This is a genomic window from Microbacterium sp. MYb64 (genome assembly GCF_002979495.1).
Taxonomy (GTDB): Bacteria; Actinomycetota; Actinomycetes; order Actinomycetales; family Microbacteriaceae; genus Microbacterium; species Microbacterium azadirachtae_A.
In genome coordinates this window covers 55,647-111,020 of record NZ_PCOW01000006.1, presented here as the reverse complement: position 1 = coordinate 111,020, position 55,374 = coordinate 55,647, and the positions used below count along the sequence as shown (strand labels likewise).

The window sequence follows — 55,374 nt, the reverse complement described above, 5'->3', positions numbered from 1 at the left end:
ACCGTGGTCCGGGAGGGCCGCACGGCGAACGGCCGAGCATCGACGGGCTTCCAGACGCCCGCACGCACGGCCTGGTCGTATGCGGGCAGTCCCCGCCCCTGCGCCATGACCATCGCGATCGTGTGCGCGGCGACCTCCTCGATGCAGTACCAGGGGGTGTTCGCGACCGCGATGCCCCGCTCGGTCGCGGCGGCGACGTCGATCATGTCGTAGCCGATGCCCAGCCTGCTGATGACGCGCAGCCGGGGCATCCGGTCCATCAGCGCGCCGTCGATGCGGCGCCACTGCACGATCAGGGCCTCGGCGTCGCTGCCGAGGCCCGCCAGCGCATCGTCGCTCGTATCGGTCGCGCGTACGGCGCTGATTCCGGCGGAACGCAGCGTCCGCTCCGCGGCGTCACCGGGCAGATCGCAGTCGGTGATGAGGGTCAGGGGCTGAGTCATGTCGTGAATGCTATAGCATCTAGCAACGGTCGAGCCGGAGTTTCTTTCAAGGAGGCTTTGCTATAGCGTTTTCCCCATGACTGTTCGCCGTGCCCTCATCACCGGCGCGAGCTCCGGCATCGGAGCCGCCGCCGCGCTCGAACTCGCCCGCGCCGGGGACGCGGTCTGGATCACCTATGCGGGACGCGCGGCCGAGGCCTCGCGCGTCGCCGAGGAGTGCCGGGCCGCCGGATCCCCCGACGTGCACGTGTCGCGTCTGGACCTGCGGGATCCGTCGTCGATCAAGGATCTGATCGCGGAGATCGAGGGGGCATGGGGTGCGCTCGAGGTTCTCGTGAACAACGGCGGCGTCTGCCCCTACGTCCCCTTCGAGGACATCGAGATCGACGAGTGGGATCTGGTGCTCGAGACCAACGCGCGCGGCACGTTCCTGCTGACCCGCGCCGCGCTCCCCCTGCTGCGGGCCGCCGGCGGAGACCGCTCCGTCGTCAACATCTCCTCGATCGCCGGACAGGTCGGCGCCCTGCAGACCGGCATGCACTACGCCGCCAGCAAGGGTGCGCTGCTCGCGATCACCCGGAGCTTCGCCCGACTGCTGGCCGGCGAGGGGATCCGCGTGAATGCGGTGACACCGGGCCCCGTCGCGAGCGCGATCACCGATCAGCTCCAGGGCGAGGGCCGCGAGAAGCTCGCCGGGTCCATCCCTCTCGGCGACTTCGGCGAGCCGCAGGATGTCGCCTGGATCATCGCCTCCCTCGCCTCGGAGCGCGCCCGCTTCATCACCGGCGCCACGTACGACGTCAACGGAGGAGTTCGCATTGACTGACCGCGGCCGCACAGCCCTGGACACCGTCCACGCCCAGCTCGACGCCTTCAACGCGCACGATCTGGACGCGTTCGTCGCGACCTATGCCGCCGACGCCGTCATCGTCGGCGTCGCGCCGGATCCGATCGTCGGGGCCGCGGCGATCCGCGCCTTCTACGAGTCCAGGTTGGCGAATCCCGACCTCTCCTGCACGATCGACGACAGCGTCCTGTTCGGCACGCGCTGGGTCGTCGCCCAGGAGCAGGTCGTCAACGCGGGTGTCGCCACCGAGACGATCGCGACCTTCGACGTCGTCGACGGCCTGATCGCCCGGGCCTCGATGCTGAAGGCCTGACCCCGCCGCTCAGCGGCCCCTTCCGAAACGGGCCCGCAGATCCGGGTCGATGGAGACGTCGCCGAACGACGACGTCCATCCGCCGTCGACCGCGATCGATTGCCCGGTGAGGTACGGGGCCTCGTCCGAGAGCAGGAACGCGGTCAGCGAGGCGACCTCCTCGGCGCGGGCGATCCGCGCCATCGGAGGGCCCTCGGCGAGCGCCCGCTCTGCGGCATCGGGATCGGCCGAAGCGGCGATCTGCGCCTCCAGGTGCGGAGTGCGCACACCGCCGGGGGCCACGGTGTTCGCCCGGATGCCGAGCCCGCCGTAGGTGACCGCGACGCTGCGGGTGAGCGCGTCGATCCCGCCCTTGGTGAACTCGTAGGCGGCGTGATCGGGGTGGCTCGCCCGTCCGTGGATCGAGCCGATGTTGACGATCGCGCCGGCGACCCCCTGATCGACGAATGCGGAGACCGCCGTGCTGCAGCCCCACACGTAGCCGAAGCCGTTGATGCCGAGGATCTCGCGCACGACGTCCTCATCGAGCTCATGCAGCCTCGTCAGCTTCGTGATCCCGGCGTTGTTGACCCAGCCCGCCAGCGGAGCCCGCGCGATCGCCGCCTCCGCAGCCCGGCGATGGGCGTCTCGCTCCGAGGCGTCTCCGAGCACCACCTCGGCGCAGGCGCCGGCCTCGACGCTCCCGGATCCGGCCGAGCGCTCCAGGCCGACGACGATCCAGCCGTCCGCCGTGAGCCGCTCGGCGACGGCCCTGCCGATGCCCTTTCCGCTGCCCGTCACCACGACGCTGCGCGGGGTGCTGAGACTCATGGCGTGCTCCTGTCGAAGTCGAAGACGTGCGGATCGAGGTCGAAGCCCAGGCCCGGCGCCCGGCCCGGAGCGATCCGCGCCTCGTAGTCCGGGCCGCCGAGGATGAACGCCGGCGCAGGGTCGTACGGGTTGCGGTCACGGGCGAACGTCTCCACACCGATGCCGAGATGCGCCGTGACCTCGGAGGAGACGTGTCCGGAGACGGGCACTCCCCGCTCGCCGGCCCACGCGATGATCTCGAGCGCGGGGGTGATGCCGCCGATCGCGACCACATCGAGGCGCAGCACGTCGACCGCGTCCTCCTCGACGAGCGCCCGCAGCACGGCGGGATCCGTGACCTCGTCGCCGACCGAGAGCGGCAGGCCCGACTCCCGCCGGATCCGCGCGCAGCCCGCGACGTCCTCCGGCAGCAGCGGATCCTCGAGCCACGCGAGCCGCGGGTCGCCCCACTGCGCGACCTCGGCGAGCGCCTCTTCGGCGTCCCGCCAGCCGAAGCCGACGTCCACGACGAGGCCCGTGCCATCAGGGAGCTCACGGTTCAGGATCCCGATGAGCTCGCGCATGTAGGCCGGATCGGGGAGCCGGGAGATCTTGACCTGCGCCCACCCGTCCGCCTGCGCGAGCACCTCGTCGGCGACCGCTCGGGGGGTGCGATCGGGCGTCGGATATGCGGCGACGAGCATCGAGGGCCTCGGCGCGTCCCCTGTTCCGAGCAGCTGCCAGAGCGGCTGAGCGGCGCGGCGGGCCGCGATGTCCCAGAGCGCGATGTCGACGAGTCCGACCGCGCGGCGCACGAGCCCGACCCTGCCGACGATCGCGCTGCCGCGCAGCATACGCTCCCAGGTCGACGCCGGATCGTCCGGATCGGCGCCGAGGGCGTGGCCGGCGACGAGTCGTTGCACGATCTCCGCCATCGGCGCCTCCCGCGACAGGCAGTAGGCGACGCCCTGGGTGCCGTCCGACGCGGTCGCTCGCACGGCGCTGTACTCGCGCCGGGCCACCGTCATGGCGCCCAGCCGCAGCGGCGCGGGGAGGGGCAGCACGGCCGTGGCCGTGTCGATGCGAGCGATCCCGGTCATTCGGGCTTCTTCGCGAGAGGGACGCCGTAGTCGACCATGAAGCCGCCGTCGACGTAGAGCGTCTGCCCGTTCATGTACGACGCCTGATCGGACACCAGGAAGCTCACCGCCGCACCGATCTCGCTCGCGTCGGCGAGGCGCTTCGCGGGGATGCGCGAGAGGATCGTGTCGAGGCTGAGCGTGCCGGCCTCGACACCCTGCCGGAAGACGCCGGTGTCGACGTAGCCGGGCGCGACGGCGTTGACGCGCACGCCGCGCGCAGCCCATTCGGCCCCCGCCGTGGCGGTGAGGCCGATGACCGCGGCCTTGGTCGTCGCGTAGGGCGCGCGCCCGGCCGAGCCGCGCGAGGAGACAGACGAGATGTTGACGATCCGCCCTTCGCCCCGTGCGAGCATCCGACGGCCCGCCGCCTGCAGACAGGCGAACACGCCGTGCAGGTTCACGTCGACGACGGCGGTCCACTCATCCCAGGCAAGGTCCTCGATGCCGCGATGGCGCTGGATGCCGGCGTTGTTGACGAGCACCGCGATCGGTCCGAGCTCCTCCTCGATCCCGGTGAAGACGCGATCGACCGCCTCATGGTCGGTGACGTCGAGCTCACGCCAGAAGATCCCGGCGGGATTCTCCCCCGCGGTGAGCGCGGGCACGCGATCGACGGCGACGACGAGAAGGCCGTCGGCGGCGAGGCGCTGTCCGATCTCCCAGCCGATGCCGGCTGCTCCTCCGGTCACGACGGCGACGGGTCTCTGAGCGGTCATGGTTCTCCTCACCTCGGGGGACTGCTGTGTCTGGACGGACCGCATCAGCGGCCGAGCAGCTCGGCGACCACGCGGCACGCGTGCTCCTCGAGCAGGTCGAGAGCGCCCGGCGCGAGCGGCGTCTGCCAGGCCTGGTAGGCGCCGCGGTCGTAGGCCTCGCGCGTGGGCAGATAGACGAACCCCGGCCCGTTCGTGAGGTTCATCACGACGATCGGAACATCCGGGAACCGCGCCCGCAGGGTGCGCTGGAATCGCGAATACGCTTCGCCGGGGTGGCCGATGATCACCGCATCGCCGACCCGCCACGCCCACACCGGATGCGACACGGTCGGACCGTCGATGTAGCCCTCGCGCAGATTGCGCGCGCGCCCGAGCCGCTCCTCCCGCGAGCGGGGGTCGATGTCCTTCCACTCCTCCGCGAGCTCGTCGAGGGTGGGCAGATCGCGCAGCGGCAGATCCGTGCTCGTCCTCGTGCCGGCGGCCGAGCCGTCGGCCCCGGCGGGGCGTCCCGCCCAGATCGCGAGCGGGGCCCCCGACTCGACCACCCCGTCGAGGGTGACCTCGTCGCCGGGAGAGGGCAGTGCGTCGAGCGCGGCGAGCACCGCATGCCCGAGCGAACGCCCGTGCCGGTCGGCCACCGACACGTCACCGGTGTACTGCTCGCGCGGTGCGAGCTCCCCGGAGGCGCCCTGCACGAACAGGCACGGCGCATCCGTGGCGCTCTCGACGATCTCGCGCATCGCGCCGACGTAGTCGGGCGAGACCTCGCGGCTCTGCCAGGCGAGGGTCGTCGGATGGCAGGCGTAGTTCACGAGCGTCGCGCACACCCTTCCGTCCACGCTGACTCGCCCGATCACGACGGTGTCGTCGGCGTCGCCCGCAGGGTTGAAACCGACGAGGGCACGTCCGTCCAGGACCAGTTCGCGATCCGCCGCGAGCGCGCATCGCCCCTGCGCCCATTCGATCAGCCCCGGTTCGGCGCGGTCGAGCGCCTCCCGGCCTGCGGCGACACCCGCGGCGGCCAGCGCCGCCAGGTACCCGGGGATGAGCTCGCCTCCCGGCAGGTGCGCATCGGCCGCGCAGAGCACCGCGCCGGCGTGCGTGTGCGAGAGCGACAGCATGAGCTGATCCGGCTCGAGCCCCAGGCCGTCGAGGATCGCTCCGCGCACCCCCTGCTCGTCGGCGACACGGCGCCACCACGTGCCGTCCACGGCGAGCAGAACGCGCGGGCGCTCGTCGTCGCCGATCAGCGCGAGCGCCGTGAGGGCGAACGGGCGGTGCACGCCCTCGGAGCGCTCCCAGTCGGCCGGACCCCAGTTCTTCGCGCGGATCCCCACCGGAGGGGTGATGTCGCGCCGCGAGACGCCGATCCTCGCGCGTGTGCGCGGGACGCGGATGCGATCCCCGATCATGGTGCCCCCGAGTGCGGCCTGCTGCGCCATTCGTCCGTCTCCTCCATTGCTATAGCAAAACCCTACCCTCGTGCAGGACTCATTCCGCAGTGCCGACCGGCACCTGCTTCGAGAACTCCGGCCGGCGGCTGAGCACGAACCCGATCGCCGCGCCCATCACCGTGAGCGCCGCGACCGGAAGCAGGCCCCACACGGCCGATCCCGTGCTCTCGGTGATCCATCCGATCGCGTACGGCCCGGCGAACCCGGCGAGGTTGCCGACCGAGTTGATGAAGGCGAGTCCCGCGGCGGCCGCCGTTCCGGTGAGGACCATCGGCGGCAGGCTCCAGAACAGCGGCGTCGTCGCGAAGAGCGCCGACATGCCCACGCACAGGGCGGCGAGCGCGAGAAGCGGCACCTCACGGGCGGCCACGGCCGCGAGCAGCGACAGCGCCGTGATCGACAGCGTGATGCCGACCTGCAGGGGGATGTTGCCCTGTTTGCGGGCCGCCCGCTCCCACGGCAGCATCAGCAGCGCCGCACAGATGTTCGGCACCGCGACGAGCCAGCCGATCGTGGCGGTGGAGAAGTCCCCCATGCCCTTCACGATCGTCGGCAGCCAGAGGCCCAGACCGTACGCCCCGAAGACGACGCCGAAGAACAGCAGGATCAGCAGCCACAACCTCCCGTTGCCGAAGACGGCGGCGAGCCGGACGCGTCCATGGACCCGCTCCGTCGCCGCGGTCTCCTCCGCGACCGTGTCGGAGATCCAGCGCTGCTCCGCCGCGGTCAGCCAGCGAGCATCCTGGGGGCGGTCGGGGAGCCAGAAGAACACGACGAAGGCGAGCAGCACCGCGGGGATGCCCTCGAGCAGGAACACCAGCTGCCACCCCTCCATCCCGAGGAATCCGTGCAGGCCCATGATCCAGCCGGACAGCGGCGCTGCGATCGCGTTCGCCAGCGGGTTCGACAGTGCGAACACCGCGAGCACCTGCGTGCGGTACTGCCGCGGGAACCAGAGCGTGAGATAGAGCAGGACGCCGGGGAAGAATCCGGCTTCGGCGATGCCGAGCAGGAATCGTGCGATCGCGAACTGCGTCGCATCCTGCACGAACGCGGTCAGCACCGCGACGATCCCCCAGGTGATCATGATCCGCGCGATCCACTTGCGCGCGCCGAACTTCTCGAGCAGCAGGTTGCTCGGCACCTCGAAGAGCAGGTATCCGATGAAGAAGATCCCTGCCGCGAGCCCGAAGACCGCCTCGGTCATCTGCAGCGCCTGGGTCATCTCCAGCTTGGCGAACCCGGCGTTGTTCCGGTCGATGTACGCGACGAGGTACAGCAGGCCGAGGAACGGACCGAGCCGCCAGATGGCCTTCTTCATCGCGCTCGCGCCGACGTCGGACGAGGTGCGGGCGAGCGATGCGGGGGACGACATGTTTCTCCTTCGACGAGTGTTCGGGTGTTCGGGGATAGGGAAGGGACGTCCCGTCAGCGGGTGACGACCGTGCCCGTCGGCCTGCCGGACGATTCCCAGAGTGCGGCGGCCTCGGCCCTGCGCCGGCGTTCGGCGACCGGATCCGCGATCGGGATCGCCGCCATCAGACCCCGGGTGTACTCGTGCTGCGGATCGGCGAAGAGCTGGTCGCGCGCCGCCATCTCGACGATCCGGCCCTGCTGCATGACCGCCACGGTGGAGGACATGTATCGGATCACCGCGAGATCGTGACTGATGAACAGATAGGTGAGGCCGAGCTGGGACTGCAGGTCGCGCAGCAGATTGAGCACCTGCGCCTGGATGGACACGTCCAGCGCGGAGACCGACTCGTCCAGAACGAGGAACTCCGGCTCCAGGACGAGCGAGCGCGCGATGGACACGCGCTGGCACTGCCCGCCCGACATCGACCGGGGCAGCCGCGACGCGAACTCCTCGTCCAGTCTCACGCGGTGCATCGCCTCCCGCACCTTGTCTGCCCGGCTCACGCGGGTGCCGATGCCGTGGGCGCGCAAGGGCGCCTCGATGATCTCTGCGACCGTCTGCCTCCGGTTCAGGGCGGAGAACGGGTCCTGGAACACCATCTGCATCCTGCGACGCAGCCGGCGCAGCGGCTCCGCCCGCAGCTCGTGCGGGCGGAGGCCGTCGAAGACGACCGATCCTCCGTCGATGCCGCCCAGGGCGAGCACGGCCTTGGAGACCGTCGACTTCCCGGATCCCGATTCCCCGACGAGCCCGAAGGTCTCGCCGCGGCGGATCTGGAACGAGACGTCGTCGACGGCGGTGACCCGCCGGCCGGATCCGAGGGCGAAGACCTTCCGCAGGTCACGGACGTCGAGAAGCACGTCGCCCGTTTCCCTGGCCCGGTCGACGGCGCTGACCGCTCCATCCCCGTCGCCCTCGGCGACATGCCGCTCGAACACGTCCCCGGTCGTCTGGATCGGCCGGTGCACATCGACGGTGAGGTCGACGACGGCGCCCAGCAGCGCACGGGTGTAGGGGTGCTCCGGTGCCGCATAGAGCTGTTCGACCGGGCCCTCCTCGATGATCCGCCCCTGCCGCATCACGTGGATGCGCTCGCAGAACCCCGCCGCGACGCCGAGGTCGTGCGTGATCAGCACCACGGCCGTGCCGTGCTCCTCGGCCAGCCGGTCCAGGAGATCGATGATGCGCGACTGGGTGGTGACGTCGAGCGCCGTGGTCGGCTCATCGGCGATGAGGACCTTCGGGCGCGACGACATCGCCATGGCGATCATCACGCGCTGGCGCATTCCGCCGGAGAACTCGTGCGGGTACTGGGAGAGGCGCTCCTCGGGGAACGGCACCCCCACCTCGGTGAGCAGTTCCACCGCACGACGGCGCGCCGCCTCCTTCGACATGCGGTCGTGCAGCCTGATGGCCTCGACCAGCTGATGGCCGATCGTGCGCACGGGGTTGAGCGAGCTCATCGGGTCCTGGTAGACCATCGCGATCTCGCCGCCGCGCACTCGCGTCATCTCGCGCTCGCTCAGGTCGAGGAGCTCTCGCCCCTCGAGCCGGATGCTGCCGCCGAGGCGGGCGCCTTCCGCGAGCCGCATGATCGAGAGCGCGGTGAGGGACTTGCCGGATCCGGACTCGCCGACGAGGCCGATCCGTTCTCCCGGCCTCACGGCGAAACCGATGCCTTTGACCGGCGTCGTGTCTCCGTAGGCGACCGTGAGGTCGCGCACTTCCAGAACGGCATCGTCCGCAACCGACGTCATCGGCGCATCCCCTTCCGGTCGCCGCCGAACTGGTCGGCGAGCACATTGAGCAGCCAGATCGTCACGAAGATGAACAGCGCGGGGAACAGCACGTACCCGATGGACTGGTACATCTTCTGGTACCCCTGCTGCATGAGCGTTCCCCAGGTCGCCTGGGGCGGGGCGATGCCGAGGCCGACGAAGCTCATCGACGCCTCGAGCAGGATGGCGTTGGCGGCGTTGATCGCCGTCTGCACGATGATCGGTCCGCGGGCGTTCGGCAGCACCTCGGTGAAGAGCAGCCGGCGCCGGGTGGATCCGAACGCCACCGCCGCCGTGAAGTAGTCCTCCTGCAGCTCGCTCAGCACCGCGGAGCGCACGAGGCGCGCCGTGGTCGGGGTGAGCAGCACGCCCACGATCACGGCGAGCTTGACGGGGTCGGCCCCGAACGCCGAGATGAACACCAGCGCGAAGAGGATCTGCGGGATCGCCATGACGGTGTCGGCGAGGCGCATGAGCACTTCGTCGACCACGCCGCGCCGGAAAGCGGCCGTCATCCCCCACGCGACGCCGAGCACCATCGCGACGAGCGTGGCGCCGCCGGCGATGAAGACGGTGAGCTGGCCGCCGTACAGCACCCGGCTGAACAGGTCGCGCCCCAGCTCATCGGTACCGAAGAGGTGCGCACCCGAGGGCGGGGCGAACCGCTGAGGCGACTGCGCGGCAGGGTCGTAGGGCGAGAGCACCGGCGCGAGGACGCAGGCGAGCACGATCAGCGCGATGACGCCGACCGAGAAGAGCGAGGCGGGAGACACGCGGCGCGCACGGCGGCGCGCCGGCGCCACGAGGGTCGAAGTCGAGTCAGCCACGGGCCCTCCTGGTGCGCAGACGCGGGTCGAGGACGCCGTAGAGCAGGTCGACCACGAGCGTCGTGAGGATGAAAAGGGCGGAGATCAGCAGCACGACCGATTGCAGCACCGCGTAGTCGCGCTTGAACACCGCGTCGATCGCGAGGGAGCCGAGCCCCGGTATGCCGAAGACGTACTCCACGATCACCACGCCGCCGAGGGTGTAGCCCACGATCAGGCCGAGCATGGTCAGACCGGGGATGAGGGCGTTGCGCAGCGCGTGGCCGAGGACGACGCCCGACGCCGACTGCCCCTTTCCCCTCGCGGTGCGGATGTACGGAGCATCCAGCACCTCGATCATGGACGCCCGGAGGAACCGCATCAGGAGCGGCGCCGCTGCGAACGCGAGCGTGAGCGACGGAAGGATCATGCGCACCAGGTTCGCTGCCGGATCCTCGCCGAACGGCGTGAATCCGCGTGCGGGCAGGATTCTCAGCTGCACGGCGAACACGACGATCAGCACGATCCCGATGAGGAACTGGGGCAGCGCCATACCCGCGGTGGAGATCGCGGTGAGGACCCGGTCGACCGCGCCGAGAGGACGCAGCGACGCGACCACCGCGGTCGGAACGGCGATGATGACGGCCAGCACGATGCCGATGAGGGTGAGTTCGATGGTCGCCGGGAACCGCTGCGCGATGAGCTCGGTCACGGAGAACTGGTTGAAGTAGGACTGCCCGAAGTCGCCGGTGAAGACGCCTCCCATCCAGCGGAGGTACTGCTCGATGATCGGCGCGTCGAGCCCGGCCTCCTCCCGGAGGCGCATGATCATCTCGGCGTCGACGCCGGGCGTGGACCCGAGCCGGGTGATCACCGGATCTCCCGGGAGCAGCCGCAGGACCACGAAGACGAGGATCGAGGTGGCGATCAGCATCGCGATGCTGATCGCCACCCGTCGAAGGAGGGAGAGCGTCACGTCAGCCCTTCAGCCGCACGTCCTCGAGGTGCAGCTGACCGCCGCCCTCGACCCACACTCCCGAGACCTTCGTGCTGGTCGCGGAGACGACCGTGGACTGCAGCGGGACGATCAGCGGCACCTCGCGGTTGATGATCTCCTCCGCCTTGCCCCACTTCTCCTTGCGCGCCTTCTCGTCGGGCTCGGCGATCGCCGCGGCGAAGGCAGCCGTGAACTCCGGATCCTGCCAGTTGCACTCGCAGCGCCCCGGCAGGTAGAAGTTCAGCGAATACCCCGGCTCGGGCGGCGTGGACTGGAAGTTCGGCACGATGTAGCCCGGGTAGCTCTTGCCCGCCGGGTAGAACGAGTTCACCCAGGTGCCGATGTCGTTGTTGTCGATCTTCAGGGTGATCCCGATCTTCTTCAGGCTCGCCTGCAGGATCTCGCCGCTCGTGTTCCACTCCGGGTACTGCCCGGCGACACCCCACCAGGTGAGCGTGCTGCCTTCGGTGACACCCGCCTCGGCGAACAGTTTCTTCGCCTTGTCGAGGTCGTAGGAGTAGTCGGTCAGATCGCCCGCGAACCACGGGTTCTTCGCACCGAGCGCGTTGTTGGTCGGCGAGACCTCCCCCTGACCGGAGTAGGCGGCATCGAGGATCGCCTCCCGGTCGGTGGCATAGGCGAGCGCTTGACGGGCGCGGACGTCGTTGAACGGCGCCGAGGTCGTGTCGACCTCCCAGGACGGCCACTGACTGGGGCTGTCCGGGCGCACCAGCGAGATGTCACCGCCCTCGAGGCCCGCGACGTCGCCCTGCGGCACCGACCACAGCACGTCGATGTCACCCGATCGCAGCCCGGTCACCGCCGCGGTCGACTCGGCCGCCTTGACGACCTTGATCGCGCTCAGGGCCGGCGCCGTGCCGAAGAACTTCTTGTTGGGCACCAGCGTGACGGAGTCGTCGGGGGTGAACTTCTGCACGACGTAGGGGCCGGTGCCGATCGGCTGCTTGTCGATCGATCCCAGCGCGTCGATGTCGATCATCTTGACCCAGACGATGCCCGCGGGGAACGTGGCGATCGGCTCCGAGAGCGTGATCACGACCGTCTTCTCGTCCGGCGCGGAGACATCGGTGACCATCGAGATCTTGTTCTTCTCCTGAGTCGCCGTCTTGTCGTCGAGGTAGTAGCGGAACGCCGCCACGGCCGATGCGGCGGTGAACGGGTCCCCGTTGGAGAACGTGACGCCCTGCTTCAGAGTGAAGGTCCAGGTCTTCTGGTCGGCGGACGCCTCCCACCGCTCGGCGAGATCTCCGACGACCTTGCCGGAGGCATCCGTCTTCGTCAGCCCGTTCCAGAGCAGGGGGAACAGCATCTCCTCCCAGGCGAAAGTGCGGATCGCGGGGTTGAGCTGCGGGATGCCCTGGGCGGCGGCGACCGTCAGGGTCCCGCCCTTCTGAGCGGTTCCATCGGGCTTCGTCGCGGAACCGCAGCCGCTGACGAGCAGAGCGGCGATGACAAGCGCCCCTCCGCTCAGCCAAGCACGTCGTCGTGACATGGTGCCTCCTCCATCGGGTGCATCGGGTAGGTCGTTCGCTATAGCATCTAGCAAAATTGGGATTTCGTCCAGCCCATTCCTCTCGATCGGATGCCATAGCATCGGAAGACGGTGCGCGGAAGCCGCGAACCGCGAGAGGGAGCCATGCGCACGGTGACGGACCAGAACATCGCCGAACAGGTGGCCGACGAGCTGCGCGCCGCGATCCACTCGGGCGAGCTGATGCCCGGAGAGCGCCTCGTCGAACGGCGTCTCGCGGCGTCCCTCGGCGTCAGCCACATCCCGGTGAGGGAGGCCCTCACCCGCCTCGCGGAGGAACGGCTGGTGGTCCGCGAACCGCGACGCGGAGCCAGGGTGGCCGAGCTCACCGCGCGGGATCTCGAAGAGATCTCGAGTCTGCGCATCGTGCTCGAGCAGTTCATGGCGATCCGCGTGCAGCAGCGCTGGAGCGAAGCGTCCGCACACCGGCTGCAGGAGATCCTGGCGGCGATGGATGCCGCGCCCATCGGCGACATGACCGAGGTGCTGCGGCAGGACCGCGCCTTTCACGAGGCCCTCGCCGAACTGTCGGAGCACCGGTTCGTCACCGAGCTGAACGCCCAGTTGCGCGGACGCATCGCCGGATTCATCCAGGCCGCCAACGCCGCGCTTCCACCGGCCGAGCAGGCCGAGCACGTCCGCAGTCACCGGCTCATCTACGAGGCGATCGCCGGCGGCGACCCCGAGGCCGTGCGCGACGTCATCGCCGCGCACGTCACGCAGGCGGTCGACCGGATCGCGCCGCTCACCGTCGGTCGTCCGGAGGCAGAGACCACGACGGAGTGACGCTCCGCCCTCAGAAGGAGTCGGCCGCCCCGAACACGGCTATGCGCCCACGAGATCGGCGAGCCGGAATCCATGAGCACGGGCGCGCTCCGGGCTGATCCGCGAAGAGCTGCCGAGGAGCCGGCGGGCCGCAGCGTGATCCGCCGGGCGATCCACGGACTCGACGACGGTCAAGGCCCCGCCGGCGAAATGGAGCACGGAGAATCCCCCCTCGCCGTCCGCACGGACGACGTCATCCTCCCCGCCCGTCGGCACGCCGACGATCTGAAGCTTCGAACCGTGCTGCTCGCTCCAGAACCACGGGACGGCTTCGTAGCGGCGCGGATCCCCGGTGAGGCGGGCAGCGACGGTGCGCGCATGGTCTGCGGCGTTCTGCACCGACTCGAGCCGACGGCGGTCTTCTCCCACCGGGAACGACGCGCAATCTCCGATCGCCGAGACGGATGCATCCGAGGTGAGCAGCGTGGCGTCCACAGCGATGCCGTTGTCGACCGCGAGACCGGAGTCCCTGGCGAGGTCCACCTCCGGCAGCACGCCCACCCCGACCACGACGAGATCGGCGGGAAGGAGGGAGCCGTCCGAGAGCTCCACCTCGCGTACCCGCCCTTCCCCATGCAGCGCCGTGACGCCGATGCCCGTGCGGATCACGACACCGTGCCCCGCGTGCACGGCCTCGAAATGCCGGGAGATCGGCGCGGAGACGACCCGTGACATCACGCGATCGAGCGCTTCGATCACGGTGACGCGGCCGCCGTGCTTCGCGGCGGCGGCCGCCACCTCCAAGCCGATGAACCCTCCCCCGATCACGACGACATCGCCGGCCCGCATCAGGGCGTCGCGGAGCCCCGTCGCGTCCTCCGGCGTCCGCAGGCCCACCACACCCGAGAGCGTGATTCCGGGGATCTCGGGGACGCGATTGCGGGCCCCCGTCGCGAGCACGAGATGCCCGTACTCCTGCGGGTCATCACCGGCGATCGCTACTGTCTTCCGGACCACGTCGATCGCCGTGGCCATTCCGCGGCGCAGCCTGATTTCGCGCTTCTCATAGAACTCCGACGGCCGGAACTCCAGTCGCGGTGCCCGGTCGGCCGGCGCCGCCAGGAAGGCTTTGGACAGAGGCGGACGCTGCACGGGGAGGCCTCCACGGGAATCCAGCAGGACGACGGGTGCGCGTCCACCGAGCTCGCGATAGGCGAGGGCGAGGTGGAAGCCGCCATGACCGGCGCCGATCACGACGACGGGGGCGATCACTGCTCCTCCGGGAGTTCGACGACTAGCTCCACGAGCTCATCGGTCATGAAGATCTGGCAGCTCAGACGGCTGTTCGCCCGCCGCTCCGAGGCCGTGCACTGCAGCATCTCGTCCTCGTCGTCCGCCATCGGGCGAAGTCGATCCACCTGGTCCGATGCGACGTAGACGTGGCACGTGGCGCACATGGCGTTCCCGCCGCACTCGCCGATGATGCCGTCGATGTCCTCCTCGATCGCCGTCTCCATGAGGCTGATCCCGATGGGGACATCGACGACGGTCTCTTCGGCGCCTCTGCGGTAGGTCACTCTCGGCATCGTTCGCCTCCTTCCTTCGTCACGACGACGACTCCGCGCGGACGGGCGTCCGCATCCGCCCCAGGCCCTCGATCCACGCCTCCACGACGTCCCCGTCGCGCAGATACGCGGGCGGATCCTGCTGGAACCCGCAACCGGGCGGCGTGCCGGTGAGCAGCACGTCCCCCGGGCGCAGTTCCATGGAGGCGCTGACCGAGGAGATCAGTTCCGGGATCCGCACCGTCATCCGCGCCGTCGACGACTTCTGACGCAGCTCGCCGTTCACGCTCAGCGCCATGCCGAGGTCTCCGGCGTCGGGCACCTCGTCCGGCGTGAGGATCCAGGGACCGGTCGGACAGAACGTCGGGAACCCCTTCGCCCTCGCGATCTGGAACAGCAGAGGGTGGTCCGTTCCTGCCCCGAAGGCGACGTCGCGGGCGGACACGTCGTTCGCGATCATGTAGCCGGCGATATGCCGGGACGCGTCCGCGACGGCGATGCGTCGCCCGCCGCGACCGATGACGACCGCCAGCTCGACCTCGTAGTCGAGCTGCGCCGTCTCCGGAGGAGCGATGATCTCGTCCTCGGGGCCGCTCACGCTGGTGACGGTCTTCAGGAAGACGACCGGGTCGCCGACGGGCGGGGGCGCGCCCAGTACGTCGCCCCCGTGGTCGGCGTAGTTGAATCCGATCGCGACGACCGTGGACGGGCGGGTGACCGGAGCCCCGAGTCGCGTTCCTTCGCGAAGGACCACCGCCTCCGCATCGGGCGCGCGCAATGCCGCCTCGAGGATCGGGGCGATCAGCTCCCAGGAGCCGAGCAGGTCGGCCCAGCCGCCCGAGCGGATGCCGTGTCGCGCGAGGACGGGTGCGACCGGCAGCAGGCGATCGTCGTCGACCATCACCGCCGGCTGCTCCGCGCCTCGAGGGCCGTAGCTGACCAGCCTCATCGGGCGGACCTCGCGCGCGCGATCGCCGCCAGGGATCTCGCCAGGTCGGAGAAGGATCGCACGTCGAGCCCGGTGTGCTCCTGCCATTTGCCGAGCCGATAGGAGACGGAGTTCGGGTGCAGGCGAAGCCGCTCCCCGGCGCCGGCGAGGGAGAAGCCCGCATCGGCGAACGCGACGACGGCTTCGGCGAGATCGGGGTTCTGGACCGCGACCTCTTTCGGCCGCGCGAGCAACGGCGCGAGACGGGTCGTCTGGTCCACGAGCGCGGCGAGGAACCACTCCTCGTCGAAGCGCGCGATGGCGCGTCCCGACTCCTCGGCGACCCTCAGTGCGAGGACGGCGTCCGCGACGCTCTCCCGGATTCCCTCGACGCCGCGCCTGGCCAGACCGACGCCGAGCGGTTCCGCGCCGATGACCTCGTGCGCGGCGTGCGCGAGGTCGTCGACCGCCATTCCCTGAGAGATCATGATCGCGAGCCCGGCCCGCGTCCCCTGTCGGACGACGCCGGTGAGCCGGCGGCTCGCACGCTGGAGAGCCGCCGTCGCGTCCCTCGTCCACGCTCGCCGACGGCCGACGAGGACGGTGAACTCCCCGTCCGGATCATAGGACAGTTCGCGCAGGATGTCGCTCACACCGTCCAGGCGTCCCGGATCGTCGAGGAGCTCGAAGAGCTGCGCGCACAGTTCTCGCTCGCGCGCATCCCTGCCGCCCTGCTGGTCGACATAGGCATCGACGACCGCCTGGCTCATCTCCTGCGCCCACGCCGCCATCGGTTCGACGAGATCCACGAGGAGGCGCTCCGAGCCGGACGGCGCGCCGCGGAACCTCTCCCACAGCCCACGATGCGCGAAATGGAAGGCGGCCAGCACGTCGTACACGGGCATGCCGTAGTAGGCCCTTCGGCGGGCGGAGGCCCTGATCATCTGCAGCCGTTCGGGCGGAGGCAGCTCGTGCTTCCTGAGGCTCTCGGTCATCGCGCCGAGGAGCTCTCGCACGGTGCGGGTCTGCTCCTCCGCGGGCAGCGCGTGATAGGTCGGCAGCTCCTCGCGGATCTCCTCCACCAGGCGACCGGTGAGCGCATCGAGCCCGTCCTCGACCTCGGCCCAGAACCGCGAGGTCGCTGCGGGCGTCGGGACGGCGGTCAGATGCGGCGCGTTCCGCGCGCCGCGGCCCGAAGTCACCATGCCGGCACCTCGTCCCGGTGCCCGATCGGAAACCTCTCCTGGTTCTCGTGCACCGCGTCGGCGATCGCGTCGCCCGATGCGAGCCATACCCGCTCATCCGCCGACAGCCGGTCCAGGAGCGTCGAGATCGCCGCCACCTTCTCCGGTGAGTCCTGCCACGGCACATGGAAGACGAACGCGAGGCATCCTCGCCGGTCCACCACCTCGTCGACCAGGTCCTGGTACGCGTCCAGCATCTCGTCCGGCCCGACGGGATCGTCTCCCGGAGGCACTCGCAATCGCGTGAACCCGGGGACGTAGTAGGCACCGTCGACGGCGTGCCAGGGATAGGGCAGCAGAGCAAGCCCGTGCGCGGAGCCGAAGGACGTTCCCGCGAGGGACACGTAGTCGAAACCCGCTTCGCTGAGGAGCTCGAGCGAGTGGTCGCCCTGCAGTCCCGCCGGCGGCCTTGCACCCCTGGGTCGGATGCCGAAGCGGTCGAAGGCGTCCAGACTCTTCTGCACCGACTCGGCGATCTCGGCGGACGAGCTCTGATACCAGGGCTCGTGGAGCCAGCCGTGCCAGCCGACCTCGTGCCCCGCGGCGATGATCGATCGCACCGCTTCGGGGTAGACGTCCAGGTTCCAAGCCTCGATGAAGAACGTGGTCCGCTGCCCGTGCGCGGCGAGCATGTCGAGCAGCCGGGGAAGCTCCTGGGTCACGCTGTGATGGTCGCCCACAGGCGCATCGAGCGGAATCCGCCCGATCTGCATCTCAGCGGCCTCGCCGAGGTGGTCGAAGGTGACGCTCACCGCGGCCAGGCGCTCCTCAGGCCCCCAGCCGGATGTCATCGTGCACCGCCGGGGGCGACGAGGAGCCGGCCGATCACGGGGAAGGTCAGATCGGGGAACCGGTCGACCCGTTCCTCCCGCAGCTCCATCCGCGGGAATCGCCGGGGCAGCTCGCGGAGGAGGATCTCGCCCTCCAGCCGGGACAGCGGTGCCCCCAGGCAGTAGTGCCCGCCCGCCGTGAAGGCGATGTGCTTGTTCTCGGCCCGATCGATGCGGAAGTCGTCGGGCGCGGCGAACCGCCTTCCGTCCCGATTCGCGGCCGCGAGGCCCAACAGCAGATGATCGCCCTGCGGGATGGGGATGCCGTCGAGGACGAGATCAGGGCCCGCATGGCGCCAGATGAAATGAACGGGCGAGTCGTAGCGGAGGTTCTCCTCCCATGCGGATGCGGCCAGCGCGCCGTCCCCTGCGAGGAGCGCGTACTGATCCGGATGCCGCAGCAGCGAGTGCAGGGCGTTCGTCATCGCGACCATCGTCGTGTGATAGCTCGCCACGAAGAACCCGACCAGGGTGATCACCAGTTCGATCCGGGAGAGACGCTCGCCATCGGCCTCGGCGCTCAGCATTGCACCCACCGCATCGTTCTCGTCGATCCGGCCGCGCAAGGTGTCGACGAGGTCTCCGATGTAGTCGATGTAGAACTGCGCGGCGGCATCGGCCTCGGCCAGCTGGGCAGGCGTGATGTCGCTCTGGCTCAGCACGGGGTTGAGGGCCGGCATCCGCTGCAGCACGGACTCGGCGTCCGCCATCGGCGCGTGCAGGAGCCGGCAGGCGATCATCGCCGGAATCCGGGCGGCGTACTCGTGCACGAAGTCGACCTCGTCGTCGAAGTCCTCCAGGCGGTCCAGGCCGGAGACGATGATCTCCTCGACCCAGCCGCGCATGGACTTGATCGAACGGGGCGCGAACGCCGGCGCGGCGAGCTTGCGCAGTCGGGTGTGGGTGGGCGGATCCATGTTCGGCAGCGAGTATCGATAGAACTCCGAAGCCGGCCCGTTCCCGACGTGGTCGGGGATCGTGCCGGGACGCGGCTCGACCGTGCATCCCGGGTCCTTGAGCACGCGCTCCACTTCGGCGAACCGCGTGACCAGCCACGATGGGCGGCCGTTCACCGCCGTCCGGACCACCGGCGTCGTCTCGCGGAGCGACCTGTAGGTGGCGAACCGATCAGCAGAGAACGACGGGTCGGACGCATCCAGCAGGACGGCATCGAGTGAGGTCATGAGCGTCTCCACAGTGAGATTGATCCGCGGGTGGTCGTACCCGCTGCTTCCTCTCGAGTTTAGGAACGCGCACAGCCGCGAGCCTCTCCGAAACCACGATCTTTCCGCAGGGGATTCGTGGATTCCCCGAAGTCGTCGGATCCATCACGAGGGGCGGCGGCGCGCCGCGCTCAGAAGTAGTCACCCGCCCCGAAGTGCCGCACGCCGGTGAGGCGGGGCGCCCGCCGCACCGCCCGGGTCATCCCGGTCGTATCGGGCGCGGGGACCGCCCCCGGCGCGAAGTCCCGCATGATCGCGAGGTCCGCGGGGCGGGCCGGCACGGCGATCTCGCATCGGTCGACGCCGGCGGCCCGCCAGTCCTCGGCGACGGCGGCCAGCAAAGCCGGGCGGATCCGGTCCTGGGCGTCGGAGGGCACAGCGAACTCCACGAGCTCGCCGCGCCCTCCCCGTGCATCCGCGATGGCGTAGCCAAGCACGGACCCGTCCCGCTCCACGGTGTAGGTGCGCAGGCCCGCGAGCCGCACCTCGGCCATGATCCAGTCGCCCTCGGAACGCACCGGGGCGAGGACGACGCCCTCTCGGGAGTCCTCGTACGCCCGCTGCCAGCGCGCACTCGAACCAGGACCGACCGTGCCGCGGCGCACCTCGGCCCCGTCGGTCGAGGCCGGCGCCTGCCACGGCCCGGCCAGCACCCGCTCCATGGCGAACAGCTCGAAACCGCTGGAGCGGTACACACCAGGGGTGCCGGTGAACAGCAGCGCCCAGTCCGCCCCGGATCGCCGCGCCGACGAGAGCGTCGCGGACACCAGGCGCCGTGCGAGACCCTGCCCGCGCGCCCGGTCGGCGACGGCGACGCTGCCGATGGCGTGCACCTGCGCGAGGCCGCCCGCCTCCTCACGCAGGCGCTTGGCCCGTCCATGGATCGAGCCGACCAGTCCCGATGCGTCCTCCGCGACGATCGTGTGCGCGAACCTGTCGGGGTCCGCCTCCCACTGATCGGGCGCGAGCGGCGGCGTGAACGCGTGCGCCCAGAGCGCGGCGAGCGCCGCGGCATCCCCTGGCACGGCGGTCCGGATGGTCGGCTCGGCGGTCATACGACGACGTTCCCCGACAGCAGCACGTTCGCGGCCTCCTGCGGCACCGTGCGCTTCACACCGCTCTCGACGTTGCCCGAGTGCAGCAGCGTGCTCTTGTCCCCGAAGCCGTCGACCGGGAGTTCGAGCGCACCGCCGACGAACCGGCAGCCCGTCGCGCGGTAGTGGTTGACGCCGGATCCGAGCGACACGTGCGTGCCGTCGCCGGTGAAGGTGCTGTCGCCGAGGAGGACCGTGAGGTCTCCCGCGCCGCTGCGCGAGAGCCCTGCGCCCTTGGTCGTCGACAGTGCGGATCCGCCGAGGATCTCGACGGCCTGCGCGTCCTTGCCCGCCGCGTCGATCCGCACATCCTCGAGATCGGCACCGTCGATGCGGAGCCGCGCGGAGACCGTGCCGAATGCGGTGTCGCGATCTCCGCCCGTGAGCCGTCCACCGCGGAACGTCACCGCACCGGCGCCGCCGATCCGCATGCCGTTCACGCCGGAGAGCACGGTGTCGACGAACGCGACCGGGGCCGTGACGGAGGCGTTGGTGAGGTCCCCCGCAGCGACGAACGCGAAGTCCGATGCTTCGATCACGGTCGGACGCTTCGACGCGCTCGACGACTGGGTGATGACGAGCGTGTCGGTCGCGGAGCAGCCGCGCAGCTGGGCGCCGTCCGCATTGATCCACAGCATCCCGGATCCGTCCAGCCCCTTCTTGCCGATCACGCGGACGTCCTCGAGGGTGAGGTCGGTGACCTTGACCCGCGCCACGAACCAGGAGCAGACGTGCTTGCGCACGGTGATCCGCTTGGCGGCCGAGCCCCAGGCCGCGCCCGAGTTCGCGAAGGTCATCAGGCCTGAGTTGCCCACGTAGGTGAGATCGTGCTCGAACTGGCCGTGCGTGACGAACGGCCCCTGGTCATCGCCGTCTCCGTGGCAGTTCTCGACCAGGCAGTACGCGCTCGCGGTGAAGTCGTTCAGGTGCCGCGCGTTCGAGGTGTGGCTGTTCGCGACGTATCCGTAGAGGCAGTAGATCTGCTGGGTCAGGTAGCCGGCGCCGCCCCAGGTGACAGAGGTCGGGTTCTTCAGAGAGCAGCTCTCGGTCGTGTACGACGTGTTCCAGCGGCGCATGATGAGCGGCCAGAACGTCGCAGTGCCGTCGATGTGGTCGACGTCGCAGCGCACCGCGTATTCGAAGGCCAGCGGATGGGATCCGGTGAACTCATCCGTGCCCTTCCCGAGGAACCGGAGGCGCGAGACGACCACGTCCTGCACCGGCTTGATGTGCCGCCACGTGATCGAGCGGTCGGATCCGAGCGGCCAGCCGATCTGGTAGTTGATGCGCACGTGGGATCCGTCCACGATCTGCGTCACCTGCACGAGCTTCTGCAGCTCGCGCTCCCAACGGCCGGAGCGGGCGTTCACCTCCGCCGCGTACCACTCGCCCACGGCGAAGAACGAGGAGTCTCCCACCGGCAGCACGTCGGCGAGATCGGGGATGTCTTCGCCGAGCGCCGCGGAGTGCTCCTCCCCCGTGACCTCGCCGCAGAAGTACATGACCGCCGCGAACGGATCGTCCTTGCCGGCGTTCTCGATCCCCTCGGTCGTCATCAGGTGGTCGCCGAAGTCGAAGGCGATGCCCGAGCGGCTGAACTTGTGCCTGCGCACGAAGTTGAGATCGGTGTGCGCCTCGATGCGCACGACCGCGGCGTCGCCGACCAGGGCGTCGAGCGCATCGTCGGCCGGCGTCTCAGGACCGAAGATCCCGAAGGCCCGGAAGTCGACCGTGCCGGTGTGCACGCGCGCCCAGACGGCGCCGCCCTTGCCGGGAACCACGGTGCCGGCGTTGGCCGCCGGCGGATCAGCGGTGATGCAGCGGAAGAGCCCGCCCCCGCCATCGCCGGGGTGGGCGTATCCGGCCACCGCGACGATGTCATCGGCCTTGGCGTTGACCGATGCCAGCGCCGCGACGGTCGCCGCGGATGCGGCATCCCTGGCCGTCGGCACCGTCACGGCGTTCGCCGGGGCGGCCGCGGCGACGGCGGTGAGGCCGCCCAGCGCCGCGGCCCCGAACCCGGCGAGCACGAGTCGGCGGGACCGTCCCTCTGCCCTCTGCGCGCTGTCCTGCGGAATCGTCTCGGTCATGTCGTCTCACTTCCGGCGTCATCGCCATCGGTGCGGGCGTGCCCGCGTGGAAGGCGCAGTGCTGCGCCCGTCTCTCTCCCCAGGAATCCTTCGTCTCGGCGGGCCGCCTCGGCGGCGGCGATCGCGTTGCGGTACACGGCGGACGTCCGCCGCGGATCGACCGGAACCGCTCCTCGCGCCAGGGCGCACACGGCATCGGCCGTGGCCCCGTAGCCGAGACCGTCCGCATCGTCCGGCAGGACCAGCTCGCGCGTGCCTCGATCCGTCCAGACCCGCACGGCGTAGCGGTCGGCGCCGCCGATGCCCGCGATCGTCACCGACACCGGGATCCCCTCGACGACCGCGTGCACGGAACCGAGCAGCTCGGACGAGGTCTGCGAGTCCCCCGTCGTGCGCACGGCGGAACGGATCTCCGCCCGCCCGCCGGGGAGGAGGACGTCGAGTATCTCCCAGGCGTGCACGCCGATGTTCATGAGGGTGCCACCCGCCCCGGACGGCTCGTCCTGCCAGCGCCGCTCGGCCGCGAGGAAGCCCGCGATGTCGTGCTGCGCGTGCACCTCGACGGCATGCACGCGTTCGCCGCCGAGGGCCGTCTCGAACGCCACGAGAGCCGGTGCGAAGCGCAGCACGGAAGAGGTGAACCGCGCCCCGGCCGGCAGCGCCTCCCAGCGCGCGAGCGCTGCGGCGTCGCCGGCGATCGTCTTGTTCGCGAAGACCGGTATCCCCGCCCCGGCGCATGCTTCGGCGACCTCGGCGGCACGAGATGTGCGCGGCGTCGCCACGACGACGTCGGGGTCCAGCGCGAGCAGATCCGCGAGTCCGGGAAGCTCCGGCGCTCCGAAACGCGCGGAGAAGTCCCGTCGACGCGCCGGATCGTCCTGGTCCCAGACGCCCGCGACCCGGGCGCCGCGGGCGACGAGCCCCGCAGCGTCCGAGAAGGGATGCGAATGCGCGACCCCGGCGAACGCGACCCGCATGGGTCAGGCCATCAGGGCGAGCTGATCGCGCGTGATGCCGTGCTGCAGCGGCCGTCCTGCCACGAACGCCGCGACCTCGTCCGCGACGATCCTGCCCTGCTCGAGCCGGCCTTCGACCGTGCCCGCGGCCCGATGCGGCGTCAGCAGAGCGTTCGGGAGGGTCCGCAGCGGGCTGTCCGCCGGAATCGGCTCCTCGTCGAAGACGTCCAGCGCTGCGGAGATCCGGCCCGCGCGGAGTTCGGCCTCGAGGGCGGCCTCGTCGACGAGCCAGGAGCGGGCGGTGTTGACCAGGCCGGCGCCGTCCGGCATGAGCGCGAGTTCGCGCGCGCCGATCATGCGGTGCGTCTCGGGCAGGGTCGGCGCGTGCAGCGCGACGATCCTGGCGCGACGGAGCGCGTCGTCGAGCTCGGTCTTCACCGCCCCCAGCACCTCCGCGTCGGCGGCGCCGACCGTCGGGTCGACGAGCAGCGGGCGGGCGCCGAGGGCGCGGATCAGCGCGAGGTAGGCGCGCCCCGTGCGGGACGCTCCGATCACGGCGATCGGCGCGTCCAGGATCTGATGCTGCGCGCCCACGGCCGGGTCGTACCAGCCGCCGCGATCGCGGAGCGCATGCGACATCTCCGGGATCCGGTGCAGGAGGGCGAGGGTGAAGGCCAGCGAGACCTCCGCCACGGGACGGGCCATCGCATCGCCGGCCTGCGTGACCCTGACTCCGCGTGCGAACAGCTCGTCCGTGACGAACGGCTTGACCGTGGCGCCGGTGTGCGCCACCAGCTCGAGCCGTGGCATCCGGTCCAGGACGGCGCCGTCGAACGGAGGCGCGCCCCAACTGGTGACGACGATCCGCGTGCCGCTCGGGTCCGGCACATCCGCGAGCCGGTCCGCGCGGAGGTATCCACCGCCGAGAGCCTCCGCAGCCGCACGCAGCCGCGCCTCGTCGTCCTCGGAGAAGAACTCCGCCATCAGACCGCTTCCGACGACGGCGACCAGGACGGGGGAGCTCATCGCAGCCACTCCTCGCGGTGCGCCGCGATGAACGCGTCATCGTTGAGCTCAGGGTAGTCCCGGCGCACGCGGGCGATCTCCTCGGCCTGACCCGGCGAGAGTCCTTCTGCGGGGTCGAGGCACCAGGTGCCCTCCAGCAGTCCCTGCTGCCGCAGCATCTCGTGCACACCGGCGATGACGCCGTGGAAGTCGTTCCCCGGATCGAACACCGCCTGATTCACGTCCACCAGGTCCGATGCCATCCTGCCGAGCGCGGCATATGCGGCGACATCCCCGTCGGCCGCATCCCGCGACAGGTCCAGGACCGATACCGCCGCGCGCGTGCCGACCGCCCACTGGCCGAGGAGTCCCCCGACGAACCGCAGGGTGCGCGGCCCGTCCGGCGAAGCGACGCGGAACTCCGAGAGCAGATCCGCGACGATCGCATCGTCGTTCCCGGTGTACAGCGCGATCTCGTCCGCACGCCCCGAGGCCGCGACGCCGCGCACCAGCTCCAGGGTGCGGTAGCGGTCGAACGGTGCGGCCTTGACCGCGACGACCGAGGGGATCGATGCGAACTCGCGCCAGAACGCCCTGTCGAGCACGGGCCCGCCGATCGCGGTCTGCAGGTAGAACCCGACCACGGGAAGCACCTCGCCGACCGCCCTCGCCCGTTCCAGCAGCGCGCGCTCATCGGCGCCGGCCACCCGCGGGCTGACCAGCACGGCGTCGTAGCCGAGGGACCGGGCGAGCTCGGCCTCGGCGACCGCCTGCGCCGTGCCGCCCGCGACGCCGGCGATCCGGACCACGTCGGGATCGCCGTGGGCGTCGAGCTCTTCTGCGGCGAGCGCGAGCACCGGCTCGAACAGGGCGTGCTCCGGGTCGCGGATCTCGAACTGCGTCGTGTGCACGCCGACCGCGACACCGCCCGCGCCCGCGGCGAGGTAGTAGCGGGTGAGCGCGCGCTGACGCCGCTCATCGAGTCGGCGGGCGGCGGTCAGCGCCAGCGGATGCGCGGGGATCACGGCGCCGCGCGCGAGCGTGCGCGCGGCCTGCTCGCGCAGGACCGGAACGACCGCCATCAGAACCGCCCATCCCGCACGGCCCATTTGGTGGGCTTCGCCGACATCGGATGTTCGGCCTCGATCCAGGCCGCCTGCAGCTCGATGAGCGTGTCGGCGGAGACCGACGGATAGCCGAAGAGCGCCATGCAGCGGCGCGAGTCGTTCAGCAGTGCGGTCGGCTGCGGCTCATCGACGAGGTGCACCTCCCGCCCGAGGAGGGCGCCGAACCGCCGCGCGACCGCGGCGACGCTGAGCGTCTCGGGGCCGGTGAGGTTCACGGTGAACACGTCGGAGGAGGCGTGGCCGATGCTGCGCAGCACCACCTCGTTGGCGTAGCCCTGCCAGATCACGTTGACGTTCGCGGTCGCGACCGAGACCGGCTGCCCGGCGTGCACGGCGCTCCCGACGTCGGCGAGGACCCCGTAGCGGAGGTCGATCGCGTAGTTCAGCCGGACGATCGACACCCGGGTTCCGCGCTCCTGCGCGCCGAACTCGAACACGCGCTCCCGCCCGAGGCAGGACTGCGCGTACTCGCCGATCGGCGCCGGAGCCACGTCCTCCGTGGCACCGCCGGACGATGCCGGCAGGAACGGGTAGACGTTGCCGGTCGACATCACGGCGATCGCGCTGTCGCGGTAGCGGCGCGCCACCCGGTCGGGGAGCGCGGCGTTCACCTCCCATGCCCAGGACGGGCTGGTGGCGGCGCCGAACTTCGCCCCGACCATGAAGACGACGTTGGGAGCGTCGGGAAGGCCCGCGAAGTCGTCGTTCTCGATGAGGTCGAACGGGACGACCCGCACGCCGGCTTCCTCGAGTCGGTGGCGGACCGCGGCATCGCCGAACCGCGAGACCGCGTGCACCTGGTCCCCCGTGCGTCCCGCGGCGTCGAGTCCGCGCCGCGCGAGCACGGCGAGCGTCGGCCCCATCTTGCCGCCGGCGCCGAGGATGACCAGATCGCCGGCGCCCTTCGCGAGATCGGCCACGAGGGCCGGGCTCGGGGTGGTGAGCGCGTCTTCCAGCTCGGTCTCGCCCGAGAATGCCTGAGGTGTCACGTGTGTGCGTCCTTTCCGAGGTACGTGGGTGCGGGCCGGTCAGCCCTTGATGCCCGTGCCGGTCACGCCTTCCTGCACGTAGCGCTGAGCGATCAGGTACGCGAGGAAGATGGGCGCGAGGGCGACGACGCTGCCGGCGAGCATGGTGCTGAGCGGCACGCTCTGCTGCTGGAGCGACGAGATGCCGACGGTGAGGGTGAACATCGCGTTGGACTTGCCGATGATGAGCGGCCAGAGGAAGTCGTTCCAGTGCCAGAGGAACACGAAGATGCCGAGCGTGGCGAGGATCGGCTTGCACAGCGGCAGCACGATCCGCAGGAAGATCCGGAACTCCCCTGCGCCGTCGATCCTGGCGGCCTCGAACAGGTCGTCCGGAAGCCCCTGGATGAACTGCCGCATGAGGAACACCGCCTGGGCGTTGGCGAGCGTCGGCAGGATCAGGCCCCAGTAGGTGTCCACCCCGCCCAGTGTGGCCATGAGGAGGAATGTCGGGATGAGCGTCACGTGGAACGGCACCATGACCATGGCCAGGAAGGACCAGAACATGACCTCCTTCCCCGCGAACCGCTTCTTCGCGAATGCGTACCCGGCGAGCGCGGAGAGGAACAGCACGGCGACCACGGAGACGAGGGAGTAGATCAGGGTGTTGCCGAGCCAGCCGAGGATGTTCTGCCCCGAGAGGACCTTCGTGTACGCGTCGAAGGAGATGTCCGTCCACGGCAGCAGGGATCCGGGCAGCTCGACGACCTTGCCGGGCTTCAGGCTCAGCACGATCATCGCGTAGAACGGGAAGAAGCTGAAGATGCCCGCGATGGTCAGCCAGATCCACCGCAGCACGACGCCGAAACCCGTGGGCTCGAGTGCGCGGTACGAGCGCCGGCCTCGCGAGGAGGCGGCGTCCCGCGTGCGGGATTGCGTCACAGAAGTCATTTCTGCTTTCCGATCACGAGGCGCTGGATGAGAGCGACGACGAGGGTCATCACGAACAGGGCGACGCCGACGGCGGCCGCGTAGCCGTAGTCGAAGTACTTGAACCCCTGGTCGTACAGCAGGTACACGAGCGAGTAGCTGGCATTCGCCGGACCGCCCTGCGTCATCACGTAGATCACGTCGAAGACCTGGAATGCGGCGGTGGTCTCGATGACCGCGAGGAAGAACACGGTGGGACGCAGGTACGGAAGGATGATCCAGCGGAAGCGCTGCCAGGCGTTCGCGCCGTCCATCAGCGCGGCCTCCTCGAGCTCGCGGGGGATGTCCTGCATGGCCGCGATCATGATCATCATCCCGTAGCCGAATCGGGACCAGACCCCGACGACGATGATCGCGGGGATCACCAGGATCGTGCTGCCCAGCCACGAGCCGCCCAGGCCCAGGGGCGCCATGAGCTTCGACCACGGGCCGTCGCCGGAGAAGATCCACACGAAGATCGATCCGGCGAGGACGAGCGAGGTGATCACGGGCAGGAAGAAGATCGACCGGAAGAACCGCGAGCCGCGGAACGCCCTGCGCACGCCGAGCGCCATGACGGTCGACAGGACGAGCGAGATCGGCACGGCGAAGACCGTGTAGATCGCGGTCGTCCCGAGCGCCCGCCAGAACAGCGGATCCGCCACGAGCCGCTGGAAGTTCTCGAGCCCGCGCCACGACACATCCCCGGAGATGTCGTACTGGAAGAAGCTCAGGGCGACGCCGACGAGGCTGGGTCCGAACCGGAACGCGAGGAACAGCAGGAACGCGGGCAGCACGAACAGGAGCGCCACCCTGGCCTCTCGCCGGGCCAGAACGCGGCCCACGCGGCCGGGGGACCGGCGGGTCTGAGTCGTCGTCATCGCATCGCACCTCAGGGTGGGGCGGGGGTGCGCGGTCGAGGTCCGCGCACCCCCGGGGGCTTACTTCTTCAGGAGGGGTGCCGCCGCATCCGCAGCGGACTTGAGCGCGTCCGCCGGGGCCTTCTGCCCCAGCAGCGCGGCCTGGATCTCCGGCGCCAGCACGCCCATCAGCGCACGCGAGCTGGTCGTGAGCTGGCCGACGGTCGTATCCGGAACGTACTTCTCGACCTCGCCCAGCAGCGGGTCGTCGGCGTACAGCGATCCGGTACCGCTCAGGGCGGAGAAGTATCCCGCCTCCTTCAGGTAGGGTTTCACGACGTCGGCGCTCGTGGCGTACTCGGCGAACTCCGCCGCGGCCTGCTGCGCCTTCGATCCCTTGAGGACCGACAGGGATCCGACCGTGCCGTAGGCGACGGACTTCTTCTCCGTCAGCGGCGGCAGCACCTTGACGTTGTCCTTGCCCCAGAAGGGCTCGATCTCGGTGACGGCGTTGTTCCAGGTGCAGCCGACCTTGCCCTGGGCGATGGCGGTCTGCTCGAGCGGCACGTTCGTCGTCAGCGCCTCGGGGTCGAGCGCCTTCTCCTTCGCGAGGTCGCTGAGGAAGGTGAGCGCCTTGGTGCCTGCAGCGCTGTCGAAGCCGACGCCGCCGGACTTGTCGTAGACCGCGCCGCCCGCCTGCCACAGCAGCGGGTAGAACGTGAGGTTCAGCGTGTTCTCCGCCGACGCGGGGTAGTTCAGGACGTACATGCCCTTGGCCGCGAACGCGGGAGCCAGCTTCTTGATGTCGTCCCACGTCTTCGGGTAGTCCGTGACGCCGGCGGCCTTGAACGCGGCGGCGTTGCAGATCAGCGGCTGGGCGCTGGTGAGGATCGGGGCGCCGAGCAGGTGGCCGTCCAGGGTGACGGAGCTCTTGACGTTCGGCAGGATCTGCTTCTGCCGATCCTTGCTGAGCAGGTCGTCCAGGGGCTGGATCGCCTTCTGGTAGGCCGCGAGCTGGTCGGGGATGAGGTAGACGACGTCCGGCCCCTTCCCCGCGGCGATCGCCGTCTGCAGCGACTGGTCGCGGTTCGCCCACGGGAAGATCTCGTACGAGACCTTGATGTTCTTGTGGTCCTTCTCGAACGCGGCGACCGTCGAGTCCCAGAACTGCTTGTGCTTGGTCTCGTCGGCGACGACCGGGTAGAGCCAGACCGTGACCTTCTGCTCGCCGCCCGCGGAGGCGGCGGCGCCTCCCGACCCGGCGGAACAGCCTGCCAGGGCGGCGATGGCGACGATCCCCGCCGCGATCGAGGCGAACTTGCTGACGCGCATGGTGCTCCTTTGCTAAAACCGTGCAGGGTAGTTGCCCTATTATGACATCACGATGTGATAATTAGTCAAGCGGCAGTTCACAACGAATCATGAGAACCGCGATACTCATTCTCAAGCGCCTCTACGGAACTTCTGAATTTCGTGAGGACGTTGTGCTATTTTGATCGCTACCACCGGCGCCGAGGACGAGAGGAAGCAGTGTGACCACTCCTGCACCGTCGTCGATCATCGCCCGATCCGCGCTCCAGCTGAGGGACAGCGGACCTGCGACGGTCAACGACCTCACCCTCACACTCGGCCTCTCCCGCACGTCCGTGGAGAACGCCGTGACGGCGCTCGGCGACGCCGGCCTGATCGTCGAGGCTCCCGCCGCCGCAGGGCGCGGAGCGGGCCGGCCCGCCCGCCGCTACGCGTTCGATGCGAACGCCGGGGCGGTCGTCGGCGTGGACATCGGCGTCGCGAGCGTGCGCGTCATCATCGCCGACCTCGCGGGGGCCGTGATCCTGCAGCGCACCTTCCCCGGTATCAGGGACGAACAGGACGGCGCGTCCAAGCTCGCGGCGGTCATCGCCGACATGAACACGACGCTCACCGACGCGAGGATCCCGGTCGCCCGCGTGCGCGCGATCGGCGTCGCCCTCCCCGGCATCGTGGACGACCAGGGCCGCGTCACCGCGTCGGTCGTCATCCCCGAGTGGTCGGGCATCGACATCGGATCCCACATCCGCCAGGTGTTCGACTGCCCCGTCGCGGTCGACAACGGCGTGCGCCTCGCCGCGGTCGCCGAGCATCATCTGGGCGTCGCCCAGCTCGTCGACGACGTGCTGTACCTGTCCGTGGGCAACCGCATCGCCATGGGTCTGCTTCTGGGCGGACGGCCGCGCCGCGGCATCCACAACGCGGCCGGCGACATCGGCAGGCACGCGTTCCGCGGCCTCGGATCCGAGACCGGGCAGATCACCTGGCGGACCGGGCAGACCGCTGCAGAGGTGTTCGGGCGTGCCAGGGACGGCGACGACGAGGCGCAGCAGGAGATCGACCGCTTCGTGACGGAGCTCGCGCACGGCATCGCGACCCTCGTGATGACGGTCGATCCGGCGATGATCGTGATCGGCGGCGGACTCTCCGCCGCGCACGGCCAGCTCCTGGATCCGCTGCGCGAGAGGCTCGCGCAGCACATCGCCCTGCCGTTCACCGTCCCGATCGCGGAGGCGAGGATGGGCGCGGAGGCCGCCGCGCACGGCGCCCTGGTACACGCGTTCCGGCGGCACGCGACCGCGATCTACGGCATCGAGGGCCTCGCGGTCCCCTCGATCACGCCGCTCCCCCCTGACGGATCCGCCGCTCCGGCGGATCCCCGACTCCCCGAGGAGGAACAGTGAGCACGCTCCGTGTCGGACTGATCGGCGCCGGCGGCATCTCCCGCGTGCACGCGGACGCCTGGCGCGCCCTCGGCGCGGAGGGCAGCGTGACCTCCCTGGTGGGCGCAGCGGCGATCGCCCAGGAGTACGGCTTCCGCGAGATCGCGGATGTCGACGAGCTCATCGACGCGGTCGACATCGTCGACATTGTCACGCCGAGCAGCACCCATGCGGACCTCGCCCTGCGGGCGATCGCCCGCGGACGCACGGTGATCTGCGAGAAGCCGCTCGCCTCGACCGCCGCGGAGGCCCGCGTGGTCGTCGCCGCCGCAGAGGCCGCGGGCGTGCGGCTGTTCCCCGCGCACGTCGTCCGCTACTTCGGCGAGTACGCGCGGATCAAGCAGGCCATCGACGACGGCCGCCTCGGCACGATCGCGGTGCAGCGCTTCAGCCGCGCCGGATCCGCTCCGCAGACGCCGTGGTTCTTCCGCGAGAGCACGGGAGGCGGCCTCATCCGGGATCTGATGATCCACGACATCGATCAGGCCATCTGGTTCGCCGGTCCCGTCGCGTCCGTGTACGCGGTGCAGAACCCGCCGACCATCGACGATGTGGTCCCCGCGCCGGTCACCTCGCATGTCGTCCTGACGCATCGCAACGGCGTGATCAGCCAGCTGCACGCGAGCTGGGTCGCACCGGGCATGCCGTTCCGGACCAGCGTCGAGGTCTCCGGATCCGCGGGCCGGATGCGGCATGACAGCGCAGAGGACCGCACGGCCAGGACCGACGCCGTGCTCACCGACGCCGCCACGGACTACCTGCCGCCGATGTCGCCGCAGGAGAGCCCGTACTTCGCCGAGATCGCGGACTTCCTCGACGCCCTCGCCACGGGCGGGCCGAGCAGGATCCCTCCCGCCGACGGCGTCGAGGCCGTGGCTGTCGCGGAGGCCGCCTACGCATCCATCGCGACGGGCGCCCCCGTCGCGCTCACCGACCAGGAGGTCTCCCGATGACCGGCGCCGCCCCGCTCCGCATCGCGGTGCTGTCGTTCGCGCACACCCACGCGCTGAGCTATGTGCACGCGCTGCGCGCCATGCCCGGCGTCGAGATCATCGCCACCGACCCCGACGGCGCGTCCGCTCCGGACGACGCGCCCCGCGGCGCGGCACTCGCGGCCGAGCTCGGCGTCGCCTACGTCGACGGCTACGAGGAGGCGTTCGCCTGGAAGCCGGATGCGGTCGTGATCGCCTCCGAGAACTCCCGCCATCGCGCACTGGTCGAGCGGGCCGCGGCCGCCGGGGCGCACGTGCTGTGCGAGAAGCCCCTCGCCACGTCCGTCGAGGACGCGACCGCGATGCGCGCGGCGTGCGAAGCCGCCGGCGTCACCCTGATGGTCGCCTTTCCCGTGCGGTTCGCTCCGTCCTACCGGGACGCCGTGGCGCAGCTCCGCAGCGGTCGCCTCGGCGCCGTGCTCGGCGTCGTCGGCGCCAACAACGGCAAGCTCCCGCAGGACCGCGCCTGGTTCACGGATCCGGTTCTCGCCGGCGGCGGCGCGCTCGTGGACCACGTCGTGCACTGCGCCGACCTCCTGGACGAGCTCCTCGGCGAGCGTCCGCACGCGGTGCGCGCCATCGCCAACCAGGCGCTCTACGGCGACCGGGACCTCGCGGTGGAGACCGGCGGAATGGTGACGCTGCAGTACCCGAGCGGCGTCATCGCGAGCATCGACTGCTCCTGGAGCTGGCCTGTCTCGTCTCCGACGTGGGGCGGGCTGACGCTGCAGATCGTCGCAGAGCGCGGGACGATCACCGTCAGCCCCTTCGCGCAGGGCGTCGCCGGCCACGACGCGCACGGCGAGACCTGGGACCCGGTGGGCGCCGACCTCGACGCGCTGCTGCTGGCCGAGTTCGTGGCGGCGATCCGCGAAGGTCGCCGACCCCAGCCCGACGGCGACGTCGGCGTGCGCACAGTCGAGATCGTCACGGCCGCACAGGCATCCGCAGCGCGCGGCGGCGAGGTCGTCGCCCTGCGCTGAGTGCCGCCGAACGCCGACCGCGCTAGCCGTCGCCCAGCGACAGCGGGCGCACCACCACCCGGCGGCGATCGCGGATCCACACGCGCCCGCTCTCGCGACGCTGGGCGCGCGTCGTGAACCGATAGCGGTAGGCGACGGCCCGCACCTGGCGCGGCCGCTCTCCCGCGAAGGGGTCGTGTCGTAGCAGCCGCAGCGTGGGCGCATCCGCCTCGAGAAGGCGCACGAGGAGCATCGCGAACCAGTCCTCGTACATCCGGCCCAGCGGCAGGAACCACATCAGCCAGTCCAGGCGCAGGTGGTACGGCGCGAACAGCCCTGGAATGCGGTGCAGCTCTCCCGGTTTGCCGCGGAAGCCGTACTCGCGCCACTCGCCCGCGTGCGGATCCGGGTCCGCATCCTGCTGCATCGTGCCCTCCACGACGATCTCGATCCGCTCCTTCGTGACGGTTCCGAAGGCGCCGTACGCGTTCGCGAGCTGCCAGCGGTTGAACGACGCGTTCATCGCCTGACTGCGCGAGAACAGGTTGCGCACCGCCGGCACCGAAAGCCACGCGTAGAGCACGGCCACCGCCGAGGTCACGACGAACCAGGGCAGCGACAGGCCGTCGATCGTCCACGGCAGGACCGTCGCCGCAGGGCGCGGCGCGCCCGTCGGGATCCCGACCGCGGAGAACGCGATCACGATGGTCGCCCAGTTCAGCCAGGCGAAGTTGCCGGTGAGGACGAGCCAGAGCTGCGTCGCGATGACCACGGCGGCGCCCGCCGCCCCCACGATCGCCGGCCAGGTCGCCGAGCCCGTCGACGCGCCGGGGATCCACAGACCCAGGATCGGCGCGAGCAGGAGCCAGGGCGCTCCGAGCTGCGCGATGTGGTTGCCGATCACCTCGAGGCGGTGGAACCACCGCGGCAGCAGGTGCGCCTGCCGGCTGAGCGGTCCCGGCATGGGCTGCGTCTCGTGGTGGTACATGAGCGCGGTGAGGTCGCGCCACTCGTGACCGCCGCGGATCTTGATCATCCCCGCGCCGAACTCGAGCCGGATCACGAGCCACCAGAACAGCACGATGATCAGGGTCGGCGGCGGCTGCGACGCGGATCCCAGGAACGCGGCGAGGAACCCGGCCTCGAGCAGCAGCATCTCCCAGCCGAAGCCGTAGAACGTCTGCCCGATCGAGGAGATCGACATGTACCCGAGCCACAGCAGCAGGAAGCACGCCATCGGCACCCACGGCGGCGCGAGCTGCGGCAGTCCTGCCACCAGCGTGGCCGACACGACGATCCCCGCGATGCACAGGGCCGCGAGCCGTCGGTCCGTGTACCGGACCCGAAGGAACAGCGTCGGCCGCAGGAGCCGGCGGGCGCGCGGGGAGGATCCGGCCCAGGCGAGGAGCTCCGGCGCCGGCAGCAGTCCGTGCTCGCCCAGCAGCGCGCGGAACTGGTTCAGCGTGCTGACGAAGGCGATCAGATACAGCGCCGCGATGCCCCGCTGGAGCACCTCACGCGCGAAGCCGAAGTCGACCGCCGCGAAGCCGTCCATACCGGAAGGCTACGCGCGCCCCCCGGATCCGGACAGGTGGTCTCCCCTGCCCTTCAGGTCTCCACCACCCACTTTCGAGTCGTCCCCATGAGCGCACCCCAGGGGCTCCGCTGACGGGGACGACCCGAAGGTGAGGAACCCGGGGTCCGGAACTGCGCCGGCCGGCACTTCGGGTCGTCCCCGTGAGCGCACCCCAGGGGCTCCGCTGAGGGGGACGACTCGAAGGTGGGGAACCCGGGGACCGGGCCTGCGCCGCCCGGCATTCCGGGTCGTCCCCGTGAGCGCACCCCAGGGGCTCCGCTGAGGGGGACGACCCGAAGGTGGGTGGCCTTCCCCTGCGCTCCGCACGCGACACCTGCACGACGTCGCGAACCGGGCCGGGCCCGCGAACCGGGCCGGGGCCCGGGTCAGAGCGCGGCGAGCAGGCTCTTCATCTCGGCGATCTCGGCGGTCTGGACGTCGATGATCGTGCTCGCGAGGGCGACGGCGAGGGGATCCGCGCCGTCCGCCTTCTCGGTGCGGGCCATCTCGACCGCACCCTCGTGGTGCACGATCATCTGCTGCAGGAACAGCCTCCCCGCCTCGGCACCAGGGGCCGCCTCGAGCGCCGCCATGTCGGCCTCGCTCATCATGCCGTCGCCGTGGCTCATGGATCCGGCCGACGCTGACGGCACGCCCCAATCGGCGAGCCAGCCGCGCATCTTCGTGATCTCGGGCGTCTGCGCGTCCTTGATCCTGGTCGCGAGGTCCACGACGCGTGCATCCACGCCGGTCTTGGCGAGGAGCGTGTCGCTCATGTCGATCGCCTGCTGGTGGTGATCGATCATCATGGTCGCGAACATCGCGTCGGCGTCATTCACGGAACCCTGGGCGGACCCGGTCGCCGGGGCGGTCGCGCCGTGCGACATCCCTGGCATCCCGGAGTGGTCGGTCGTGGGCGCGCAGGCAGTGAGGACGGCCCCGGCGAGGGCGATGGTCCCGATCGCGAGGGCGCGGTGGAGGGTGCGGATGGTCATGTCGTTCTCTGCTTTCGTCGTCGATGACGCGCGCCGCCGGACGGCGGGCGCGAAGCCGCTCCGGTGCGTCGGCCCGCGGAAACCGGGGACTGCGAGACGCACCGGGCATCGGCTCATCTGCGGCTGATGCAGAGCTCCGCGATACTCGGAGGGCGCGGATCCGCGGGATCGTTCGCCGGCGAGACGGCGACCCCTGCGGCGAGCACGGGACGGAGGTCCTCGGCGGGCGGCCCCGGTAGCGCGGCGGATGCGACCGGGGCGAGCACACAGGCCTCGGCCATCGCGGCGTGCTCGGCGCAGTCTGCGCACCCGTGACCGGGACCGGCCGCGGCGTCGTGGTCCGCCGCGATCGCGAGCACGCCCGCTTCGGCCGTCATCGCCGGCACCGCCGCCCCGGCCGGAGCCGACACCGAGTCCGCCGCCATCGCAGGCACCACCGCCCCGGCCATCGCCGCGTGCGCCCCGCCTCCGCGCCCGCCGCCGGGGACCCGTGCCCGGCGAGCACGTGCATCCCGAGGAGTCCGGCGATCAGCGCCACGACGAGGTGCAGGATCGCCCACGACCACGTCGACGACGTGCCCCCCGAGCGGATCCGATACCCCATGGGGGTACAGCATACCGGCCCCGATCCGGGAAGGACCGAGGCCGGTATCAGCGGGCGGCTGCCCTGCTGGGTGCTACTTCTGCACCCAGTCGAAGTCGCCGCCGTGCTCCTGGATCCACTTGTCGATCGCCTGGGGCTCCTTGCCCTCGCCGAACTGGTTCACGACCATGTCCTCGAGCGAGCCGTACTGCGCGTCGTCGAGCTTGATCTTCCCGATCATCTCCGCCACCTCGGGATGCTTCTCGGCGAAGCCCTTCGCGCCGAGGAAGTGCAGCCCCTCCGGCTTGCCCATCGCGCCCTTCGGATCCTTGAGGTCCTTCACGGGGAAGGCGCTGTTGGCCCAGAACGGCCGCCACAGGGTGACCGCGATGTCCTGCTTCTTCTCGGTCGCCGACTTCAGCTCGGTGAGCATCGCGGCGGTCGACGAGGTGACCAGCTGGTACTCGCCGTCCAGGCCGTACTCCGGCATCATCTTCTGGGTCTGCCCGGTGAGGCCGGCACCGGGCTCGATGCCGATGATCTTGCCGCCGAATTTCGAGGCGTTGCCCTTGAGCTGGTCGATCGAATCGATGTCGGAGTAGGTCGGCACCGCGATCGTGAGGCGGGCGTTGCCGTAGTAGGTGCCGAGGTCCTCGATCGACCCCTTGTACTGGTCCATGTACGCCTTCTGGGTCACCTCGGGCCACGCCGACGGGAAGACGTCCACGTCGCCCTGCGAGAGCCCCGCGTACAGCGGGCCCGCGTCGGACAGCGTCTGCATCTTGACGTCGTAGCCCATCTTGCCGAGCTGGTCCTGCAGCAGGTACGCGGTGCTCAGCCCGTCGGTCCAGCTGGGCAGGAAGCCGATCGTGATGGTCCCCTTGTCGCCGGAGCCCGTACCGTTCGACGGAGCCTTGCCCGCCATCTCGAGCGTGCCTCCTGCGCCGTCGCTCGCGCATCCGACCAGGGTGAGGGCGGCCGCGACACCGAGGGCGGCGAGGGCGGTGATCCTGCTCTTACGCATTCTGCAGCTCCTTCTCTTCGGCGGGCTGTTCCGGGGTGGTGACGGCGACGGCCGGAGCCGCCGCGAGGCGCCGCGCGGTGCGCCGGCGCGCCATCATCCCCAGCAGCGAGGCCGGGTGCTCGCCGAGCGACCCGAGCGAGGCGGTGACCCGGTCGAGGAAGACCGCGATCAGCACGACGCCGAGACCGGCCTCGACGCCCTTGGCGATGTTGACGGTCGAGATCGCCTCGACCACGAGCTTGCCGAGCCCGTCCGCACCGGCCATTCCGGCGATGACGGCCATCGACAGCGAGAGCATGATGACCTGGTTGACGCCGGCGAGGATCGTCGGCATCGCGAGCGGCAGCTGGATCCCGCGCAGGATCTGGCCCGGCGTCGCACCGAACGACTGTCCGGCCTCGACGGTCTCGGAGTCCACACCGCGGATACCGAGCTCGGTGAAGCGCACCCCCGGCGGCAGGGCGAAGATGACGGTGGCCACGAGGCCCGGCACGACGCCGATGCTGAAGAAGACGATCGCGGGGATGAGGTAGACGAAGGCGGGCATCGTCTGCATGAAGTCGAGTGCGGGCTTGAGCACCGCGCGCACGGTCGCGTTGCGCGCGGACCAGATGCCGAGCGGGATCGCGATCAGCACGGCGACCGCGCCGGCCACGAGCACCAGCGCGAGCGTCTGCATCGCGGGGACCCACAGGCCCATCGCGACGATGAGTCCGAACGAGATGACGGTGCCGATGGCCAGGCGCCAGGAGCGGACGAGCCACGCGATGAGCGCGGCGATGACGATGACGACGTAGAACCACGGCATCAGCAGCACGAAGCTCAGGCCGTCGACGAGGAACGACACCACCGTCGAGATGACGTGCAGCAGCCCGTCGAGGTTGGCCTTGATCCAGTCGACCGCGACGGCGACCCAGGATCCGATCGGAAGGACGTTCATCGGGTGACCTCCTCGGTCGGCGCGTCCGGTGTGTTCGGCGAGTGCGGCGTCTTCGGCGAAGTCTCGGCGGTCCAGCCGTCGTCGAGGACGGCGTCGACCTCCGCCTGCGGCAGCGGCAGCACCGGCAGGTTGATCTCGCCCGTGGCGCCCGAACCCGGGCCGAGTGCCGCGAGCAGGGTGATGCGCGGGATGACGCCGACGAGGCGGCCCTCCGCGTCGGCCACAGCGAGCGGCAGCGGCGACTCGACCGCGGGGATGAACAGGTTCATCAGGATCTCGTCCTCGTCGACCACCTGGGCCGCGGGCTTGAGCACCGAGGTGAGGGTGCTCTCGCCGCGGCGGATCAGCTTGACGACGTCGCGGTCGGTGACGATTCCGATGAGCTTGCGGTCGCGGCCGACGACGTACGTCGCCGACATGAACGCGTCGCGCATCTGCTTGAGCGCGGTGCGAGGGCCGGCATTCTCGGAGACGACGGGGCGCGGGCGCTCCATGACGTTCGCGGCGGTGAGCACGCGGGCGCGATCGACGTCCTGCACGAACTGCTCGACGTAGCTGTTGGCCGGGTCGGTGAGGATGTCCTCCGGCGTGCCGATCTGCACGATGCGGCCGTCGCGCATCACGGCGATGCGATCGCCGAGGAACATGGCCTCGTTCAGATCGTGCGTGATGAACACGATGGTCTTCTGCAGCTTCTGCTGCAGTTCGAGCAGCTGCTCCTGCATCTCCCGGCGGATGAGCGGATCCAGCGCACTGAACGCCTCGTCCATCAGCAGGATGTCGGTGTCGGCGGCGAGCGCACGGGCGATGCCGACGCGCTGCTGCATGCCTCCGGAGAGCTCGGAGGGCAGCTTCTCGCCCTGCCCCTCCAGGCCGACGAGGCCCAGGATCTCCTCGGCCTTGGCCAGGCGCTCCGCTTTGCCGACGCCCTTGAGCTCGAGCGGGTACGCCACGTTCGCGGCGACGGTGCGGTGAGGCAGCAGGGCGAAGTGCTGGAACACCATCGAGACGCGGTCCCGGCGGATCTCGCGCAGGCGCGAGGCCGGAATGCCGGTGATCGGATCTCCCGCGACGAGGACGGATCCGTCCGTCGCGTCGTGCAGGCCATTGAGCATGCGGATGATGGTGGACTTGCCGGATCCGGACAGTCCCATGATGACGAAGATCTCACCGCGGTTGACGGTGAAGCTCGCGTCGATGACGGCGGCGGTGCCGGCGTCGGCGACCTCGGATCGGCTCTCGCCGGCCTTCAGCCGGCGGATGGCCTGGTTCGGATTCTTCCCGAACACCTTGAACAGATGACGCGCTTCCAGAGCGGTTTCGGACACGTTTCCCCCGCGGCCTCACCCATCGGGGAGGCCTGCATCGGTCTCGCCCGGGTGATGATCACAGGGCCGTTTCGAAGGAAGCCATGCTGGCGGCGCAGGAGGAGGATTTCGGATCCTCAGCAGAGATCATCGACCGTACGCCCACGCCTCTTCGTGCACAGCAGAATCGAAAGAAGGACGCGGCCGCGGACTGGTCTTGGGCCGTCAGGCCCGCATTCCAACGTAACGAGAACCTGATCCCGTGGCAAATCCGAGGTCGATGACGTAGGGTGTGCGCGCTCGTTCGGGGGCTGGATCTGGGCTGGATCTGGGCTGATTCGGGGGCTTGTTCCCGGGCTGGTTCGAGGCTCGCGGCGCCGGGCGCGCTCAGCGCCGGACGGACCGCGTCACCGTGAACTTCGGGGTGCGCGCGAGCTGTTCCGTGTCACCGACGGCGGCGGCGAGCGCACGACGGTGGTCGAGGTGCGAGTTGAACACGGTCCAGACCTCTCCGCCGGGGCGGAGCACCCGCGCGGCAGCGTCGATGAGGCGGCGCCCGGCGCCCTCGTGCACGGTCGCGCCGAGGTGGAACGGCGGATTCAGCAGCACGAGGTCGACGGATCCGTCGGGGATCTCGGATCCCGCGTCGTCGAGCGTCACGGTCACCCGATCGGCGACCCCGTTCGCGACCATCGTGGCGCGGGCCGAGCGCACCGCGGCAGCGGAACGGTCGGTCGCGATGATGCGGGCGTCGGGAACCGCGAGCGCGAGAGACGCCGCGAGCGCGCCCGTTCCGCAGCCCAGATCGACGGCCGTGAACCCGTCGCGCTGGGCGAGCCCGGTGGGTGCGGTAAGCCCGGCGAGTTCGGCGGCGCGGTCGCGCATCACGTCGAGCAGTACGCGCGTGCCGATGTCGATGCGGTCTCCGGCGAACGCCCCGCCGTGCGCGCACAGCGTGAGGCCGTATTCGGGATGCGTCGTCGACACCGGGAACGGCGGATCCTGCGGCACGGGCAGCGGATCCGTCGCGACGATCAGGCGCGACTTCCGCTCCGCACGCTGCGGCTGCACCCTGCCGAAGTAACGGGCGAGCAGGTCGTTCTGCGCCAATGTCATGTGCTTCACGCGTCCGCCGGCGAGCAGCACGGCATCGGGCGCCGCGGCGCGCGCGACCGTGTCCGCGATCTCCTCGAGCTCGGCGAGACCCTTCGGAAGCTGCAGCAGCACGAGCCGCGCCCCGCGCAGCAGCTCGGCATCGAGCTCGTGCGCGTCGAAGCCCGTCGCCTCGAGCTCGGCCGCGTTGCGCGCGAGTGCCCGGCGTCCGGTCACCAGGTCCTGGTGCACGCGCACGCCGTCAAGGCCGGCCGCGGTCAGCGCCAGCGTGAGCGCGCCGTACCCATCGCCGATGATCGCGATCGCGGATCCGTCGATCCCGCGCTCGGCCGCCAAGGTCAGCGCCCGCGCGACGAGCAGTTCGTCCGTCGCGTCCCACGCCTGAAGGTTCGGCGCCTCCACGTCGGGGAACCGACGCAGCCGCGCATACGGGAACTCGGGCACCCGCCCAGCGTACGCGCCCCCACGACCCCACCACCTTCGGGTCGTCCCCCTGAGCGCACGCTCCGGGCTCCGCTCACGGGGACGACTCGGAGATGTGGTGAGGGCGGATCCGGGTCGTCCCCGTGAGCGCACGCCAGGGGCTCCGCTGACAGGGACGACCCGAAGATGAAGGAACCGCGGATCCGGGGGTGAGGGCTTCCGGGGGCATAGGCGGAGCGGGGATACTGGTCCACGATGAGCGCAACGTTGACCGTCACCCAGGTCGTCCTCCCCACCGCCCCTGTCGGATCCTCGAACCCCCTCCCCGCGATCGCGGCGATGCCGGAGGCGCCCTACCAGGCCACGACGGAGGGCCTTCCCGCCGAGATGGCGGCGAACATCCGGTACGGGCAGGTCACGTCGATCCATCCGTACCTGCTCCAGGACGGCTACGACCGCGAGCGCACACCCGCGCCGATGCGCGTCGCGGTGCTGGAGAACGAGCAGCTGCGGGCGGAGTTCGCCCTCGACCTCGGCGGACGCCTCGTGCGCCTCTTCGACAAGACCACAGGGCGCGACCTCGTGTACCGCAATGCGATCCAGCAGCCGGCGAACCTGGCCCTCCGCGATGCCTGGTTCTCCGGCGGCGCGGAGTGGAACATCGGCATGCGCGGGCACTGGCCGCTGACCTGCTCCCCGCTGTACGCCGCCGAGATCACCGGCGCCGACGGAGAGCCGATCCTGCGGATGTGGGAGTACGAGCGCGTGCGCGGGCTGATCGTGCAGCTCGACGCGACGCTCGACGGCACCGCCCTGCACGTGCGGGTTCGGGTGCGCAACCCCCGCGAGCGCGAGACCGGGATGTACTGGTGGACCAACATCGCCGTCGCGCAGAGCGAGGGCAGCCGGGTGTTCGCCCCGGCGACCCACGCGTACATGACCGGCTACGACGGCACGCTCGGCCGGGTGGACCTGACGGAGACGGATCCGCGCCTCCCCGCATCCGCGCCCGCCGCCGCGGACTACTTCTTCGACCTCGCCCCGGGCCTCGCGGCGGACGCCGCCGGCGACGACGCCGCGCCGTCGCCCCGCCCCTGGATCGCCGCGGTCGACGCGGACGGATCCGGCCTCGCGCACATCTCGACCGCGCGCCTGCTCGGCCGCAAGCTCTTCGTCTGGGGCGACACCCCTGGCGGACGGAACTGGTGCGACTGGCTCGGCGGCGAGACCGGCGCCTACTTCGAGATCCAGGCCGGGCTCGCCGCCACGCAGTACGAGCACCTGCGCATGCCGGGAGGTGCGACGTGGGAGTGGACCGAGACCTTCCTGCCGCTGCAGCTCGCGGATCCGCGCCTCGACGGCGCCTGGACCGAGGACGTCGCGACGGTCGGCGCCCAGGTGCTGCAGACGGCTGACGCGGCCGGATCCGCCGGCATCGCGCGGCTCGAGGCCGCCGCCGACCTGGCTCCGGACGCCCTGCTCTCGGTCGGTTCGCCCTGGGGCGCGCTCGAGCAGCAGCTCGCCGCGCGAACGGGCTCGGCGTTCGACCCTCTCGCCGGCGTGCGGTTCGTCCGCGACGGCGAGGAGGGCGCCTACTGGGCAGGGCTCCTCGACGACGCGCCCGCGGGCACCACGGAGCCGGATCCGTCCGAGGCTCCCGCCTCTTATGTCGTCGGGGACGAGTGGGATCACCTGCTCGCCGAGGCCCCCGCCACCTGGCTGACGCATTACCACCGCGCCGTCTCCGCTCACACGCGGGGCGAGCACGGCACCGCGATCTCGCACTACGAGGCGTCGCTCCGCCATCGGCGCAACGCCTGGGCCCTGCGCGGACTCGCGCTGGCGCTGCGCGAGTCCGACGGCGGCGGCACCGCGGCGCAGGAGCAGGGCGTCGGCCGGCTCGCCGAGGCGCGCGAACTGGCCCCCGACCTCGTCCCGCTCACCCTCGAGCTCGCCGAGGCGCTGCTCGCCGACGGGCGCGCGGACGAGGTGCGCACCCTGCTCGGGACCCTGCCCGCGGAGACGCGCGAGCTCGGCCGGTTCCGCGTGGTGGAGATCCGCGCCGCCCTCGCCGCCGGAGACCGGGAGACGGCGGGCCGGATCCTCGAGGGCCGCTTCGAGGTGCCCAACCTCCGCGAGGGCGAACTGAGCATGTCCGCGCTGTGGCACGAGGCCTTCCCCGACCGCCCCGTGCCGGCCTGGTACGACTTCGAGATGGCCCCGGAGAGCTGAGGATCCGAGCTAGGGGACAGACGCCGAGGGGCGCGCTGGTGCGAAACTCAGTCGATCCGGGCCGCCTGGTGGAGAATTCGATGCTCGGGCACCGTATCGACTGAGTTCGGAACGCGGCCTCGACGCCCCTCCGCCGCCCGAGGGCCCCGCCCCGGCCTGAAATCCCGGCCCCGTCGTCAGCCCCGGTCGAGGTCGTCCAGCAGCTGGACGGCAGCCGCGGCGTAGGCCCCGATCCAGCGATCGTGGATCCGCTTGATGGGCAGCGGGGCGAGCGTGAGGTGCCGCTCCCTGCCCTCGCGGCGCCCGATCACGAGCTCGGCGCGCTCGAGCACTTTCAGGTGCTGCAGCACCGTGGTGCGGTCGAGCTCGAGGAAGCACGCGCAGAGCTCGCCCGTGGTTCGCGGCGCCTCGCGCAGGGCATCGAGCATCCTGCGCCGGATGGGGGCGGCGAGTGCCTTGAAGACGAGATCGTCGTCGCCGGTTCCCCTCTCCGAATTCATGTTGTAATCTTACAACATGTCTCAGATCGAAGTCACTGCGGACATGGCTCCGCTCAGCGAATTGTCCTTCTCCGTCTCGGGCCGCGTCTCCCGGCCACCGGCGGAGGTCTACGAGGCCGTCGCCGATCCGGCGCAGCTCTCGCGCTATTTCACCACCGGCGGCGCACAGGGCCGCCTCGAGCCCGACGCCGATGTCAGCTGGGACTTCGCCGATTTCCCCGGCCGCTTCCCGGTCGTGGTGATCGAGGCCAAAGCGCCGGAGCGCATCGTGATCGAGTGGGCGGCCGCGCCCGGCAGCAACGACACCGGCACCACGCGCACGGTGTTCGAGTTCGCCCCGATCGACGACGGCGCGCGCACGCTCGTCACGATCACGGAGTCGACCTGGCGGGCGACCGCGGGGGGAGCGAAGAGCGCCTTCGGCAACTGCGAGGGATGGACCGGCATGCTTGCGGCCCTCAAGGTCTGGCTCGAGCACGGCATCAACCTGCGCGACGGCTTCTATAAGTAGAGGGCCTGGGCAGGCCGAACCGCCGCTCACCCGCGCATGCGGGGATCCTCGGTCGGATCGCGGAACATCGGCGGGCATCCCTGGTCGATCGCCGAGGGGCTCAGCTCGAAGTGCCAGGCCTCGTTGTCGTACGTGCGGCAAAGCCCGAACTGCGCACCGTGGCGGTTCAGCCAGTCCGCCGAGTCGTACGGACCGATATCGACCGCCTGACCCTTGACGTGCTGAGAGGTCTCCGGAGTGCCCACCCAGCGCGCCGCCTTGGCCTCGGATCCGTAGGTGCGCACGGCGTCGCGCAGGAGCCACGCCTGATACGCCTTCGAGCGCCAGCCGCTCGCCACGCGCAGCTCGAGCCCATCCTCCTCTGCGGCGGCGAGCGCCTGCCCGAGGGCCTCGCGCAGTCCGGGATCCAGGTTCGTCACCGCCGGCACCGAATCCGACAGCGACACGGAGTCGCCGTCGGCGAGGTAGCCGTCGTCGACGGTCGGCGTCCCGCCGCTGCGTGCCGAGGCGGACCCGTCACCCCCGCCCGCCGTGACCGCACCCGTGCTCGGATAGTCCGGCCGCGACGCGACGGCGGCCGTGATCACGGCCGCCGCGGTGCCGGCGCCCAGCGTGGCGAGCACCGTCAGCGTCACGACGATCCGGAACAGTCGCGGACGTCGCAGGGACTTCCGCGGCTGCATGTGCTGCGGGACGGGAGTCAGCGCCGCGGTGGGCGCGCCGTCGTCGTGTGGATCCCGATGCAGGATCCGGTCCGGCGCGGATCCGGGTCGGAGCGGAGCAGAGGTGTTCGTGTCCATGCCTCCACCCCATCGAGTCGGACGTTGCCCGGCCGTACGCGATTTCGCATACGCCGGCGATATGCCGGTGTGCTTAGGCTTCTGGCATGCGTGTGCTGATCGTGGAGGACGAACCCGCCCTGGCCGGAGCGGTCCGTGATGGGCTGCGTCTCGCGGCGATCGCCGCGGACACCGCCGGAGACGGGCACGTCGCCCTGGAGATGCTGGACATCAACGCCTACGACGTGGCGGTGCTCGACCGGGACATCCCGGGTCCCAGCGGCGATGCCATCGCGCAGGCGATCGTCGCCTCCGGATCCGGACTGCCCATCCTCATGCTCACGGCCGCCGATCGCCTGGACGACAAGGCGAGCGGCTTCGAGCTCGGCGCCGACGACTACCTGACGAAGCCGTTCGAGATGCGCGAGCTGATCCTGCGGATCAGGGCGCTGGCGCGCCGCGCCCCACGGTCGACGCCGCCCGTGCACGAGCTGGCCGGGATCCGGCTCGACCCGTTCCGCCGCGAGGTCTACCGCGACGGGCGCTACGTCGCCCTGACCCGCAAGCAGTTCGCCGTGCTGCAGGTGCTCGTCGAGGCCGGCGGCGGAGTGATCAGCGCGGAGGAGCTGCTCGAACGCGCCTGGGACGAGAACGCGGATCCGTTCACGAACGCGGTGCGCATCACGGTGTCGTCGCTGCGCAAACGGCTCGGCGAGCCCTGGGTGATCCTCACGGTGCCGGGCGTCGGCTACCGGATCGACACGGAGGGGACCGGCTCAGACGCCCGCGACGAGGACGAGACCTTGGACATGGACACAGCCGAGGATGCGACGACGCCGGGACGGACGGGGAATGCCTGACGCGCCGCCGAGCCCCGCGGTCCCTCCGAGTCCCGCGGCCCCTCCGAGTCCCGCGGCCCCTCCGAGTCCCGCGCTCCCCCTGCGCACCGCCAGGGCCGTCGGGCTGTCCGTCCGCTGGCGTCTCACGCTCAGCTACGTGGCGCTCGTGGCCGTGGCCGGCGCCGTGCTGCTCGGCGTCGTCGCGCTGTGGCTCCTGCGCTACGTGCCGGAAGGAACGGTCTACAGCACAGACCCGATCGCGGGGACGACCTGGGAGCCGAACCGCACGGACATCATCCGCGCGTTCGTGCCGCCGGCCACCTGGGCGTTCCTCGGGCTCATCGCGCTCGGCGTGCTCGGCGGCTGGTTCCTCGCCGGCCGGGTGCTCCGCCCCCTCACCGTGATCGGCGAGACCGCGCAGGCGGTGCGCGACGGCGACCTCGACGCGCGGATCGCACTGCCGGGCCGCGACGACGAGTTCCGCCGCCTGGCCGACGTGTTCGACGGCATGCTCGACCGGATCCAGCACGACATGGAGCGCGAGCGCCGGTTCGCGGCGAGCGCGTCGCATGAGCTGCGCACGCCGCTCGCGATCACCCGCGCCCTGCTCGACGTCGCCGAGGCGGATCCGGATCCGGACGTCCCGCAGCTGCTCGTGCGCCTCCGCGCCGCGAACGAGCGTGCGATCGCGCTCACCGAGGCGCTCCTGCTGCTCACCCGGCTGGACGCGCGCCCGCCGGCACGCACCCCGGTCGACCTCTCGCTCGCCGCCGAGGGCGCGGTCGAGCTGCTGCACGACGTCGCAGCCGCCCACGATGTGCGGCTCGACGTGGTCGGCGATCCGGTCATCGTGCACGGGGACGCGGCGTTGCTCGACCAGCTCGCCCTGAACCTCGTGCAGAACGCGCTCGTGCACAACCTGCACTCCGGCGGATCCGCGTCCGTGCGCACGGTCAGCCTCGGCGGCCAGGGCGCGCTCGTCGTGGAGAACACCGGAGAACGGCTCGACCCCGGGGTGGTCGCGACCCTCGTCGAGCCGTTCCAGCGCGGCGCCGGCCGCACGCGCGATGGCGGGCACGGCGGATCCGGCCTTGGGCTGGCGATCGCGGGCTCGATCGTCGAGGTGCTGGGCGGATCCCTCGTCCTGACCGCGCGACCGGAGGGCGGCCTGCGCGTCGAGGCGACCTTCCCGCTCTCCTGAGGCAGCTCGTCAGCGCTGTTCGGCCGCCGCCTCGAACCGCTGCGCGCCGATCACGGACAGCAGCTGCAGCTTGTGCCAGCCGTCCGTGCGCGGCGGCGCGGTGAGCACGAGCAGGGCCTGCGACTGGTCCTCGGTGAAGAGCGCCTGGCAGTCGAGTTCGATCGGCCCGAGTTCGGGGTGCACCAGGGTCTTGTGATCCTCGAAGCGGACGGCGACCTCGTGCCGATCCCAGAGCTCGGCGAACTCGGGACTCTCCGCCTGCAGCGCGCGCACGAGTTCGCCCGCCCGTGATCTGGCCCCCATCGCGCCGTACGCGGCGCGCAGCCCCGCGACCTGCGCTCGGGCGTGCCGCGCCTGGTCCTCCTCCGGATACACCGACCGGGCGGCGGGATCCGTGAACCAGCGGTAGACGTCGCTGCGGGCGAGCCCGGTGCGCTCGGACGGATCGCCGAGAAGGGCCTGCGCCATCCGGTTGGCCACGAGCGTCTCGCCGAGGTTCGACAGGACGAGCGCCGGGGTGTCCTCGAGGCGGTCGAGCACCCTGAGCAGAGCCGGCGCGACGTGCGGCAGCGTGCTGTGCCGGTCGGGCGCCGAGTGCCCCGCCGTGCGGAACAGGTAGTCGCGCTCGTCGGAGGTGAGCCGCAGGGCGCGGGCGAGGGCGGCGAGCATCTGCTCGCTCGGCTGCGGTCCGCGCCGCTGCTCGAGGCGCGTGTAGTAGTCGACGGACATGCCGGTGAGCTGGGCGACCTCTTCGCGGCGGAGGCCCTGCGCCCGTCGGCGCGCACCCTCATGCAGGCCTACGTCGCCGGGACGCAGCGCCTCCCTGCGACGGCGCAGGAAGTCGGCGAGGGCGATGCGGTCCATGGATCCATTGTCCGGCGTCGGGGGATCCGCAAACAGGGATCGCGGATCCCCCGATCACCCGGTCTCTTATCGTCGGATCGGATCCCGCCGAGCCTGGAGTCATGAACATCTCCGGAAACACCGTCTTCATCCCCGGCGCGACAAGCGGCATCGGCCTCGCCCTCGCGCTGCGCCTGCAGTCCGCGGGCAACACCGTGATCATCGGCGGTCGCCGTGCCGAGCTCCTCGCGCAGCTCGCGGCCGAGCACGGCTTCGGCACCGTGCGCATCGACACCGCCGATCCCGAGAGCATCCGCACGGCCGCCGCCGAGGTCGTCTCGTCGTACCCCGAGCTCGACGTGCTCATCGCGATGGCGGGCATCATGCGGGTCGAGGACTGGCGTGGCGCCGGCTTCCTCGCCGACGCCGAGGACATCGTGACGACCAACCTGCTCGGCCCGATCCGGCTCATCGCGGCGCTCATCGAGCATCTGCAGAGCCGCCCCTCCGCGACGATCGTCACGGTCTCGAGCGGGCTCGCGCACACCCCGCTGCGCGTCACGCCGACCTACAACGCGACCAAGGCCGCGATCCACATGCTGTCGGAGTCGATCCGGCTGCAGCTCGACGGCACGAGCGTCTCGGTGCTGGAGCTCGTCCCGCCCGCCGTCGCGACCGAGCTCATGCCCGGCCAGAGCGAGAGCCCGTTCGCGATGCCGCTCGACGACTTCGTGGACGAGACGATGGCCCTCATCGCGGCGCAGCCCGACGCGCACGAGATCCTCGTGGAGAACGTGAAGCTGCTCCGTTTCGGCGAGGTGCGCGGCGACTACGCGCAGACCGTCGCGACCCTGAACCGGCTGGACCCGCACGGCGACGCCTGAGATCACCCCAGTCCGAGGGAACGCCCGAGCGCTGCGACCGACGGCCCGTAGGTGTTCGCGATGAGAGATCCGGCCCCGGCGATGCCGATCACCACGATGACGGCGCCGATCAGATGAACGCCGATCATCGCGGCGACCGAGGCGATCGACGCGCCGAGCGTTCCCCCATCCCATTCATCGTCGTGTTCGAGCTCGAGAAGATCAGTGCCTTCGTGCCTGATTCGCGCCGTGCTACCCAAGTCGCGCCACCGCGAGCACGAGAATCCCCAGTCCGATGAGGATCAGGGCGAAGAGGAACATGCTCCAGATCGGTGCTCCGGCGGATTCATCGAGGAGCCAATGGCGATGGAGAGGAGCGCTCCCCCTGCTCCCTCCGCGGCTGTCGCTGCGCTTCCCGCTCACGAGTGGTTCTCCTTCATCTTGATACCGCGCGTATCGCCTCATCAGACGGCTCCGAAGCCCCGCGTCTGCGGGATTCGGTGCGGCCGGAACCCTGTCCGGCCGCACCTCGCCCACTCCACGAACAGTGGAGACGACCGCTGGGCGACGACCCCGCCCCACAGCCGGCAGGCGAACACGACGATGGGAATCGCGGGCCGAGATCAGGGGTCTCGACCCGCGAACGCCGTGCACCTGAGAGACGACAGGACCCTCATCCGATGACGCCACTCGCTCTCCAGATGAGCGATCGGTCGTGAATCGCTAGTCGCGATGTCGCGACACGACGGTTCCGGGATCGCGCGGGCCGCCTCCTCATCCGCCCGACCGAGCCGGTGCATCTCGCCGACGACGCGAGCAGCACTTGACACTCCGCAGGTTCGATGGTTAGTTAGTCGAGTAACTAACCAATACACCGCTGCGAGGACATCCGTGATCGACGAAGGCCGTCCGCTCTTCCTCCAGATCGCCGAGGCGATCGAGGGCTCCATCGTCGACGGCTCGCTCTCCGAAGACACGCAGGCTCCGTCCACGAACGAGCTCGCCGCCTTCTACCGGATCAACCCCGCGACCGCCGCAAAGGGAGTGGCCATGCTCACCGACAAGGGAGTGCTCATCAAGCGCCGCGGCATCGGCATGTTCGTCGCCGTCGGCGCCCGCGACATCCTGCTCCGCGAACGCCGCACCGTGTTCGCGGACCGTTTCATCGATCCGCTCCTCGCCGAGGCCCGCACGCTCGGGCTCGACGCCGAAGACCTCGCCGCACTGCTGCGCGAACGCGCCGACGGTGCCGCATCGACCGCACTCACCGAAGGGAACCGCGCATGACCGCCGTCATCGAGGTGTCGAACCTCGCCAAGCGCTACCGCGACAAGCTCGCACTCGACCACGTCTCGTTCGAGATCGAGGCCGACACCATCTACGGTCTGCTCGGCCGCAACGGCGCCGGCAAGACCACCCTCATGTCGATCCTCACCGCGCAGAACTTCGCCACCTCGGGCGAGGTGCGCCTGTTCGGCGAGGACCCGTACGAGAACGCGCACGTGCTGAATCGCGTGTGCTTCGTGCGGGAGAGCCAGAAGTACCCCGACGATGCGGCACCGATCCACGCGCTCGGCGCGGCCAGGCTGTTCTTCCCGAACTGGAACCAGGAACTCGCCGACCGGCTGGTCGCCGAGTTCCAGCTGCCGATGAAGCGCCGGATCAAGAAGCTGTCCCGCGGGCAGCTCTCCGCCGTCGGGGTGATCATCGGCCTCGCTTCGCGGGCGGAGATCACGTTCTTCGACGAGCCGTATCTCGGGCTCGACGCAGTCGCCCGGCAGATCTTCTACGACCGGCTCCTCGAGGACTACGTCGAGCACCCGCGCACGATCATCCTGTCCTCGCACCTGATCGACGAGGTCTCGAACCTCATCGAGCGCGTGCTCGTGATCGACGACGGGCGCATCCTCCTCGACGAGGAGACCGACGCCGTGCGCGAACGCGCCTCGACAGTGGTCGGAGATGCGGCGGCGGTGGACGACTGGGCTGCGGGCAGGGAGATCCTGCATCGCGAGTCGCTCGGCAGGGTCGCCTCGGTCACCGTGCTCGGCCGCCTCACCGCGGCCGATCGCGCGGCCGTGCTCGACGCCGGTCTCGATCTCGCCCCGGTGTCGCTGCAGCAGCTCATCGTGCGGCTCACCCAGCGCGAGCAGGGCGGATCCGCGACCGCGGACGCCGCAGGATCTCTCACGAAGGAGGTGCGCTGATGTCCCGGATCCTCAACGTGGTCAGGCTTCAGCTGGTCAACAAGATGACGTGGGTGTGGGTCCCGCTGATCATCCTGGGCGGGGCGAGCGTCCTGTCGATCGTGATCTTCGCGATGATCCCCTTCGACGTGCCGAAGTACAGCGGCGCCGGCCAGGCTCCGCTCTGGTACTTCTTCGCCCTCGGCCTGCAGGCACTCACCCTGACCTTCCCGTTCTCGCAGGCGCTGAGCGTGACCCGGCGCGACTTCTTCCTCGGGACCCTCTCGACGGCGGTCCTCGGATCCGCGGCGTTGTCCGCGGTGTTCCTCCTGGGCGGCTGGATCGAGGATGCGACGAACGGCTGGGGCGCGAACGGCTTCCTGTTCCGCGTGCCGTGGATGTGGCAGGCGGGACCACTGACCGTATGGCTGTCGTACTTCGCGCTCGGGCTGCTGCTGTTCCTGCTCGGCTTCACCGGCGCGACGATCTACAAGCGCGCAGGCACTCTCGCGGTCACCCTCGTCGGAGTCGGAGCCGGGCTCGTCCTGGTCGGTCTCGCGTTCCTCGTCACCCGGTTCGGGCTGTGGCGACAGGTCGGCGAGGGATTCGCCACGATGGGCGTGCTCGGGCTCGCGCTGTGGGGCCTGGTCGCGGTCGTCCTGCTGGCAGGGATCTCGTATCTGGTGCTGCGCCGCGCGACGCCGTGAGCACAGGGGCGTGGAGTGGAGGGCACAACGTCGCCTTCGCTCCACGCTCCTTTGTCGCGAGCTCCCCTGTCAGGATCGCCAGAACCGCTCGGCGAGCGTCGCGACTTCCCTGTCGAGCGTCGAGAACTTCACGTCCATCGTGTCGAATCGCGCGTTCATCTCCACGCGAAGGGTTTCGATCCGGCTGTCGGCGGCGTCGGACTTCGCGGAGATCGTGCGCGTCAGCAGCGTCGTCATGAGCGTCATGCCCCCGAGCATGACCGCCGCGAACACTCCGATCAGCGTCCACACCTGCGGCTCCGTCATGATCATGCCCCCATTCTGGCTCGCGGCATCCACGTTGTCACGACCACGCCTCAGGTGGTGAGCGCCTTCTGCAATCTGTGCAGAACTCCGGTTTCCGGCGGGCGGTGAGGGACGAGCCGCAGATCGGGTCGGACGGGAGTTCCGGCACTCGTGACAGACTGGGTGCGTGTTCGCGTCCCGGAAGCCTGCGGTCATCCGCGGCTTTGCGGCCGCGACGCTCTCGATCTTCATCGCCCTGGCCGGTCACATCACGGGCGGCGGCGAGATGCCGGGCCCGCTCGGACTGCTCGTGCCCTGGCTGCTGTCGCTCATGGTGTGCGTCCTGCTCGCCGGGCGGAAGCTCTCGCTGATCCGCCTCGGACTGTCGGTGGGAGCGAGCCAGCTCCTGTTCCACACGCTCTTCGTGCTCGGCACGATCACGCCGTCCAAGACGCCGAGGCCGCACGTGCACGGGATGCCGCAGGTGCTGCCCGAGGCACCGGGAGTCCTCCCGGAAGTGGTGGCCGCGGACGGGAGCATGTGGGTCGGTCACGCGGTCGCCGCGGCGGTGACGATCGCCGCACTGCACTGGGGCGAACGACTCGTCCTGGCGATCCGCGATCTGGCCGCGCAGGCCGTGCGCTGGCTGCACCGGCGCGCCGTCGCGCTCGTCGTCGCCCCGTCGCACGAGACGAAGCCCTCCCTGTGGGGTGCGTTCGACATCGTGCGCCCTGCGGATGCCCCTCACCTGGCGACGCTGCGCGGGCGCGCGCCGCCCGTTCTCTCCGCGATCTGATCCGAACCGCGCTGGCGACGTCCCCGTCGTGCAGTGCGTCCTGCCTGCGCGCGGTCTCGCGCGCGGCGATCTGAACGTAGGAACGACGCCGTATCGGCGTCCATCGAGAGGTCCTTGACTCATGTCCCCTTTCCGCAGGTATGCGGCGGGGCTGGCGTTGGCATCCGTCGTCGTGCTCACGACGGCGTCGCCCGCGTCCGCCCACGACCAGCTGGTCTCGAGCACTCCTGGCGCCGGCGAGCAGCTCGCCGTCGCGCCGACGAGCATCTCGATGACCTTCTCCGGCGATCTCCTCGCGCTCGATGACACGGGGCTCGGCGCCGTGGTGCTCGTCGTCGACGACTCCGACACGAACTGGGTGACCGGAAAGGCCGAAGTCGTCGGGAACATCGTGACCGCCGAGCTGAAGCCGGGTATGCCTGTCGCCGGATATCAGGTGCGGTGGCAGGTCGTGTCCGCGGACGGACACCCGATCGCGGGCGTCGTCCCGTTCACGGTCGGCGACGCCGATCCCCTGACCGCGGGAACCACCGCCGGCAAGGGAAGTGCGTCGGCACGTCCGGAGATCAGGACCACTACGTCAGATCAGATCGCAGACGAATCCGGCGGCGCCCTGCGGGTGCTGCTCATCGGCGGAGCCGGGGCAGCGATCGCTGCACTCGGTTTCGTCCTGTTCCGATTCCTTCGCCGTCCTCGGACGGCAGCCGCGACGCCGGACACCGGCGAACCCGCGGCAGATGATCTGTAAAGGCACAACAACCATGAACACCACTACCAGCACCGCCACCAGGCTTGCCCGCCTCACCGTGCTCGCCGCCGTCTCGCTGCTCGCGCTGACGGGGTGCGCCGCACCCGCCGCACCCGCACCGGCCACGTCCGCACCCGCGGGCGATGTCGTCACCATCGAGAACGCCTGGGTGAAGTCGGCCGAGGACGGCATGTCCGCAACATTCGGAACTCTCGCGAACAGCAGCGGCGACGATGTCACGGTCGTGTCCGTCGCCTCGGATGCGTCGAACATGCTCCAGCTGCATGAGACGGTCGCGAACGATTCGGGTGAGATGGTCATGCGGGAGATCGAGGGCGGCTTCGTCATCCCTGCGCGCGGCGAGCTCGCTCTCGAGCCGGGCGCGAACCACATCATGCTGATGGATCTCACCGCACCGCTGAAGGCCGGGGCGGAGGCCAGCTTCACGCTCACGTTCTCCGATCGCTCGACGTACACCTTCACGGCACCCGTGAAGGACTACTCGGGCGCGAACGAGAACTACGACGACGGCCACAAGGGCGCGGGTCACTGATGCCCGCGCCCGCTGAGGGCGCCCGCACCCGTCGCACCGGGTCGACCCGGCGGCAGTTCCTCCTCGGAGGGGCTGTCGCCGGGGCCGGCGCGGTCGCCGCGGTCGGCGTGGACCTCGCCCTCAACCGCCGGCAGGAGACGCCCGTCGCCCCGGCAGCGCCCATGAACGGCGAGAACACCGTGCCGTTCTTCGGCGTGCATCAGGCCGGCGTCGACACCGACGCGCAGGCGCACGGGGTCTTCGTCGCGCTCGACCTCCACGGCGATGTCGACCGGGTGGCGCTCACCCGTCTGCTGCGGATCCTGACCGACGATGCGGCCCGGCTCACCCAGGGGAAGCCCGCCTTGGCGGATTCCGAACCGGAGCTGTCGCACGCGCCCGCGCGTCTGACGGTCACCTTCGGGTTCGGGCCAGGCCTGGTGGCACGAGCGAGCGGACCCGGCCCGGCCTGGCTCGGCCCGCTGCCCGCCTTCCGCGTGGATCAGCTGCGTCCGGAGTTCTCCGACGGGGACCTGCTGCTGCAGATCGCCGGAGACGATCCCCTCACGATCGCCCACGCCACCCGGATGCTGCTGAAAGACGCCCGCGGTTTCGCGGACGTGCGCTGGACCCAGCAGGGGTTCCGGCGCGCGTACGGCACCGAGCGACCCGGCACCACGATGCGCAACCTGTTCGGGCAGGTCGACGGGACCACGAATCCCCGGCCGGGGACGGGCGACTTCGACGAGGTCGTCTGGACCACGGACGGCTGGCTCGCGGGCGGCACCGGAATGGTCGTGCGCCGCATCCGGATGGATCTCGACAAATGGGATCGCCTGGACCGCTCCGGCCGCGACGCGAGCGTCGGGCGCACTCTCGCGAACGGGGCGCCGCTCACCGGAACCGACGAGTTCGACGAGCCGGACTTCGAGGCGAAGACATCCATCGGATTCCCCGTCATCCCGCAGTTCGCGCACATGCGGCGGGCTCGCGGCGACGGATCCGAACGCATCTTCCGCCGCGCCTACAACTACGACGAACGGCCGACCGGGACTCAGGTCTCCGATTCGGGCCTCATCTTCGTCTCGTTCCAGGCCGACATCGAGCGGCAGTTCACGCCCATGCAGCGTCGCCTCGACGAGCTCGACCTCCTCAACGAATGGACGACGCCCATCGGCTCCGCCGTCTTCGCCGTTCCGCCAGGGTGCGCCGAAGACGGATTCATCGGCGACACCCTGCTCGCCTGAAAGCGCCTGGATCCCGGGTCGGATCCAGGTCCGGGATCCAGGTCAGTCCGCCAGGACCACGTCGAAGCCGGCTTCGGTGAGCGAGCGGCGGTCTGCGGGCTCGAGGCCGTCGTCGGTCAGCAGCGTGGGGAAGAGATCCGCGCCGCCGACCGCGGCGAACGCCGAGGCGCCGATCTTCGACGAGTCGGCGACGATCACCGCGCGTCGCGCTCGGCTCGCCATCAGGCGGTTCACGGCCGCTTCGCGCTCGTCGTGCGTGCTCGCCATGCCCTCCGCGGACACGGCGTTCACGCCGATGAACGCGATGTCGAGCGCGATGCCCGCGAGCAGCTGCTCCACGAACGGGCCCACGAGCTCGTAGCTGCGGGAGTGGATCACGCCGCCGGTCACCACGACCTTGATGTCGGGGCGCGTGGCGAGCTGCGCGGCGATGTTCACGGCGTTCGTCACCACGGTGAGCCCCTGGTCGGCGAGGTCCTCCCTGGCCGCGAGAGCCGCCGCGATCGCCGTCGTGGTGGTGCCGCCGGAGAGGCCCACCACGGACCCTGGCGCGACCAGC

General features: G+C 70.5%; 56 protein-coding genes (2 of these 56 running past the window's edge). 18 read left to right on the top strand and 38 right to left on the bottom strand.

Annotated elements, in window-relative coordinates; genetic code table 11:
• On the bottom strand, positions 1 to 443 hold the 5' portion of the coding sequence (locus tag CQ044_RS07960; RefSeq protein ID WP_105687969.1) for a C-terminal binding protein. The gene continues 532 nt to the left of window position 1, outside the view; only the first 443 of its 975 coding nucleotides appear in the window; it begins with the start codon at positions 441 to 443; the stop codon falls past the left edge of the window.
• Between the two features lie 76 nt (positions 444 to 519).
• On the opposite strand from CQ044_RS07960, the gene CQ044_RS07955 reads away from it, so the two are divergent.
• Positions 520 to 1,269, top strand: coding sequence for an SDR family NAD(P)-dependent oxidoreductase (locus CQ044_RS07955; protein WP_105687968.1), 750 nt, complete (start codon positions 520 to 522; stop codon positions 1,267 to 1,269).
• Positions 1,262 to 1,603, top strand: a complete 342-nt coding sequence (locus CQ044_RS07950) for a nuclear transport factor 2 family protein (protein ID WP_105687967.1) — start codon at positions 1,262 to 1,264, stop codon at positions 1,601 to 1,603. Before CQ044_RS07955 ends, CQ044_RS07950 begins: the two co-directional genes overlap by 8 nt.
• A 9-nt stretch (positions 1,604 to 1,612) precedes the next feature.
• Here the strand turns inward: CQ044_RS07950 and CQ044_RS07945 are convergent, their stop codons facing one another.
• The 9 genes from CQ044_RS07945 to CQ044_RS07905 are packed head-to-tail and all read right to left on the bottom strand — an operon-like array spanning position 1,613 to position 12,215.
• Complete coding sequence (locus tag CQ044_RS07945; protein WP_105687966.1) at positions 1,613 to 2,413, bottom strand: SDR family NAD(P)-dependent oxidoreductase; 801 nt, start codon at positions 2,411 to 2,413, stop codon at positions 1,613 to 1,615.
• Entirely contained in the window at positions 2,410 to 3,492 is a 1,083-nt protein-coding gene (locus CQ044_RS07940) for an enolase C-terminal domain-like protein (protein WP_105687965.1), read from the bottom strand. Before CQ044_RS07940 ends, CQ044_RS07945 begins: the two co-directional genes overlap by 4 nt.
• Positions 3,489 to 4,250: an SDR family NAD(P)-dependent oxidoreductase gene (locus CQ044_RS07935; protein WP_105687964.1), complete on the bottom strand. Its 762-nt coding sequence runs from the start codon at positions 4,248 to 4,250 to the stop codon at positions 3,489 to 3,491. Before CQ044_RS07935 ends, CQ044_RS07940 begins: the two co-directional genes overlap by 4 nt.
• Before the next feature lie 44 nt (positions 4,251 to 4,294).
• Complete coding sequence (locus tag CQ044_RS07930; RefSeq protein WP_258133205.1) at positions 4,295 to 5,692, bottom strand: hypothetical protein; 1,398 nt, start codon at positions 5,690 to 5,692, stop codon at positions 4,295 to 4,297.
• A gap of 49 nt (positions 5,693 to 5,741) precedes the next feature.
• Entirely contained in the window at positions 5,742 to 7,079 is a 1,338-nt protein-coding gene (locus CQ044_RS07925; protein ID WP_105687963.1) for an MFS transporter, read from the bottom strand.
• 53 nt (positions 7,080 to 7,132) lie between these two features.
• Entirely contained in the window at positions 7,133 to 8,878 is a 1,746-nt protein-coding gene (locus CQ044_RS07920; RefSeq protein ID WP_105687962.1) for an ABC transporter ATP-binding protein, read from the bottom strand.
• Positions 8,875 to 9,726: an ABC transporter permease gene (locus tag CQ044_RS07915; protein ID WP_105687961.1), complete on the bottom strand. Its 852-nt coding sequence runs from the start codon at positions 9,724 to 9,726 to the stop codon at positions 8,875 to 8,877. Before CQ044_RS07915 ends, CQ044_RS07920 begins: the two co-directional genes overlap by 4 nt.
• Positions 9,719 to 10,681, bottom strand: coding sequence for an ABC transporter permease (locus tag CQ044_RS07910; RefSeq protein ID WP_105687960.1), 963 nt, complete (start codon positions 10,679 to 10,681; stop codon positions 9,719 to 9,721). The genes CQ044_RS07915 and CQ044_RS07910 overlap by 8 nt, the downstream gene beginning before the upstream one ends.
• A gap of 1 nt (position 10,682) precedes the next feature.
• Positions 10,683 to 12,215 carry an ABC transporter substrate-binding protein gene (locus CQ044_RS07905; RefSeq protein WP_181158223.1) on the bottom strand — a complete coding sequence of 511 codons (1,533 nt, stop codon included), beginning with the start codon at positions 12,213 to 12,215 and terminating at the stop codon, positions 10,683 to 10,685.
• A gap of 144 nt (positions 12,216 to 12,359) precedes the next feature.
• Here CQ044_RS07905 and CQ044_RS07900 point away from each other — a divergent pair, with 144 nt between their 5' ends.
• Positions 12,360 to 13,040, top strand: coding sequence for a GntR family transcriptional regulator (locus CQ044_RS07900; protein ID WP_105687958.1), 681 nt, complete (start codon positions 12,360 to 12,362; stop codon positions 13,038 to 13,040).
• A gap of 39 nt (positions 13,041 to 13,079) precedes the next feature.
• On the opposite strand, the gene CQ044_RS07895 is transcribed toward CQ044_RS07900, so the two are convergent.
• From CQ044_RS07895 to CQ044_RS07825, 15 genes are all read right to left on the bottom strand, one after another.
• Positions 13,080 to 14,291 carry an NAD(P)/FAD-dependent oxidoreductase gene (locus tag CQ044_RS07895; protein ID WP_105687957.1) on the bottom strand — a complete coding sequence of 404 codons (1,212 nt, stop codon included), beginning with the start codon at positions 14,289 to 14,291 and terminating at the stop codon, positions 13,080 to 13,082.
• On the bottom strand, positions 14,288 to 14,605 hold the full coding sequence (locus CQ044_RS07890) for a 2Fe-2S iron-sulfur cluster-binding protein (RefSeq protein ID WP_105687956.1): 318 nt from the start codon (positions 14,603 to 14,605) through the stop codon (positions 14,288 to 14,290). Before CQ044_RS07890 ends, CQ044_RS07895 begins: the two co-directional genes overlap by 4 nt.
• Before the next feature lie 19 nt (positions 14,606 to 14,624).
• A complete protein-coding gene (locus CQ044_RS07885) occupies positions 14,625 to 15,533 on the bottom strand; it encodes a fumarylacetoacetate hydrolase family protein (RefSeq protein ID WP_181158222.1) in 909 nt (302 codons plus the stop codon).
• Positions 15,530 to 16,717 (bottom strand): CdaR family transcriptional regulator, encoded by a 1,188-nt coding sequence (locus CQ044_RS07880; RefSeq protein WP_105687954.1) that lies wholly within the window; start codon positions 16,715 to 16,717, stop codon positions 15,530 to 15,532. Before CQ044_RS07880 ends, CQ044_RS07885 begins: the two co-directional genes overlap by 4 nt.
• Positions 16,711 to 17,547, bottom strand: coding sequence for a polysaccharide deacetylase family protein (locus CQ044_RS07875; protein ID WP_105687953.1), 837 nt, complete (start codon positions 17,545 to 17,547; stop codon positions 16,711 to 16,713). Before CQ044_RS07875 ends, CQ044_RS07880 begins: the two co-directional genes overlap by 7 nt.
• Complete coding sequence (locus CQ044_RS07870) at positions 17,544 to 18,770, bottom strand: cytochrome P450 (RefSeq protein WP_105687952.1); 1,227 nt, start codon at positions 18,768 to 18,770, stop codon at positions 17,544 to 17,546. Before CQ044_RS07870 ends, CQ044_RS07875 begins: the two co-directional genes overlap by 4 nt.
• Positions 18,771 to 18,940: 170 nt before the next feature.
• Positions 18,941 to 19,864 (bottom strand): GNAT family N-acetyltransferase, encoded by a 924-nt coding sequence (locus CQ044_RS07865; protein ID WP_105687951.1) that lies wholly within the window; start codon positions 19,862 to 19,864, stop codon positions 18,941 to 18,943.
• Positions 19,861 to 21,993 carry a peptidase C14 gene (locus CQ044_RS07860; RefSeq protein WP_181158221.1) on the bottom strand — a complete coding sequence of 711 codons (2,133 nt, stop codon included), beginning with the start codon at positions 21,991 to 21,993 and terminating at the stop codon, positions 19,861 to 19,863. Before CQ044_RS07860 ends, CQ044_RS07865 begins: the two co-directional genes overlap by 4 nt.
• Positions 21,990 to 22,970: a hypothetical protein gene (locus tag CQ044_RS07855; RefSeq protein ID WP_105687950.1), complete on the bottom strand. Its 981-nt coding sequence runs from the start codon at positions 22,968 to 22,970 to the stop codon at positions 21,990 to 21,992. The genes CQ044_RS07860 and CQ044_RS07855 overlap by 4 nt, the downstream gene beginning before the upstream one ends.
• A gap of 3 nt (positions 22,971 to 22,973) precedes the next feature.
• A complete protein-coding gene (locus tag CQ044_RS07850; protein ID WP_105687949.1) occupies positions 22,974 to 23,975 on the bottom strand; it encodes a hydroxyacid dehydrogenase in 1,002 nt (333 codons plus the stop codon).
• The gene (locus CQ044_RS07845) at positions 23,972 to 25,036 is read right to left on the bottom strand and encodes a dihydrodipicolinate synthase family protein (protein ID WP_105687948.1); all 1,065 of its coding nucleotides are present in this window, start codon (positions 25,034 to 25,036) and stop codon (positions 23,972 to 23,974) included. The genes CQ044_RS07850 and CQ044_RS07845 overlap by 4 nt, the downstream gene beginning before the upstream one ends.
• Positions 25,036 to 26,070, bottom strand: coding sequence for an NAD(P)-dependent oxidoreductase (locus tag CQ044_RS07840; RefSeq protein WP_105687947.1), 1,035 nt, complete (start codon positions 26,068 to 26,070; stop codon positions 25,036 to 25,038). Before CQ044_RS07840 ends, CQ044_RS07845 begins: the two co-directional genes overlap by 1 nt.
• Positions 26,071 to 26,109: 39 nt before the next feature.
• Complete coding sequence (locus CQ044_RS07835; RefSeq protein WP_105687946.1) at positions 26,110 to 27,000, bottom strand: carbohydrate ABC transporter permease; 891 nt, start codon at positions 26,998 to 27,000, stop codon at positions 26,110 to 26,112.
• Positions 26,997 to 27,899, bottom strand: a complete 903-nt coding sequence (locus tag CQ044_RS07830; protein ID WP_105687945.1) for a carbohydrate ABC transporter permease — start codon at positions 27,897 to 27,899, stop codon at positions 26,997 to 26,999. Before CQ044_RS07830 ends, CQ044_RS07835 begins: the two co-directional genes overlap by 4 nt.
• Positions 27,900 to 27,959: 60 nt before the next feature.
• Positions 27,960 to 29,210, bottom strand: coding sequence for an ABC transporter substrate-binding protein (locus CQ044_RS07825; protein WP_105687944.1), 1,251 nt, complete (start codon positions 29,208 to 29,210; stop codon positions 27,960 to 27,962).
• Positions 29,211 to 29,410: 200 nt separating this feature from the next.
• Between CQ044_RS07825 and CQ044_RS07820 the strand changes: the two genes are divergently transcribed.
• The 3 genes from CQ044_RS07820 to CQ044_RS07810 are packed head-to-tail and all read left to right on the top strand — an operon-like array spanning position 29,411 to position 32,606.
• On the top strand, positions 29,411 to 30,592 hold the full coding sequence (locus tag CQ044_RS07820) for an ROK family protein (RefSeq protein WP_105687943.1): 1,182 nt from the start codon (positions 29,411 to 29,413) through the stop codon (positions 30,590 to 30,592).
• Positions 30,589 to 31,584, top strand: a complete 996-nt coding sequence (locus CQ044_RS07815; protein ID WP_105687942.1) for a Gfo/Idh/MocA family protein — start codon at positions 30,589 to 30,591, stop codon at positions 31,582 to 31,584. The genes CQ044_RS07820 and CQ044_RS07815 overlap by 4 nt, the downstream gene beginning before the upstream one ends.
• Positions 31,581 to 32,606: a Gfo/Idh/MocA family protein gene (locus CQ044_RS07810; protein ID WP_105687941.1), complete on the top strand. Its 1,026-nt coding sequence runs from the start codon at positions 31,581 to 31,583 to the stop codon at positions 32,604 to 32,606. The genes CQ044_RS07815 and CQ044_RS07810 overlap by 4 nt, the downstream gene beginning before the upstream one ends.
• 22 nt (positions 32,607 to 32,628) lie before the next feature.
• On the opposite strand, the gene CQ044_RS07805 is transcribed toward CQ044_RS07810, so the two are convergent.
• From CQ044_RS07805 to CQ044_RS07775, 7 genes are all read right to left on the bottom strand, one after another.
• Positions 32,629 to 34,140: a lipase maturation factor family protein gene (locus tag CQ044_RS07805; RefSeq protein WP_105687940.1), complete on the bottom strand. Its 1,512-nt coding sequence runs from the start codon at positions 34,138 to 34,140 to the stop codon at positions 32,629 to 32,631.
• Between the two features lie 407 nt (positions 34,141 to 34,547).
• Positions 34,548 to 35,156, bottom strand: a complete 609-nt coding sequence (locus CQ044_RS07800) for a DUF305 domain-containing protein (protein WP_105687939.1) — start codon at positions 35,154 to 35,156, stop codon at positions 34,548 to 34,550.
• A 113-nt stretch (positions 35,157 to 35,269) separates the two neighbouring features.
• Positions 35,270 to 35,581 (bottom strand): hypothetical protein, encoded by a 312-nt coding sequence (locus tag CQ044_RS07795; protein WP_146116757.1) that lies wholly within the window; start codon positions 35,579 to 35,581, stop codon positions 35,270 to 35,272.
• A 252-nt stretch (positions 35,582 to 35,833) separates the two neighbouring features.
• A complete protein-coding gene (locus CQ044_RS07790) occupies positions 35,834 to 36,763 on the bottom strand; it encodes a glycine betaine ABC transporter substrate-binding protein (protein ID WP_105687937.1) in 930 nt (309 codons plus the stop codon).
• On the bottom strand, positions 36,756 to 37,703 hold the full coding sequence (locus CQ044_RS07785) for a proline/glycine betaine ABC transporter permease (RefSeq protein WP_105687936.1): 948 nt from the start codon (positions 37,701 to 37,703) through the stop codon (positions 36,756 to 36,758). The genes CQ044_RS07790 and CQ044_RS07785 overlap by 8 nt, the downstream gene beginning before the upstream one ends.
• On the bottom strand, positions 37,700 to 39,031 hold the full coding sequence (locus CQ044_RS07780) for a glycine betaine/L-proline ABC transporter ATP-binding protein (protein ID WP_105687935.1): 1,332 nt from the start codon (positions 39,029 to 39,031) through the stop codon (positions 37,700 to 37,702). Before CQ044_RS07780 ends, CQ044_RS07785 begins: the two co-directional genes overlap by 4 nt.
• 366 nt (positions 39,032 to 39,397) lie before the next feature.
• On the bottom strand, positions 39,398 to 40,567 hold the full coding sequence (locus tag CQ044_RS07775) for a class I SAM-dependent methyltransferase (RefSeq protein ID WP_258133204.1): 1,170 nt from the start codon (positions 40,565 to 40,567) through the stop codon (positions 39,398 to 39,400).
• Positions 40,568 to 40,801: 234 nt separating this feature from the next.
• On the opposite strand from CQ044_RS07775, the gene CQ044_RS07770 reads away from it, so the two are divergent.
• The gene (locus CQ044_RS07770) at positions 40,802 to 42,778 is read left to right on the top strand and encodes a DUF5107 domain-containing protein (RefSeq protein WP_105687933.1); all 1,977 of its coding nucleotides are present in this window, start codon (positions 40,802 to 40,804) and stop codon (positions 42,776 to 42,778) included.
• Positions 42,779 to 42,954: 176 nt separating this feature from the next.
• On the opposite strand, the gene CQ044_RS07765 is transcribed toward CQ044_RS07770, so the two are convergent.
• Positions 42,955 to 43,278, bottom strand: a complete 324-nt coding sequence (locus CQ044_RS07765) for a helix-turn-helix transcriptional regulator (RefSeq protein WP_105687932.1) — start codon at positions 43,276 to 43,278, stop codon at positions 42,955 to 42,957.
• 16 nt (positions 43,279 to 43,294) lie between these two features.
• Between CQ044_RS07765 and CQ044_RS07760 the strand changes: the two genes are divergently transcribed.
• Positions 43,295 to 43,789 carry an SRPBCC domain-containing protein gene (locus CQ044_RS07760; RefSeq protein WP_258133203.1) on the top strand — a complete coding sequence of 165 codons (495 nt, stop codon included), beginning with the start codon at positions 43,295 to 43,297 and terminating at the stop codon, positions 43,787 to 43,789.
• A gap of 26 nt (positions 43,790 to 43,815) precedes the next feature.
• On the opposite strand, the gene CQ044_RS07755 is transcribed toward CQ044_RS07760, so the two are convergent.
• Positions 43,816 to 44,589: a M15 family metallopeptidase gene (locus CQ044_RS07755; protein WP_258133202.1), complete on the bottom strand. Its 774-nt coding sequence runs from the start codon at positions 44,587 to 44,589 to the stop codon at positions 43,816 to 43,818.
• An 86-nt stretch (positions 44,590 to 44,675) separates the two neighbouring features.
• On the opposite strand from CQ044_RS07755, the gene CQ044_RS07750 reads away from it, so the two are divergent.
• Positions 44,676 to 45,428: a response regulator transcription factor gene (locus CQ044_RS07750; protein ID WP_105687931.1), complete on the top strand. Its 753-nt coding sequence runs from the start codon at positions 44,676 to 44,678 to the stop codon at positions 45,426 to 45,428.
• Positions 45,421 to 46,608 (top strand): HAMP domain-containing sensor histidine kinase, encoded by a 1,188-nt coding sequence (locus CQ044_RS07740; protein ID WP_181158219.1) that lies wholly within the window; start codon positions 45,421 to 45,423, stop codon positions 46,606 to 46,608. The genes CQ044_RS07750 and CQ044_RS07740 overlap by 8 nt, the downstream gene beginning before the upstream one ends.
• Before the next feature lie 9 nt (positions 46,609 to 46,617).
• Here CQ044_RS07740 and CQ044_RS07735 read toward each other — a convergent pair whose 3' ends face one another.
• Positions 46,618 to 47,472: a helix-turn-helix transcriptional regulator gene (locus CQ044_RS07735; RefSeq protein ID WP_105687930.1), complete on the bottom strand. Its 855-nt coding sequence runs from the start codon at positions 47,470 to 47,472 to the stop codon at positions 46,618 to 46,620.
• Between the two features lie 101 nt (positions 47,473 to 47,573).
• On the opposite strand from CQ044_RS07735, the gene CQ044_RS07730 reads away from it, so the two are divergent.
• Complete coding sequence (locus CQ044_RS07730; RefSeq protein ID WP_105687929.1) at positions 47,574 to 48,335, top strand: SDR family oxidoreductase; 762 nt, start codon at positions 47,574 to 47,576, stop codon at positions 48,333 to 48,335.
• A 2-nt stretch (positions 48,336 to 48,337) separates the two neighbouring features.
• On the opposite strand, the gene CQ044_RS19795 is transcribed toward CQ044_RS07730, so the two are convergent.
• On the bottom strand, positions 48,338 to 48,463 hold the full coding sequence (locus CQ044_RS19795) for a hypothetical protein (protein ID WP_258133201.1): 126 nt from the start codon (positions 48,461 to 48,463) through the stop codon (positions 48,338 to 48,340).
• Positions 48,464 to 49,205: 742 nt separating this feature from the next.
• On the opposite strand from CQ044_RS19795, the gene CQ044_RS07720 reads away from it, so the two are divergent.
• From CQ044_RS07720 to CQ044_RS07710, 3 genes are read left to right on the top strand one after another with little or no spacing between them, the layout of a single operon-like run.
• Positions 49,206 to 49,601, top strand: coding sequence for a GntR family transcriptional regulator (locus tag CQ044_RS07720; protein ID WP_105687927.1), 396 nt, complete (start codon positions 49,206 to 49,208; stop codon positions 49,599 to 49,601).
• Positions 49,598 to 50,521 (top strand): ABC transporter ATP-binding protein, encoded by a 924-nt coding sequence (locus tag CQ044_RS07715; RefSeq protein WP_105687926.1) that lies wholly within the window; start codon positions 49,598 to 49,600, stop codon positions 50,519 to 50,521. The genes CQ044_RS07720 and CQ044_RS07715 overlap by 4 nt, the downstream gene beginning before the upstream one ends.
• The gene (locus tag CQ044_RS07710) at positions 50,521 to 51,207 is read left to right on the top strand and encodes a hypothetical protein (protein ID WP_105687925.1); all 687 of its coding nucleotides are present in this window, start codon (positions 50,521 to 50,523) and stop codon (positions 51,205 to 51,207) included. Before CQ044_RS07715 ends, CQ044_RS07710 begins: the two co-directional genes overlap by 1 nt.
• 69 nt (positions 51,208 to 51,276) lie before the next feature.
• Here the strand turns inward: CQ044_RS07710 and CQ044_RS07705 are convergent, their stop codons facing one another.
• Complete coding sequence (locus CQ044_RS07705; RefSeq protein WP_258133200.1) at positions 51,277 to 51,519, bottom strand: hypothetical protein; 243 nt, start codon at positions 51,517 to 51,519, stop codon at positions 51,277 to 51,279.
• Positions 51,520 to 51,679: 160 nt separating this feature from the next.
• On the opposite strand from CQ044_RS07705, the gene CQ044_RS07700 reads away from it, so the two are divergent.
• The 4 genes from CQ044_RS07700 (at position 51,680) to CQ044_RS07685 (ending at position 54,815) form a co-directional block, all read left to right on the top strand.
• Positions 51,680 to 52,288 (top strand): hypothetical protein, encoded by a 609-nt coding sequence (locus CQ044_RS07700; RefSeq protein ID WP_105687924.1) that lies wholly within the window; start codon positions 51,680 to 51,682, stop codon positions 52,286 to 52,288.
• Between the two features lie 121 nt (positions 52,289 to 52,409).
• Entirely contained in the window at positions 52,410 to 53,036 is a 627-nt protein-coding gene (locus CQ044_RS07695) for a copper resistance CopC family protein (protein ID WP_105687923.1), read from the top strand.
• 13 nt (positions 53,037 to 53,049) lie between these two features.
• Positions 53,050 to 53,589, top strand: coding sequence for a copper chaperone PCu(A)C (locus CQ044_RS07690; protein ID WP_105687922.1), 540 nt, complete (start codon positions 53,050 to 53,052; stop codon positions 53,587 to 53,589).
• A complete protein-coding gene (locus CQ044_RS07685; protein WP_105687921.1) occupies positions 53,589 to 54,815 on the top strand; it encodes a Dyp-type peroxidase in 1,227 nt (408 codons plus the stop codon). Before CQ044_RS07690 ends, CQ044_RS07685 begins: the two co-directional genes overlap by 1 nt.
• A 42-nt stretch (positions 54,816 to 54,857) precedes the next feature.
• Here CQ044_RS07685 and CQ044_RS07680 read toward each other — a convergent pair whose 3' ends face one another.
• Positions 54,858 to 55,374, bottom strand: partial view of a DeoR/GlpR family DNA-binding transcription regulator gene (locus CQ044_RS07680; RefSeq protein WP_105687920.1) — the 3' portion only. Its footprint extends 260 nt past the window's final position; only the last 517 of its 777 coding nucleotides appear in the window; the start codon falls outside the window, past its right edge; it ends in the stop codon at positions 54,858 to 54,860.

Excerpts from the sequence above, each read along its gene's own strand:
- CQ044_RS07955 (WP_105687968.1), top strand. The coding sequence starts at position 520 with ATGACTGTTCGCCGTGCCCTCATCACCGGCGCGAGCTCCGGCATCGGA.
- CQ044_RS07945 (WP_105687966.1), bottom strand. The coding sequence starts at position 2,413 with ATGAGTCTCAGCACCCCGCGCAGCGTCGTGGTGACGGGCAGCGGAAAG.
- CQ044_RS07940 (WP_105687965.1), bottom strand. The coding sequence starts at position 3,492 with ATGACCGGGATCGCTCGCATCGACACGGCCACGGCCGTGCTGCCCCTC.
- CQ044_RS07935 (WP_105687964.1), bottom strand. The coding sequence starts at position 4,250 with ATGACCGCTCAGAGACCCGTCGCCGTCGTGACCGGAGGAGCAGCCGGC.
- CQ044_RS07930 (WP_258133205.1), bottom strand. The coding sequence starts at position 5,692 with ATGGCGCAGCAGGCCGCACTCGGGGGCACCATGATCGGGGATCGCATC.
- CQ044_RS07925 (WP_105687963.1), bottom strand. The coding sequence starts at position 7,079 with ATGTCGTCCCCCGCATCGCTCGCCCGCACCTCGTCCGACGTCGGCGCG.
- CQ044_RS07920 (WP_105687962.1), bottom strand. The coding sequence starts at position 8,878 with ATGACGTCGGTTGCGGACGATGCCGTTCTGGAAGTGCGCGACCTCACG.
- CQ044_RS07905 (WP_181158223.1), bottom strand. The coding sequence starts at position 12,215 with ATGTCACGACGACGTGCTTGGCTGAGCGGAGGGGCGCTTGTCATCGCC.
- CQ044_RS07900 (WP_105687958.1), top strand. The coding sequence starts at position 12,360 with ATGCGCACGGTGACGGACCAGAACATCGCCGAACAGGTGGCCGACGAG.
- CQ044_RS07890 (WP_105687956.1), bottom strand. The coding sequence starts at position 14,605 with ATGCCGAGAGTGACCTACCGCAGAGGCGCCGAAGAGACCGTCGTCGAT.
- CQ044_RS07885 (WP_181158222.1), bottom strand. The coding sequence starts at position 15,533 with ATGAGGCTGGTCAGCTACGGCCCTCGAGGCGCGGAGCAGCCGGCGGTG.
- CQ044_RS07880 (WP_105687954.1), bottom strand. The coding sequence starts at position 16,717 with ATGGTGACTTCGGGCCGCGGCGCGCGGAACGCGCCGCATCTGACCGCC.
- CQ044_RS07875 (WP_105687953.1), bottom strand. The coding sequence starts at position 17,547 with ATGACATCCGGCTGGGGGCCTGAGGAGCGCCTGGCCGCGGTGAGCGTC.
- CQ044_RS07870 (WP_105687952.1), bottom strand. The coding sequence starts at position 18,770 with ATGACCTCACTCGATGCCGTCCTGCTGGATGCGTCCGACCCGTCGTTC.
- CQ044_RS07865 (WP_105687951.1), bottom strand. The coding sequence starts at position 19,864 with ATGACCGCCGAGCCGACCATCCGGACCGCCGTGCCAGGGGATGCCGCG.
- CQ044_RS07860 (WP_181158221.1), bottom strand. The coding sequence starts at position 21,993 with ATGACCGAGACGATTCCGCAGGACAGCGCGCAGAGGGCAGAGGGACGG.
- CQ044_RS07855 (WP_105687950.1), bottom strand. The coding sequence starts at position 22,970 with ATGCGGGTCGCGTTCGCCGGGGTCGCGCATTCGCATCCCTTCTCGGAC.
- CQ044_RS07850 (WP_105687949.1), bottom strand. The coding sequence starts at position 23,975 with ATGAGCTCCCCCGTCCTGGTCGCCGTCGTCGGAAGCGGTCTGATGGCG.
- CQ044_RS07845 (WP_105687948.1), bottom strand. The coding sequence starts at position 25,036 with ATGGCGGTCGTTCCGGTCCTGCGCGAGCAGGCCGCGCGCACGCTCGCG.
- CQ044_RS07835 (WP_105687946.1), bottom strand. The coding sequence starts at position 27,000 with ATGACTTCTGTGACGCAATCCCGCACGCGGGACGCCGCCTCCTCGCGA.
- CQ044_RS07830 (WP_105687945.1), bottom strand. The coding sequence starts at position 27,899 with ATGACGACGACTCAGACCCGCCGGTCCCCCGGCCGCGTGGGCCGCGTT.
- CQ044_RS07825 (WP_105687944.1), bottom strand. The coding sequence starts at position 29,210 with ATGCGCGTCAGCAAGTTCGCCTCGATCGCGGCGGGGATCGTCGCCATC.
- CQ044_RS07810 (WP_105687941.1), top strand. The coding sequence starts at position 31,581 with ATGACCGGCGCCGCCCCGCTCCGCATCGCGGTGCTGTCGTTCGCGCAC.
- CQ044_RS07805 (WP_105687940.1), bottom strand. The coding sequence starts at position 34,140 with ATGGACGGCTTCGCGGCGGTCGACTTCGGCTTCGCGCGTGAGGTGCTC.
- CQ044_RS07800 (WP_105687939.1), bottom strand. The coding sequence starts at position 35,156 with ATGACCATCCGCACCCTCCACCGCGCCCTCGCGATCGGGACCATCGCC.
- CQ044_RS07795 (WP_146116757.1), bottom strand. The coding sequence starts at position 35,581 with ATGGCGGCGGACTCGGTGTCGGCTCCGGCCGGGGCGGCGGTGCCGGCG.
- CQ044_RS07790 (WP_105687937.1), bottom strand. The coding sequence starts at position 36,763 with ATGCGTAAGAGCAGGATCACCGCCCTCGCCGCCCTCGGTGTCGCGGCC.
- CQ044_RS07785 (WP_105687936.1), bottom strand. The coding sequence starts at position 37,703 with ATGAACGTCCTTCCGATCGGATCCTGGGTCGCCGTCGCGGTCGACTGG.
- CQ044_RS07770 (WP_105687933.1), top strand. The coding sequence starts at position 40,802 with ATGAGCGCAACGTTGACCGTCACCCAGGTCGTCCTCCCCACCGCCCCT.
- CQ044_RS07765 (WP_105687932.1), bottom strand. The coding sequence starts at position 43,278 with ATGAATTCGGAGAGGGGAACCGGCGACGACGATCTCGTCTTCAAGGCA.
- CQ044_RS07760 (WP_258133203.1), top strand. The coding sequence starts at position 43,295 with ATGTCTCAGATCGAAGTCACTGCGGACATGGCTCCGCTCAGCGAATTG.
- CQ044_RS07755 (WP_258133202.1), bottom strand. The coding sequence starts at position 44,589 with ATGGACACGAACACCTCTGCTCCGCTCCGACCCGGATCCGCGCCGGAC.
- CQ044_RS07750 (WP_105687931.1), top strand. The coding sequence starts at position 44,676 with ATGCGTGTGCTGATCGTGGAGGACGAACCCGCCCTGGCCGGAGCGGTC.
- CQ044_RS07740 (WP_181158219.1), top strand. The coding sequence starts at position 45,421 with ATGCCTGACGCGCCGCCGAGCCCCGCGGTCCCTCCGAGTCCCGCGGCC.
- CQ044_RS07735 (WP_105687930.1), bottom strand. The coding sequence starts at position 47,472 with ATGGACCGCATCGCCCTCGCCGACTTCCTGCGCCGTCGCAGGGAGGCG.
- CQ044_RS07730 (WP_105687929.1), top strand. The coding sequence starts at position 47,574 with ATGAACATCTCCGGAAACACCGTCTTCATCCCCGGCGCGACAAGCGGC.
- CQ044_RS19795 (WP_258133201.1), bottom strand. The coding sequence starts at position 48,463 with ATGATCGGCGTTCATCTGATCGGCGCCGTCATCGTGGTGATCGGCATC.
- CQ044_RS07715 (WP_105687926.1), top strand. The coding sequence starts at position 49,598 with ATGACCGCCGTCATCGAGGTGTCGAACCTCGCCAAGCGCTACCGCGAC.
- CQ044_RS07710 (WP_105687925.1), top strand. The coding sequence starts at position 50,521 with ATGTCCCGGATCCTCAACGTGGTCAGGCTTCAGCTGGTCAACAAGATG.
- CQ044_RS07705 (WP_258133200.1), bottom strand. The coding sequence starts at position 51,519 with ATGATCATGACGGAGCCGCAGGTGTGGACGCTGATCGGAGTGTTCGCG.
- CQ044_RS07695 (WP_105687923.1), top strand. The coding sequence starts at position 52,410 with ATGTCCCCTTTCCGCAGGTATGCGGCGGGGCTGGCGTTGGCATCCGTC.
- CQ044_RS07690 (WP_105687922.1), top strand. The coding sequence starts at position 53,050 with ATGAACACCACTACCAGCACCGCCACCAGGCTTGCCCGCCTCACCGTG.
- CQ044_RS07685 (WP_105687921.1), top strand. The coding sequence starts at position 53,589 with ATGCCCGCGCCCGCTGAGGGCGCCCGCACCCGTCGCACCGGGTCGACC.